The organism is Sphingomonas sp., from assembly GCF_031361285.1.
Lineage (GTDB): Bacteria > Pseudomonadota > Alphaproteobacteria > Sphingomonadales > Sphingomonadaceae > Sphingomicrobium.
Window position 1 is genome coordinate 1 of sequence record NZ_JANMCO010000062.1, and the last position, 46,265, is coordinate 46,265.

Genomic DNA, 46,265 nt, shown 5'->3' on the forward strand with positions numbered 1-46,265 from the left:
CGAAAGCCGGTTCACTCTGCCAGTGTCCGCTTTCCACCCATTGCGGACATTAGACAGGAGGGGAGGCGGCCCGGCCTGGCTCGCCGAAACACCCGGACAAAGTCGGCTTCGCGCCGCTTGAGAAATTCCGCCGAGCCGATCGGGCGACCGATGGTTGCCGCGCGGCGCAGTCGGATTGCCGCGGCCTGATTTTCGCCATCCGGCGCTTTGCGGGCGCGGGCGTTCGATGTTAAGGCTGCGCAACGAAGGCGCGCGACGTGGCGAGTGGGGTAGCAGTCCGGCCGGGCCTTCCTTCGCAGATCAGGGGGATCACCATGACCGCTCGCACCGCATTGTTCGTCATCGCCGCCGCCGCGCTGACCGCCGCGCCTGCTTATGCCAAGCAGGCCAGCCCGAGTTCCGGACGCCAGGACCAGGCCCGCGGCATGCAGGAAATCCCGGTGTGCACGCGGCGGCTGGGGACGATCGCGATCGTCGAGCCCGAAAATCAGTGGTGGCGCGAACTGAACCTTGGCAGCCCCGAAGCGATCCTCAAGATCTTCGTCCAGAAATCGGGCTGTTTCGGGCTCGTCAATCGCGGCCGATCGATGCAGAGCCGGGCAATGGAGCGCGCGCTGGCCGACAATGGCGAGCTGCAAAGCGGCTCCAACGTCGGCAAGGGCCAGGTCAAGACCGCCGATTATTTCCTCGAGCCGGACATCGTCTCGACCAACAAGAATTCGGGCGGCGGCGGGGTCGGCGCCGGGCTTGGCGGCGCGATCGGCGGCTTGTTCGGCGGCGGTGCCGGCAGCGTCATCGGCGGCCTGGCCGGCGGCATCAGCGTCAAGAAAGGCGAGGCCAACGTCACTTTGTCGATCGTCAACGCCCGGACGACCGAGGAAGAAGCCCTGGTCGAAGGCTATTTCAGGAAGCGCGACTTGAGCTGGGCCGGTGGCGGCGGCGCGGGCTGGTGGGGTGGCTTCGGCGCCGCCGGGGCGACCGGATATCAAAACACCGAGATCGGCCAGATCATCGTGCTGGCCTACCTCGACGCCTACATCAAACTGGTTACCCAATTGGGCGGGCTCCCAGCCAATGCGGCAGCGGCGGCGCCCGTCGCGCATTGACGATTTTCCGTCGGCGCGGCGCGCAGCCGCGCCGAACGGGCACAATGGGTTACGATTTCGCCGGGCACTGGTTCTCGGCGTCGGCCAGGGCCTGCAATTGTCCGGCGGGACCGACAGCCCCGGCCTTGGTCAGCGCCGTTGCCGCGTTGGCGAGCTTCGCCGCGTCGAACACATAACCGGAAGCGGCGATCCGGCGGACATCGCGGGCCAGCCGATCAGCGGAGCGCGATGCGGGATTGGCAGGCGCTGCAAACAGGCGCCGAACCTTGGCCAGGGCCGCGGTGATTGCCGGCCGGCTCAACCAGCGGCCGTTCGCCATGACGCCGCGATTGTCGCGGTAAACGAGCGGATCGACGAGCGGATTGCGCGGCAGCAGCACGAGATCGGCGCGCATTCCGGGCTTGATCTGACCGAATTCGCCGGGGTGACGGAAGGCGATTGCGGGCTCGGAGGTCGCGGCGCGCAGGACCTCGGGCGCCGACAGGCCCGCGGTCATCATCAGCCGCAGTTCTTCGGTCAAGGCGAAGCCCGCGACCATGTACGGTCCGCCGTCGGCGTCGGTCCCGGCGAGGAAGCGGGCGCCAACCTGGTGCAGCGCGCGGATGATGGTGATCATCTTGGGCAGTTGCGCCTGGCGCGCGATTAGCACGCGGTTCGGAGCTTCATTGACCATCCCGCGCAGTTCGGCGCGGACCGCCGGCGGGATGTACGCGCCGTCGGGGGAATCCAGCACCGCGAGCGCATCTTTCCCGCGCAAGCTCTCGTGCGTGCTGTAGAGTGTCGGCACCACCCACAGCGCCGGGAAATCGGCCGCGACCTGATAGTCGCGGTCGCCAAGTTCGAGGTTGCGGTCGTTCAGCCAACCCTTGAGATGTTCCATCGTCCGCATGCCGACGTCGGCGGCGTGGCGCACCGGGATGTCATGGGGAACGTGGCCGACCAGCGGCAGGCCAACCGCTTTGGCCTCGGCGGCGATGGCGTCGAACGTGGCCAACGGGACGACGTTGTGCACCTTGATAAATTCAAAGCCGCACGCGGCCTGGCGGCGAACAATGGCGCGGGCATCGTCGATCGATTTCGGCACCACCGCATAGCCGCCCATGTCGAAGCCATTGATAATCTGTCCGGCGACATAAGGGACCGGCGCTAGCATCCGCCGGTTCCGCGCTTGCGCCCGCCAGTGCAGCATCCACGCGAAGCCATCCATCTCGCGCACGCTGGTGACGCCATTGGCAAGGTTGAGCAGCGGCGCCGCCGGCGAATTGGTGTGAAAATGGGAGTCGACCAGGCCCGGAGCAAGATATTGGCCGCGGCCGTCGATTGCGAACGCCTTGGCAGGAGCCGCGACCCGGCGGCCGACCGCGACGATCGATCCGTTGCGCACCAGCACCTGATTTGGCGTCGAGACCCGTCCAGTCACGGGATCAACCACGCGAACGTTGCGAAACAGGATGGTGCGCGACGGCGCTGCCGCTTTCAAACCATCGAGCATGGCGCCGACGCTTGCCGCCTGTCCGAGCTTGGCGATGGCCTCCGGCCCCGCATCGGGGTTTGGCATGTCCTGCGCCGGAGCGGGGGCACCGGCAACCAGCAGCGCAATTACGCAAGCCGGCGTCAGAAAGCGGCTAGCGTGGGTCATTTTGCTCAAGCCAGGCGAGAACGGTTTGCTCGCCGCTTCGCCAATGGTCGCGGACGGCATGCGCCGCGCCGAGGAAATCGCCCGCCGCGATCGCCTCGACGATGATCGCGTGCTGGTCGTGGGATCCCGGGACGTCGGCCATGCCGCGACGGATCGCGCCATCGAGGCGGTGAGCGAGCGCTTCATGGCGGTCGAGCATGTCGAGGAGCCGCTGATTGGGGCAGCGCCGCCGCAGGGCGACGTGGAACGCCCTGTCCGCCGCCGCAGCTCGATCGGGGCGCGCGGTCTGGAGCCTGGCGTTGAGAAGGCGAAGGCCGCTGACGTCGTCGCGCAAGGCCCTGTTCGAGGTCTCGACGGCGAGGGCCTCAAGGCTGCCGAGGATCGGATAAAGATCGCGGACGGCTTGCCGGTCCGCGGGCGCGACGACGAAGCCGCGATGCGGCCGCGAGATCACCAGCCCTTCCTCCTCGAGGCCGAACAGCGCCTCGCGCAGCGGTGTGCGGCTAACCCCGAGATCGCTGGCCAGCGCGACTTCCTCGAGATGCTGTCCGCCTTTGAAATGGCCGGAGACGATGCGGTCCCTGACGATCAGGCGCACCCGGTCGCGGATCCGAAGGTTGAGCACGACAGCTTCCATATTGTATTATGTATACAATCTAAAGGAGCGGTCAAGCCGTCGGCATCGAGGCCGTAATAAGTGAGGAACGGCGGGAGAGACCGGCCGCTTTCCCGACAGTTCGTCGAAAAGTCGGGCGTTTTGACCAGCCGGCGTTGCGTCGCGGGCAGGGTTGGCTAAGTTTCGGCTTCAACGAGATTTCTCTCCCGGAGCTCCACCGCCATGCGCCTTACCCGCCGCCTGACCCTATTGCTTGCCAGCGCTTCCGCGCTGGCCGCTTGCGCCACCGCGCCGCAGCCAGCGGCGATGGCCCCGCCGCCCGCGGTGCCGGTAGCGGTGGTGCCAGCCGCCGACGAGCCGGCGCCGCTGGCGTCGCTGGTGGCGCAGGTCAATATCCCGCACACCGAGTTCCAGCTCGACAACGGTCTCACCGTGCTGGTCCACGAAGAACATAAAGCGCCGGTGGTGGCGATCAGCGTCTGGTATAATGTGGGGTCGAAGGATGAGCCCAAGGGCGAGACCGGCTTCGCGCATTTGTTCGAACATTTGATGTTCTACGGTTCGGACAATGTCCGCGAAGGCATCTTCTCGTTTCTCGAGCAATTGGGGGCGACCGACTGGAACGGGTCGACCTGGTTCGACCGCACCAATTATTACGAGACGGTGCCCAAAAGCGCGCTTGAAAAAGCGCTGTTCATGGAGTCCGACCGGATGGGCTATCTGCTCCCGGCGGTCGACCAGAAGCGCCTCGATTTGCAGCGCGGCGTGGTCCAGAACGAGAAGCGCCAGGGCGACAACCAGCCGGGCGGGCTGGTCGATTATGAAGTGCTTGGGACGCTGTTCCCCGAAGGCCACCCCTATCACCACGACACGATCGGCTCGATGGCCGATCTCGACGCCGCCAGCCTGGCTGACGTCAAGCGGTGGTTCCTCGACAAATATGGCCCCAACAATGCGGTCATCGCGCTGGCCGGCGACATCACCCCCGACGAAGCCCGCGGGCTGATGAACAAATATTTCGGGGCGATCAAACGCGGCCCGGTCAACACCCCGGCGGCGGCCGACGTACCGACGCTGGCTGCGCCAAAATCGATCATCATGAAGGACCGCGTCGCGACGACGCAGATCCAGCGCCACTGGGCGGTGCCCGGCCTGCTGTCCGACCAGCTGGCGCCTTTGGGCATCGGCGCCGCCGTGCTCGGCGGGTTGAGCAGTTCGCGGCTCGACCGGATCCTGGTTCGCGACGAGAAGATTGCCGTGTCGGTCAGCGCCAATGTGCAGCCGTTCCAACGCATGAGCCTGTTCGAGATCGACGCTTCGGTGAAACCGGGCGTTGATCCGGCGCTGGTCGAAAAGCGGCTCGACGAAGTCGTCGCCCAATTCCTCGCCGAAGGACCGACCGAGGATGAAATGCGCCGCGCCGCCACGGTCGCCGTGTCGGGCAGCATCCGGGCGCTCGAAAAAGTCGGCGACGATGGCGGCAAGGCGTCGTCGCTGGCGGAAGGCAAACTCTATGCCGGCGACGCGGATTATTACCGCAAGCAATTGAATGCCTATGCCGCGGCGACGCCGACGCAGGTTCGCGACGCCATGCGGCAGTGGTTGGGGCGGCCAGTGTTCAGCGTCCGGCTCGAGCCCGGCGATCGGCCACCCTATGAGGAAGCCAAGGGACCGCCGCCGGCCAAGGCCAGCGACATCAAGGTGGCGTCGATCAAGCGCCAGATGCCGCCCGCCGCGCCGCCCGAAGCGCTCGATTTTCCAAACGTCGAACGGACGACGCTGGCGAACGGCATCAAGGTCACGTACGCCCAGCGTGCCGCCGCCCCGTTGACCGACATTGTGCTCAGCTTCGATGCCGGCTTTGCCGCCGATCAGCCCGCCGAACGCGGCCTGCAGAACATGACCATGGCGCTGCTCGACGAAGGCACCGAGAAATATTCGGCGCAGCAAATTGCCGAAGCCAAGGAGCGGTTGGGGGCCAGCCTGAATAGCGGCGGATCGTCGGATCGCAGCTTTGTCGTGCTGTCGGCGCTCAGTCCAAACCTGGTGCCCTCGCTCGGGCTAATGACCGAGATTATCGAGCGGCCGGCCTTTGCGCCGAGCGAGATCGAACGGGTCCGCAGCCAGCTGCTGACCGCGATCGCGCAGGCCAAGACGACGCCCGGTTCGATGGCCGCGCGCGCCCTGCCGGCGTTGCTGTACGGGGAGAACCATCCGTATGCGACGACGTCCCAGGGCAATGACGCCGCGGTCAAGGGTTTCAGTCGCGCGCAATTGATCGCGTTCAAGGATCGCTGGCTACGGCCCGACAACGCCGAGATTTTCGTCGTTTCCGACCAGCCGCTGGCGGCGCTCAAGCCGATCCTCGAAACCGCGCTTGGCACCTGGCAAGCACCGGCCGGCGAACGTGGCACCAAGAGCTTCGGGCCATTGCCGGCGCGTCCCCTATCGCCGCGCATCGTCCTCATCGATCGGCCGGGTTCGCCGCAGTCCATGATCTTTGGCGGCGAGCTGACGCCGGTCGACCCGCGGGCCGAAAATACGGCGCTGTTTGCCGGCTCGGACGTGCTTGGCGGCAGCACCGCGTCGCGCATCAATCTTGAGCTGCGGGAGCGCAAGGGATGGTCGTATGGCTCGTTTGGCTTCCCCCAGCTGACGGTGGCCGCGGTGCCATTCCTTGTCCAGGCGCCGGTCCAGGCGGATCGCACCGGAGACTCGATCGCGGCGCTGATGACCGAGATCCGGGCGCTGCTTGGGGCCAAGGGTGTCACCGACGCCGAGCGGGTGCGTGCGGTCGCCAACAGCATCGGCGGCCTGCCAGGGCAGTTTGAAACGGGCAGTGCGGTACTCAGCGCGATGCAGACCAACACACTCTACGGCCGCCCCGACAATTATTACGAATTGCTAGGCGACCGTTATCGTGCCCTCAATAACGCTGCCGTCGACCAGGCGCTGCGCCAGGCGATCGATCCCAACGGTTTCGTCTGGGTGGTGGTTGGCGAAGCTGCCAAGATCCGGCCGCAACTCGAGAAATTGCACATGCCGATCGAGGTGATCCAGCCGCGCTAGGCGTTGCTTCGCAAAATGCGGCACCGGCCCGCACCCCCACCCGGCCACCCACGAGCGTACACTGAATGGGTGGCCGGGTGGGGGCGCGGGCCGGTGCAGTCTCAACTTAGTTTAAGTGGGTGACGTGGCCCATCTTGCGGCCGGGGCGGGCTTCGCCCTTGCCGTAGAGGTGGAGGTGAGTGCCGGACTCGGCGAGCGGCGCCGCCCAGTCGTCGGCTTCGTCGCCGATCAAATTGGTCATCGCCACCTGGCGAGCCGTGCGTTTGGTCGAGCCCAATGGCAGCCCGCACACCGCGCGGATGTGCTGTTCGAACTGCGACGTCTCGGCGCCCTCGATGGTCCAATGGCCGCTGTTGTGGACCCGGGGCGCGATTTCGTTGACCAATGGCCCGTCGGCGCAGGCGAAGAACTCGACGGTCAGGACACCGATATGGCCCAGCGCATCAGCGATGCGGCGAGCGATTGCCTGGGCTTCGCCGACCTGGCGTTCGATCGGATCGCCGGCGGGCAGCTCGGACCGGCGCAGGATGCCGCTTTCATGAGTGTTGCGCGGGCTGTCCCACAGCGCGCATTCGCCGGCTTCGGTGCGGGCCAGTACGACCGAGAATTCGGCGAGAAAATCGATCGCGGCTTCGGCGATGCCGGCGGGCGCGCCAATCGCGTCCCAGGCGTCGCGCGCTTCGGACGGATCGCGAACCCAAGCCTGGCCTTTGCCGTCATAGCCGAACCGCCGGCTTTTGAGCACGAGCGGCAGGCCAAGCGCGGCGATGGCCGCCGCGACATCGTTCGGACCATCAATCGTTCGCCATGGCGCCACTCGCCCGCCGACGCTGGCGACGAATTCCTTTTCGACGCAGCGATCCTGGGCGCTGGCGAGGGAGCGGGCGCCGGGGCGCATCTTGGCGCCCAGTGCGGCCAGCGGCGCCACCGGCAAATTCTCGAACTCGTACGTGACCACATCGACCGCGGCGGCGAACTGACCCAGCGCTTCGGCGTCGTCGAACGCTGCTTGGGTATGGGCGGCGGCGACCGCCGCGGCGCAGGGCGCGTCGTCGGGGGCAAAGATGTGGCAGCGATAGCCAAGCTCAGCCGCGGCCATGGCCAGCATGCGGCCCAATTGGCCGCCGCCGATGATGCCGATGGTGGAGCCCGGCGCAACAATCATAGAGGCGTTTGGGCAACCGACGCGGTCTGGGCATGACGATATGCTTCGAGACGCGCCCCAAGCGCCTTGTCATCGATGGCAAGAATCGCGGCGGCAAGCAGCGCGGCATTGATCGCGCCTGGCTTACCGATCGCCAGCGTCCCGACGGGAATGCCGGCGGGCATCTGAACGATCGACAGCAAGCTATCCAGGCCCTTCAGCGTAGCAGTCTCGATCGGCACACCCAGGACTGGCAAGGAGGTCATCGCGGCGGCCATGCCAGGTAGATGCGCGGCTCCGCCGGCGCCGGCGATGATCAGTTTGAGCCCGCGCCCCTTGGCCGCGGCCGCATAGTCATTGAGGCGCTTGGGCGTCCGGTGGGCCGACACGATCTTCACTTCGTGGGCGACGCCGAGCGTGTCGAGCGTCTCGGCCGCGTGGCGCATCGTCTCCCAGTCGGAGTTGCTGCCCATGATGATCCCGACCGGCGGCTCGCTCATCATTCATCCCATTGTCACGAAAAACACTCCACGGTCGTTTAGGAACATGATCACCGGCGCGCAATCGTGCCACGGCGGCACGGATTTCCGGATCCGGAGATTCACGCTATGGTCCGGACAGGGGAATCGAATTAGTGTCAGTCATGGCTGATCCGCTTGTAGATATTTCCAATCCCGAACAACTGGCCGCAGAGATTGCGCGCCTGCGGGGTGAAATCGCGCGGCTGGAATCAAAGGTCCAGCAGCTCGACCAGCTGGCCCATCTCGACCCGCTGATCGGGCTTCCCAACCGCCGCGGCTTCATGCGCCAGTTGGAAGCGCTGATCGCCCGCGTGCAGCGTTACGGCGATCACGGCGCGATGCTGTTCGTGGATGTCGACGGATTGAAGAGCATCAACGACCAGCACGGGCACCAGGCCGGCGACGAAGCGCTGATCCGGGTATCCGAGATGCTGGTCAGCGGCGTGCGTAGCGGCGATTGCGTCGCGCGTTTGGGTGGCGACGAATTTGGCATCATCCTGGAACATGCCGACGAAGCTATTGCCGCCGAGACGGCGGCCCGGCTGGTCGAGCGGATCGCCGCGTGTGAATTTACCCACGAAGGCGCGCCCCTGCCGTTGAGCGTCGCAATTGGCGTCGGCATCATCGCCGCCGACGATGACGCCGAGACGATCATGGATCGCGCCGACGAGGCGATGTACCGGAAAAAGTCCGCCGCGGCTTAAGCGCGCTCGGCCAAATAATAGCGGTCGCGGACAGTAAGATCGTCGGCGAGTTCATAGACAATCGGTTCGCCGGTTGGGATCTCGAGGCTGACGATATCCGCATCGCCGATGCCGGACAGATGCTTTTCGAGCGCCCGCAGCGAATTGCCGTGAGCAGAGACGATCACGCGTTCGCCGGCCCGCAGCGCCGGGGCGATCGCGGCCTCGTAATAAGGCAGCACCCGGGCAATGGTGTCCTGGAGGCTTTCGGTGCGCGGCACGGCGATGCCGGCATAGCGGCGATCGCCAGCGACGTCGTACGGGCTGTCGGTCGGCAATGGCGCCGGGGGGATGTCGAATGAGCGCCGCCAGATTTGCACCTGCTCGGCCCCGACCTGGTCGATCATCTCGGCCTTGTTGCGGCCGGTGAGGGCGCCATAGTGGCGTTCGTTCAATCGCCAGTCCTTGGCCACTGGGAGCCACAGCCGGTCCATCTCGGCGAGCACCAGGTCGAGCGTCCGGATCGCCCGCGTCAGGACGCTGGTGAAGCAGCGGTCGAAATCGAACCCGCGGTCCTTGAGCAGGGTGCCCGCGGCGCGTGCCTCGGCCATGCCCTGGTCGGTCAAGTCGACGTCCCACCAGCCGGTGAAGCGGTTTTCGAGGTTCCACCGGGATTGGCCGTGCCGCAGGAGAACCAAGGTGGGCATCAGCTGGGCTTAGCGTTCTTCAAGTCGGGCAGGATGCCGTGAAGCGCATCGAGGCACGCCGCGGCGAGATACTTCGACCGCTGCGGCGACCAGCCGTAGACCGGGTCGGGCAGGTTGAAATTGTCCTTGAACGGCATTTCCAGGGTCATCGACACGCAGCCATAGCGCTCGGCCAGCTGGGTCGTCGACATCGACATATTGGCCTCGCCCGGGGCGGCGACCTGATAACCTTTGGTGGTTTGAAAATCGGGCGAAAGTCGCTCGAGCATTTCGCTGAAGATCTTGAACAGGTCCGTCTGGCGCTCGGTGATCGAGGGGATGCCCTCGAAACCGGCGAGGAAGTTGGCCGGAATCGCTTCGTCGCCGTGGATGTCCATGGCAAAGTCGACGCCGCTGTCATCCATCGCATTGCGGACCCACAGCACTTCGGGGCTCTGCTCGGCGCTCGGCGCATGCCATTCGCGGTTGAGGTTGACGCCGGCCGCATTGGTCCGCAGGTGGCCGCGGCGCGACCCGTCGGGGTTCATGTTGGGGACGACGCGAAACGTGCATTCGCGGCGCAGGACGCGCGACACCGGATCGTCGGGATCGCACAATTTCTCGAGCGCGCCTTCCATCCACCATTCGGCCATCGATTCGCCGGGGTGCTGGCGAGCGTAGAGCCAAACCTTCAATTCGCCTTCGCCGATGGTCAGGCAGTCGATGTCCTGGCCGTCGAGCGATTTGCCGAGCGACGTATAGCCAACGCCTTCCTGTCCGGCGATCGCGGTGACCAGATCGTGGTGCCGCTCCATCGAGTAAGGCGCGAAATAGGCGAGCCAGACGCAATCGGTCGGCGGGGTCAGATTAATGGTCAGCACGCCGTCGGCATAAATGGTGTCGGCAACGCGCACCCAATCCTCGCGGTCGACCGACAGACACGCTTTATAATCCGGCCAGCCGTGCGGATAGGCCGAGCCAGTACAATTGACGATGCGCAGCGTCACGTCGCGTCCCGCCGCGCCGGCCAGGCGAAAGTAAAACCATTGGTAGAAGTCGGACTTGTGATCCTTGACGATCTCCAGCTCGACCTGATCGCCATCAATCTTGACGACGCGAATGTTGCCCGCGTCGAACGCGCTCGAAATTGTTAGTGTCATGAAACCTTCTTGGGAAATTGGGGTGGATTGAGCCCGACCTGATAATGCGGCGGGACTCGCGTGGGAAGCCCCGTGGCCGACGCAGCGGGTCGACGCATTGCGGTGGCCGGATTGCCCTCGACCATCCGGATGGCGCCGCCGGGACCAGCGAGGTGTAGAAAGCTCTTCGTCGGCGGTGTTGAAAATTTCTTTACGCAAGCGCCGTATCTTGCTGTCCGTGGGACGCTATCTTCTCATCATCATGGTCTTTATGGGCCTGTTCGGCGCGATGGCCGGACGGTTTCAGCCGACCACCGGTCAGTCCAGCAATGGCGACCATATTGCGCGCCCATCGGCAGGCTCGTCGACCGGTCCGGAGAAACGCGCGAATAATTCTGAAACGCCCGCGATTGACGGCAATGCCGTCGCTCTCGACCGCAGCGCCGACGGCCACTTCTACGCCGATGTCGAGATCAATGGCACCTTGGTGCACATGCTGGTCGACACTGGCGCCAGCAGCGTCGCTTTGTCGCGCGACGATGCCCGCAGCGCCGGCATCGCCACGTCGATCGGCATGAACGATGTCATCGGCGAAGGCGCCGACGGCGCGGTGCATGGCGAGGGCGTGCGGATCGATCGCATGCGCCTTGGTGGCGCGCGCGCTGACGGAGTCGATGCCGTCGTGCTCAATTCTGGCGGCATGTCGCTCCTCGGTCAGGACTTTCTGCAGCGCTTCTCCTCAGTCGAAATCAAGGATGACCGGATGATCCTGCGCTGAATGCGGACGCTCCAACTGTTCCCATCGATCGCCTGGGCCCGACCGTGCGGCCGGGCCCGAGCAATGCCATCACGCCATGGCCGGCGCCGCGGTTTCTTGAGGCTGCTGCGCCGTCGGTTGTTCTTCGCGGATGAACGCGAGGATATCCGGATTGACGATTTCCGGATGAGTTGAGCACAGGCCGTGCGGCAGGTCTTTGTAGGTGATCAGCCGTCCGGTCTTGAGCAGCTTGACCGCCAGCGGCCCGGAGTCCGCATAAGGCACGATCTGGTCGTCCTCGCTGTGGATCACCAGCACCGGCACGTCGATGGCCTGCAAATCTTCGGTGAAGTCGGTCTCGGAGAAAGCCTTGATGCACTCGTAGTGGGCCTGGGCGCTACCCATCATGCCTTGCCGCCACCAATTCTGGATGAGGCCCTGCGACACTTTCGCGCCCGGCCGGTTGAAACCGTAAAACGGCCCAGTCGGCAGATCGAGATAGAATTGCGCACGGTTCGCGGCGAGCGCGGTGCGCAAACCGTCGAACACCTCGATCGGCGCCCCGCCCGGGTTCGAGTCTTTCTTGACCATCACCGGCGGCACGGCATCGACCAGCACCGCTTTGGCGACGCGGCCCTTGGCGTGCTGGGCGACATAGCGCGCGACTTCGCCACCGCCGGTCGAATGACCGATATGGATCGCATTGGTCAGGCCAAGCTCGGTCACCAAGGCATCGACATCGGCCGCATAGGTGTCCATCTCATTGCCGGCGGACGTCTGGGTCGAACGGCCATGGCCGCGGCGGTCGTGGGCGATGACGCGAAAGCCTTCGCCGAGGAAGAACAGCATCTGATTGTCCCAATCATCGGCACTAAGCGGCCAGCCGTGATGAAAGACGATCGGTTGCGCGCTTTTGGGCCCCCAATCCTTGTAGAAGATATGCGTGCCGTCGGGCGTGGTGATGTGGGTCATGGCGATGGGGTTCCTCACCAGGGATGCCGGCCAGCAGGACCGGCGCTGACGTCTCGTGCGGAGCCGATGGCGGGTAAGATTGGCGTCCGTCAAACCATCCCGACTCGGTCGCGGCGACGAGAGCGTCGTAACAAATCCGGCGTGGATTGGACAGCGCAGGAGCATGACCATGGCTGGCCGTGCCGCCTGATTGCTGGCGCCAAACCTCGTCATCCGCTAGCCAGCCCGACGTATGACCAGATTTCCAGTGCTTGTGACCGGCGGGGCCGGCTATATCGGCAGCCACGCCGTGCTGGCGCTGCGCGACGGCGGCTGGCCGGTGGCGGTGATCGACGATTTGTCGAATGGCACGCGCGACGTGGTCCCGGACGACGTTCCCTTTTTCGCGGGATCGATCGCCAATCGGGCGTTGGTCGACCGCATCCTTGCCGAACAGAAAATTGGCGCGATCCTGCACTTCGCGGGGTCGATCGTAGTGCCGGAATCGGTTGTGCAGCCGCTCGATTATTACGCCAACAACACGCTCGCCAGCCACGCCCTGATCTCGGCCGCGGTGGCCGCGCAAGTGCCGCATATCGTCTTTTCGTCGACCGCGGCGGTGTATGGCGAGCCCGATCGCGTGCCGATCGAGGAGGGCGATCCGACCCGGCCGATCAACCCTTATGGCGCGTCGAAGCTGATGACCGAGCGGATGCTGGCCGACACTGCTGCCGCTTTTCCGGTCAACTACGCCGCGCTGCGTTATTTCAATGTCGCCGGGGCCGATCCGGACCTGCGCGCGGGACAGATCGGCAAGGGTTCAACCCATTTGATCAAGGTCGCGGTCGAAGCGGCGGCGGGCAAGCGCGACCATGTCGATATCTTCGGCACCGACTATGCGACGCCCGACGGCACCTGTGTGCGCGATTATGTGCATGTCAGCGACCTTGCGGACGCCCATGTCGCCGCGCTCGAGCGGCTGATAGAGCAACCCGACGACAACCTCGTGCTAAACTGTGGTTACGGCAATGGTTTGTCCGTCCTTGAGGTGCTGGACGCGCTCGACCGGGTCGCCGGCAAGACGGTTCCCCGCGTGATCGGGGCCAGGCGCGCGGGAGATCCGCCGCTGCTGGTCGCGTCGAACCGGGCGCTGATCGACACGCTTGGCTGGAGTCCCCGCTTCGCCGCGATCGACACCATCATCAGCCATGCGCTGGCGTGGGAGCGAGCACTGCAGGCCAGGATCGGTTGATGCCGTCGGTCAATCGTTTTGCCGGAGTTTTGCTCTGTTTCCTACTGGTTGCAGCCACCGCACCGGTCGCGGACCAACTGGCGGCGGACCGCATCCACGGGCATGTGCAGTTTCTTGCCAGCGACGAACTCGAAGGCCGCGACACCGGGTCGCGCGGCCACGCCATTGCCGCCCAATATGTCGCCTCGCAATTTACCGCCCTTGGCCTGAAGGCGGGCGGACCAGGCGGCGGCTGGTTCCTGCCGGTCCCGCTGAGGCGCGCCAGCCACGCCAGGCCGCCACAAATCGCGCTGGTGGTCGGCGGCAAGTCGCGGCTGATCGACAATGTCGATGTCGGACTGCGTCCCAGCCTGACCGAAAAACAGAGGTCGATCGATGCCGGGATGGTGTTCGTCGGCCACGGGATTGTCGCGCCGCGCCTCGGCATCGACGAATATGCCGGGCTCGACGTCAAGGGCAAGATCGTCGTCGTGCTGCGCGGGGCGCCCGCCGGGCTGCCTGCAGAAGTCGCCGCCCACCTCGATCTCACCAAGGACCAGATCGCCGCCGCCAAAGGCGCGATCGGCATTGCCGAGCTGACGTACGGAAACCCGCCCGGCTACAATCCGGCGCCCGGGCTTTCGCGTCCGGTCCTCGATTGGGTGGATGCTTCGGGTGCCGTCGGCAAAGCCGGGTCGATCGGGACCGTGATGGTCTTTTCGCCCAGCCTCAGCCGGCAAGTTTTTCAGGGCGCCGTGCAATCACTCGACCAAGTCGGGTCGTCCGCCGATCGGCCAATCCACGGTTTCGCCTTGCTTGGACGGTTGTCGATTTCGGCGACCAGCAGTTGGCAGGATTTTTCCAGTCCCGAAGTGATTGGGATGTTGCCCGGCGGCGACCCGCGGCTGGCGCAAGAATATGTAGTGTTGATGGCGCATCTCGATCATCTCGGCGTCAAGCCGGTCGCGCAGCCCGGGGAAGATGCGATTTACAATGGCGCGCTCGACAATGCGGCGGGCGTGGCGACGATGATCGAGGCGGCGCGGACGTTCACCGCCGCAGGGAAACCGCCGCGGCGATCGATTCTGTTTATCGCCAACACCGGCGAGGAGCCCGGTATGCTCGGCGCCGATTATTTCGCCTCGCACCCGACCGTGGCGCTCGATCACATTGTCGCCGCGGTCAATCTCGACATGCCGCTGCTGACTTATGATTTCACCGACGTGATCGCCTTCGGCGCCGATCATTCGACTGTCGGCCGGACGGTTGCCGAAGCGGCTGGTGCAATGGGCATCGCCGTGTCGCCGGATCCGATGCCGCAAGAGCGATTGTTCGTTCGGTCGGACCATTACCGGCTGGTTCAGCACGGTATTCCTTCGGTGTTCCTGATGACCGGCTATGCCAATGGCGGCCGCGCCGCGTGGGCTCGCTATTTGACCTTTTTCTACCACCAACCCAGCGACGATTTGGCGCAGCCGATCCGCTGGGCGGCGGGGGCCAGGTTCGCCGAGCTCAATTACCGGATCGCCCGGGCGCTGGCCAACGCTGACCCGCGCCCATCATGGTACCCCGGCGATTATTTCGGCGACCTTTTCGCGCCGGCCGGGCCACGCGCGGAGCGGTAACTGGCAACGGTCCAATGCACTCAGAGCAATGGCCCGACGACGAAGGCGAGGAACAGCACGGACGAGGCGGCCATGACGGCGGTGGCGGCCCAGCCGACGACCATCATGCGCCGGGACACCGTCAGCCGCCCCATTGCGCGCGGATTGCGGACGATGAGCATCATCACCGCCATCAGCGGCGCGGCCAGGATGCCGTTGACCACCGCCGCCCAATAAAGCGCCCGCGCGGGATCAATGCCGACCGTGTTCAATGACGCGCCAGCCAGCGTCGTGACCGCGATCGTCGCATAGAACAGCCGCGCGCTCAGCGGCTTGGCGTCGAGGCTGCCCGACTGCCCGGCCATTTCGGTCACCGCATAGGCGGCCGATCCGGCGAGCACGGGCACAGCGAGCAGGCCGGTACCGATGATGCCGATGGCGAACATGGCAAAGGCGAATTGCCCGGCAATCGGGCGCAGCGCCTCGGCGGCCTGCGACGAGGTCGCGATGTCACGCACGCCGCTGGCATGCAGCGTCGCCGCGGTTGCGAACACGATCGCCAGGCTGACTAGGGTGCTGAACGCCATGCCGATTAGGGTATCAATCCGGATCCGCTTGAGTTCGGGGCCGGCATCGCGCGGGGCGATGCACAGCGGCTTGCTATGGTGCCGGTGCTGCTCTTCGATTTCCTGCGCCGCCTGCCAGAAGAACAGGTATGGGCTGATGGTCGTGCCGAGGATCGCGACCAAGGCGGTGGCGTAGGCCGCATTCCACTGCAATTCGGGCACCACCAGCGAACGCAGCGCGTGCGGCCATGGCACATGCGCGACCATCACCACCCCGACGTAGGTAAACAGCGACAGCGTCGTCCATTTCAACACGGACGCATAGCGCGGGTAGCTCAAACCTACCTCGAGGACGATGCAGATGATGCCGAAAATCAGGGTGTAGAGTCCGGCATTGCCCCCAGCCAACAACGCCAGAGCGGCGCCCATGGCGCTCAGGTCGGCGCCCAAATTGACGACATTGGCGATCAGCAGCAGCGAGACCATCAGCCACAAGACGACCCGCGGATAATGGCGCTTGAGGTTGCGGGCGATGCCAGCGCCGGTAACGCGACCGATCTGGGCGGCGACTTCCTGGATGACGACCATCAGCGGGAAACTGAGGACGAATGTCCACGCCAGGCCATAGCCGAATTCGGCACCGATCTGGCTGTGGGTGCCGATGCCGCTGGGATCGTCGTCGGCGGCGCCGGTGATCAGGCCCGGTCCGAGCAACTTCAGGAGCGAACGCGGTCCCCCCTTGCCGGATTTATCGTTCTTTGCCGTGCTCATGACCGGCTTTTGACGACCGCCCCTTATCTGCGCAACTCCCGCTTGGCAGTTTTTCGTTTGGCCTTTGCCAACACCATGGAAAGCGGCCCGGTTGACGAGTATCGACGCGGTTCGACTTGCGCTTTCAGCATGGGCGATCCTTGACTTCAACCGGGCCCCATCATAGGGGCGGCGTCGGTCTAACGACCTTCCGACCATTTCGACCAAAACGAGGCAGGCGCCCGGCCATGAAGATTCGCAATAGCTTGAAGTCGCTGAAATCGCGCCACCGGGATTGCCGCGTGATCCGCCGCCGTGGCCGGACCTACGTGATCAACAAGACCAACCGCCGCTTCAAAGCGAGGCAGGGCTAAGCGCCTCCCGCGATTGGGCTTTTACAACTCGTCAGCTTCGGTTCACCTCTGCAATGATAGGGGTGGGCAATGAGGAGTCCCGCAATGAATCGCAGTTCGAAGACCGCAATCCTGTTCGGCGCAGTCGCGCTGGTCGCGGCCGTCGGCTTTGCCAGTGTCGCCGCCGCGCAAGACACGCAGGCGAACCAGTCGACCCCCAAGAGCTGGAATTACGAGATCAAGGACGGCAAGCGCGTCCCCAAGGGCGAGCGCGTGACCAACGCCGACGGCAGCTGGCGCGAGGAAACCCGCCAGGGCAAGTGCGTGACGATCAAGGAAAAGTCGTCCGCCGGCGAGTATAAAGAGACCCGCCGCTGCGACTGAGCTAGGTCGCTTTCGGGGCTTGCTTGATGATGCAGGCCGGCATTCCGAATTGCGCGACATCCTTGCAATCGCGCACCTGCACGCTGCCGTCGGGTCCGGCGAAGATTGCCCAATCGCGACCGGGGCCGGCGCCGTTGGTGCAATGCGCGGTCCACATGTCGAGGTTCTTGTAGGCGGTGACAAAGCCCGAGGTTTCGACCCGCTTGCAGGTATAGCCTGAATCGTAAAGCGCCCGCTTCAGCGCGATCGCCCGGTTGAGGTCGTCAAGCTTGTGGAGCTGGTCCTGGACCTGGCTGCGGACGACGATTGGCTGTTTCGGCTGGGTCGGCTGTGACTGGCCGCAGGCGGTGGTCAGCAGCACGGTCGCCGATAGAAATAGCCTGGCGTTCATCAACTCGCTCCTTCGCCGATTCAACGCGGCACGCGCGCGAAAGCTTCGCATCAGCTTTCGTAGCGAATTTCGACCTTCGCAGCAGCATTGATCGCCGTTTCAATCGCTTCATCTATCGAGCCCGCGCGGGCAAGCGCGACACCCATTCGCCGGTTCGTCAAAGTGTTGGGCTTGGCGAACAGCCGGACATCGACGGGCTTGCCCGGGTGGCCGAGCGCCAGCGCCTCGGCTAAACCTTCGAAGCGGAAGCGGTCGCTGTCCTGGCTGGCGAGAATGACCGCCGACGCCGACGGCCCGGCGAACTCAATCGCCGGAATCGGCAGCCCGAGGATCGCCCGGGCATGCAGATCGAACTCGTTCGGCGACTGCGATATCAGCGTCACCATGCCGGTATCGTGCGGCCGTGGGCTGAGCTCCGAGAAAATCGCCTCGTCGCCACGAATGAAGAATTCGACGCCGAAAATGCCGGTCCCGCCGAGCGCCTCGACGACCTTGCGCGCCTGGTTTTGCGCCGATTCAAGCGCCCCCCGGGGAATGCCCGCGGGCTGCCAGCTTTCGCGATAATCGCCCGCCTCCTGCCGATGGCCGACCGGCGCGCAGAACAAAACCCCGGTCTGAGTGGCGACGGTCAGCAGCGTGATCTCGCTGTCGAAGGCGATGAATTCCTCGACGATTACGCGGGGGCGGTCGCCGCGCATCTTGGCCACCGCATAGTCCCAGGCGACGCCGACTTCCTCGACCGTCCGGGCGGTGCTCTGCCCTTTGCCCGAGCTCGACATGACCGGTTTGATGACGCACGGCAGCCCGACGCTTTGCGCCGCGGCCAGCGCTTCTTCACGGCTCTCGGCGAACTTGTAGCGCGAAGTGACGAGGCCCAATTCGCGGGCGGCGAATTCGCGGATGCCATCGCGGTTCATGGTCAGCTGCACCGCCTTGGCCGACGGCGCCACGCGCCAACCCTCGCGTTCCAGCTCGGCCAAAGTGGCGGTATCGATGGCTTCGATCTCGGGGACGATGACGTCGGGCCGATGCTTCTCAACCGCCGCCCGCAACGCAGCCCCGTCGAGCATCGAAAACACTTCGAACGCGTCCGAACATTGCATCGCTGGGGCCTGGGCGTAGCGGTCGCAGGCGATCACCCGGCAGCCAAGGCGCTTGGCGGCAATGGCAAATTCGCGGCCGAGCTCGCCCGACCCGAGCAACATCAGAGTAGCAAGATACATGTTCGCGGCCCGATAGCCGTCAGAACCAGGCTCGGCTAGACCAACCGCAGTTAATGAAAGGCAGATCCATGCGCCCCTTGATCCTGATCGGTACCGCCGGGTTCCTCCTTGGCGCGGCACCGCCCAAGCTGTTGACCCCCAACGACATCGTTACGGCAGCGCCGCCGGCGGCATGGCGGACGATCAACCCCGATGACCTGCTGGTCATTGACCTCAAGGATGGCGGCCGGGTCGTCGTTCAACTCGCGCCGGCGTTCGCGCCGATCCACGTCGCCAACATCCGCGGCCTCGCCCGCGGGCAATATTGGGATGGGGCAGCGGTCTATAGGCTCCAGGACAATTATGTCGCGCAATGGGGCAATAACGACAGCAAGAAGGGCTTCCCGACGGGCGTAGTCGCCAAGCCGCCGACGGAATACAGCCGGCCTGTAAAGGGCCTCGCCGTGCGCCCGCTCGGTTTTGCCGATCCTTACGCGCCCGCTGCCGGTTATGCGTCCGGCTGGCCAATCGCCTACAGTCCCAAGGGAGGCTGGGCCAATCTCGCGCATTGCTATGGCAGCGTCGGCGTTGGCCGCGATTTGTCGCCCGATACTGGCACCGGCGGCGAGCTTTACGCAGTGATTGGCCATGGGCCACGCCAACTCGACCGCAACATCGCCGTCGTCGGCCGCGTGATCGAGGGGATCGACCGCTTGAGTTCGCTGCGTCGCGGCACCGAAGCGTTGGGATTTTACAAGGAGCGCAGCGAGGACATGCCGATCGTCAGCACCCGGTTGGCCAGCCAGATCACCGCCGGCGAGCGGCCGTCATTTCAATATATGGACACGAGCAGCGCCAGCTTTGCGCAATATCTGCGGCTGCGCGCCAATCGCCACGACCAATTCTATATTCGCCCGGCCGGTGGCGTCGACCTGTGCAATGTCCAGGTGCCGGTCAGGCGAACGCCCTAGCGATTGGACTAGGCGGCCCAGGCTTGGGCGTGCTCGCGGTTCTTATGTTGGATGATCACCGGTGAGGTGTCGGAGCGCATGCCAGCTTCGGCCAGCGGCAGGGCCGTCGAGCAGAACGCACATTCGGCCGAAATCCGGCCGATAATCCAATGCGTGCGGCCGCAGCCGGGACAATGATTGACCTGATGGTCACGATAGACCGCATGATAGCCCCGGCCCGTGGGGTCGAATGTCCTGTGCATCTCGCCTGACGATGGATTGGTCATCACGCAAACCTTCCTTCCGCTCATTGAACGAGCGAAAGTGCAGCGGGTTGCATGGGGCTGGCGCTGGTTGCTGGTGGCGAGCGGCGGTCGTGGTCTAGCGGGCGCTGAGGCCTTCAAGCGAGATTGGATCGGCGAATTTGGCGCCGAGTTTGTCGCCGGCGGTCCATTTTACCACCGCATTGGCGCGCTCGCGGCCCGGGAGCATCAGCCACACCCGCGATCCGACCTCGAAGCGGCCGTCGGTTTCCGCCATGAATCCGCTTTCCGAGATGTTGAGGATGCGGGCATCGATGCCGCTCTCGCCAAGTTCCCGGACACGCGCCTCGAGCTCGACCGCGTGGCGCGAAAAACGGCGCCGATTGCTCGGGTCCTCACCGTCGGCGATTCTCGCCTTGATCATCGAAAAATTCATCTCCACGGGCGAGACTATTCCGCCGTATCGTCAAAGCTTATGCCAATGCGCCCGTCGCGCACCCAACGCACCGTCGCGAAAACTTGGCCCCGGTCAGCGAGCTCAAACGAAACTTGCTCGCCGATATGCGGCACCAGCGAAAAGATTACCATAGCGCCGGACGGGGAGGTGTTGACCAGTCGGACCGGGTGTTTGCGGCCGCGAAACTCCATCGTGGCGGCTTGGGCATTGGCTTCGAACCGCTCCTCGGTGCGCTCATCGAACATGCGCTTGACGCTCCGCGGGATTATCCCGCCGTCAAGGCTGAACTTGGATGGCACACGAATTCTCCCTCACGATCGAGCGATGCTAATCGATCGCCCTTAAGGATTGGTTTGCGGCTTCCTTACCATTCTTGGCCGCTGTGTCCTACGCGTCACTGGCCGTGGCGATCCTTCGCGTGTATGGCTTCGGCAAGGCACCAAGGGTATGCCCGGCGAGGCTGTTGTCATTCAAATATAATGGGTTGGCTATGATCAAGCGTGCAAGGTTGATGGGTGGTTTCGCGGCGCTTTTGGCGCTGCCCGGGGCCGGGGCGTGGGCCCAGATCGCTGCCGTTCCGCAGCCTCCCGTCGCGGTCCAGCTGCCGCCGCCGGCGATTGTCCCGCCGGCGCCAATCGTCCTGCCACCGCCGCTATGGGACCCGCGCGACGCACAGGCGTTGCTGTTTTTCATCCAGGGGATCGGCAGTGAGGGGCTCGACCCGGCGGACTATGATCCGGCCGGACTGATCGCCGCGCTTCAGTTGGGCAACCCAACGCTCGTTTCTGGGGCCGCCACCGATCGGTTCAATCACTTGTCGTCGGACCTGGCCTTCGGTCACGTTCGCGGTGACGACCGCCAGGACTGGCACATTCCGGACAAAGACCTCGACCCGGCGCGGCAGGCGCTGTTGCTGCAGGCCGCGCTCACCCAACACCGCGTCCCCGACGCCTTGCGCGGTTTGTTGCCGAGCCACCCGCAATATGCCGCGCTGCGCCACGCGCTGGAAGTCACGCCGGCGACCGAAACGGCGAAGGTCAACCGCATCCGCCTCAACATGGATCGCTGGCGCTGGCTGCCGCGCGACCTTGGTGATCGCTACATCATCGTCAATGTGCCGGCATACACTGCGGCGTTGGTCGAAGATGGTGTGACCACGTCGCGCCACCATGCGGTGGCCGGCAAGATCAGTACGCCGACGCCGCAATTGTCGGCGCTCGCCACCGGGGTGATCCTTAATCCGTGGTGGGAGGTGCCAAAAAGCATCGAAGGGGAAGTGCGGGGCAAGGCCGGCTATGTGCCGTTCAAGGATGCCACGGGCAAGATCCTGCGTTGGCGCCAGCCGCCGGGGCCCAAGAACGCGCTCGGCCAGCTCAAGTTCGTGATGCCTAATTCGAAGGCGATTTACCTTCACGACACCAACGCCCGGAGCAAGTTCAACAGCCAAGTTCGCGCATTTAGTCACGGTTGCATCCGCACCGAGCATATCCTCGCTTTGGCGACCAAATTGCTCAACGAGGGTGTCACGATCGACGGCATTCCGGGCGGTGTCGAATGGACTCCGGACAAGATCCAGGCGGCGCTGACCATCCAGAAGACGGTCCAGGCCAATTTTCCCAAGCCGCTGCCGGTGTACATCGTTTACATGTCTTCGGCGGCGTTGGTCGACGGCACGATCAAGGACTACACCGACGTCTATAAGCGCGACGGCAAGGCGATTGCCGCGCTGCTCGACCAAAAACCGGCGGACGCCAAGCCGCCAGCGGCCAAGGTCGTCGCTACAAAATAAGTTGATGGGGACAGGCCGGTGGGCCTGGCTGGCAGCTTAAGTCGAAAGTTTGTCAGCGTAGATCATGCGGCCGCCGCCGAGGCGGCTCATGACCTGCCACTGGCTGGCGCGCGAGAAAGCGAAACAGCCTTCCGAGCGGCCAAGCTTGCCGTGGAGGTCGATCATGTCGGGCTCGGCATACCAGGCATTATGAATGACGATCGCCCGCGATTCGGCATTGTTGTTCGACCAATCGAGCCCGCTCACTTTCATCGAGAGGCCGTATTTGCCCTGGTAATAATCGCCGGTGGTGTAGGTGCCACTCGACGTCGCGTAGGAGCCGAAATCGTTGGAGAAGCGCTCGAGAAATCCCGAATGGTCGGGGTCCGAGCCGCGGCCGTGCGCGACCAAATGGCTATCGACCTGGCCGCTGGCGAGATCGACGACGTGAAAGCGAGGCTCGCTCGACGGCTTGGAAAAATCGGCAATGCCAATGACATCGCGGGCAGCGACCGGATGCGCCAGCAGCGCCGCCTTGGCGCGCTGAAACAGCATGGGATCAATCCCGGTCGGAGCTTGGAACAGCGGTTGTGGCATGACCGGCACGGGCGGTGTCTGAAAGACGATCGACGGAAGGCCAACCGAACTTGCCGCAGAGGATAGCATCACGCCGCTGACGCCAACGGCGCCAAGACGCAACATTTCTCTGCGATTCAACGACATCCCGACCCTCCGCTCGAAACGACGTTTGTACCAGCGGAATGATTAATCGCCGATAACCGAGTTGTGTTGGTTGCCCTCCCTACCGCACGAGGCCAACGGTTCGTCGCAACTATTCGGAAAATCGCGGCGGTTGGTGGCCTGGACGATCAGCCCAAATGAGATTGGGGCTGACCAAACGACAGCGACAGTGCGCCTTAGCCGTAGCTGCGTCGCGGCGTCGGGATGGGCGATCGGCAGAGTTCGTTCAATTGATCAAACAGGATGAGCTGTTTGCCGTTGCCGTCCTCAATCCCTTCAAGCTGGAATCGCGGCTCATTGTAGAGCTCACGCCCGAAGGCAATGGCGTCCTGAAGCGAAGGGAATTCCAGAAAGTCGTTCTCGCCTTCGCGGGCGCCAGCGAGCAATAACAATACAAGCCGAACTGGCTGCACCGAGAACTCCCCCGACTGCGCCTCGCACCGGCAATTCGGTGGAGGTCCCCGCCATCAATCTGTCATTATTCGGCCCAGCGTGCAAATATTCGCATTGCGTCGAGGACCAGCAGAACAAAGATCGCCGGAAAAACACGACCATAGACCGCCCCGGCTTGAACCGTTTTGCTTACACTGTTATGGCCCCGCGCCGCTGTAGGTCCGCTTGCAGCGAATAATTGGCATTGGAACGCGCTTCGGTAGCCCTCCCGGCTACGCGGTGTTCGTTCAGCCCCCTGACCGGGGGCGAATTCATGGAGTGTGACGGCTTTTTATGCAGATTATCGTTCGCGACAATAACGTCGAGCAAGCGCTGCGCGCGCTCAAGAAGAAGCTGCAGCGCGAAGGCGTCTATCGCGAGATGAAGCTGCGCCGTCATTATGAAAAGCCGTCGGAAAAGCGCGCCCGCGAACGCGCCGCCGCGATCCGCCGCGCCCGCAAGCTTGAGCGCAAGCGGATGGAACGCGAAGGCACCGCCCGCTAGATTTTCACCCTTCGAAGCCGCCTTTTCGGGAGGCCGAATCGCATGCCAGCTACCACCGTTGCCAACTCTCCGAGCCGCCGCACTGGTGTTGGCAAGCTGTGGCTTGGTCTGCTCGCGCTCGTCGCTGCCGGGATCGCCTTGGCCTGGATAGGGGCCGGTTCGTTGCGCGGCGAGACCACGTCAAGCGGTCTCCAGTTCCGCACCGTCCAGGCCGGCGCGGGCCCGCAGATCAAGGCCGTTGACGGCGTGCTCATCGAATATGAGGGGCGTTTGTTGAACGGCACCGTGTTCGATAGCAGCGAGGGCCGCGGACCCACACCGATGATCGCCGGGCAGGTAATCCCCGGCTTTGCCGAAGCGCTGACCAAGATGCAGAAGGGCGGACGTTACCGCATCCATATTCCGGCGAAGCTCGGCTATGGCGCTTCGCCGCCGGCCGGAAGCCCGATCCCCGCCGACTCTGACCTCGAATTCGACGTCCACGTGGTCCAGATCGTACCCAACGCGGCATTGATGCAGAGAGCGCAGCAGGAGGCCGTGGGCGCGCAACCCGAAACCGCCCCACCCCAGCCTTAATCGGCCTCGGCAGGTTCGCCATGCTTGGCTGGTTGGCGGCGGCTCAAGTCGATCAGCACCACTTTCAGCGACGCGAGGATGGGATCGGCGAACAATATGCCGAGAATGCCGAATAGCGCCCCCATCAACAATTGCATGGCGAGCACGATCGCCGGCGCCAGGTCGACCGTCCGCCGGGCAATGTAGGGGACGACCAGATAGCCATCGATGTTCTGGACGAAGAAATAGACGAAGATCGCCCACACGCCTTGCGTCGGCCCGGCGCTGAACCCGACCGCGACCATGAGCAGGCCCGAGGTAATCGCGCCGATGTTGGGAATGAAGGCGAGCAAGCCGGTGACGAGGCCGAGCAAGGCCGCCATCGGCACCCCGCCCAGCATCAGCATGAACCAGGTGAATATGCCTTCGAACAGCATGCCGACGAGGCGGCCGAACAATAATCGGCGGAGCGTGAACCCGACATGTTCGGCGATGCGATAGAAGCCGGTGCGGGCCCGAAGCGGCAACATCCAGGCGATGCCGCGGTCGTAAATCCGGGGCTCGGCGGCCAGGAAGATGCCGATGACGATCATCGCGATGACGCTGGTGACGGCGCCAATCGCACTGCCGACGGCGCTGGTCAGCCGGCCGACCGAGCCGAGCAGCTGCGCCCCGACGGTGCTGGCCTGGCCCTTGGGCAGCAGCCCCAGCGACGAGGCAAATTCGACCACGCGGTGGAACTGGGCGGTGACGACGATGCGCAGCGTTTCTGCCTGGGCGGCGATGGTCGTCCCAGCGAACCAGAACACCCAGCCGATGAAGCCAAAGCCAAGGACGATCGTCAGCAACAATCGCCAGCCCCGCGCAATCGGCAGGGCTCGTCCGAGCAGGCGGGCGCCGCCGTCGAGGAAAACGGCGAAGATGATCCCGCCGAGGATCAGCAGCAGCGGCTGGGCAAGGACGATGACGCCGGCAATGGCCAGTGCCATGCCAAACCAGACGGCCGCTTTCTGCAGCTCGCGGCGGACCAGGGGGTCGCGGAATTCCGCCGGGCCCGGCCGCTCGATGTGCGGCTCGTCGATCGGCGGCTCGGCCATCTAGTGGGCCGATCCCCTCAGCGAGCGCCCAGCGCGGCCACCACGCAGCGCCTCGAACCAGCTGATCGGATTGAAGATCTGGGTAGTGCCATCCAGGGAGAAAGTGATGAACTCGGCCCGGCCGCCGATATTCTCCCACGGCACCGGCCCGCCAAGGCCGTTCTCCGGCGGGCCGAGGCTGAAGCGGCTGTCGGCGCTGCGGTCGCGGTTGTCGCCCATCAGGAACAGATGGTCGGCGGGCACCTTGACCGGCCCATAGTCGTCACCAGCGCTCTGGCCGAGGTCGATGGTGTCATAGCTCGGACCGCCGGGGAGCGTTTCGCGAATGATTGGCAGGCGGCAAAAATCGCCTTGGGTCGTGTGCACCCGGAAGCCGGAAAATTCGATTCCGCACGGCGCGTTGGCGTCGACCGGGACCAGGTCTGGCGGACGGACTTGCGACGGGATGGGTTGGCCGTTGAGGATCAGCCGGCCGTGCCGCACTTCGACGGTATCGCCGGGCAGGCCGATGACCCGCTTGATATAATCGTCGCTTTGGCCCGGCGGCGTGACGATGACGACGTCGCCGCGCTTGGGCATCCTGCCGAGCAGTCGCCCGTCCCAATGCGGAAAGACGTGGAAGCTCGGGCTGACCCACGACCAGCCGAACGGATATTTGCTGACCACCAGCCGGTCGCCCTTCAATAATCCCGGCATCATCGATTCCGACGGAATGTAAAACGGCTTGGCGATGAAGCTGTGGAAGGCGAGCACGGCGAGGATGACCCAAAACAGGCCTTTGGCCTCGCGCCACACCGCCGAGCCTTTCGACTCCTGGGGTTGGGCGGGCGTTGCGAATGGTTCGTCGAGCGCGGCGGCGCCCTCGTCGCTCAATGGCGTTTCGGTGCTCAATCAGGACTCCAACTTGCGTGCGGTCAGGATGACGAAGGCCTGCGCCCAGGGATAATCGTCGGTCATGGTCAAGTGAATGTCGATCGCGTGGCCCGCCGGCGCAAGGGCGTCAAGCCGTGCGAGCGCGCCGCCGGTAAGCGCGAGGGTCGGCGCCCCCGATGGCGCATTGACGACGCCGATGTCCTTCATGTGGACGCCGCGCTTGAAACCGGTGCCGACCGCTTTGGAGAATGCTTCCTTGGCGGCGAAGCGCTTGGCGAGGGTGCCGGCCGTGGTGTGCGGGCGCGACGCTGCTTTGGCGCGCTCGGTGTCGGTGAACACCCGGTTGAGGAAGCGTGTCCCGAAGCGCTCGAGCGATTTCTCAATGCGCGCGATATTGCACAGGTCGGAGCCGATCCCGAGGATCATAAAATCCTCCCCGGGACGGGGAGGTGGCAGCGCGTAGCGCTGACGAAGGGGGGTCTGCGCCTGGCACGAAGCCCCCTCCACCATGCCGCGCATGGTCCCCCTCCCCGTCCCGGGGAGGATCTATCCACGCGCCGCATTCATCAATGCGCGCATGCGCCGGATGCTGGCGTCGAGTCCGGTGAAGATCGCCTCGCCGACCAGGAAATGGCCGATGTTGAGTTCGGCGAGCTGCGGGATGGCGGCAATGGGCGCGACATTGTCGAAGGTCAGGCCGTGGCCGGCGTGCGGCTCGATGCCGTTCTTGACCGCCAGCGCGGCGCAATCGGCGATGCGCTTGAGTTCGCTGGCGCGCTCGTCACCAGCGACATGGGCGTAGCGGCCGGTGTGGAATTCGACCACCGGCGCGCCGAGCCGGATGGCGGCATCGAGCTGGGCGGTGGATGGCTCGATGAACAGGCTGACGCGGATCCCCGCCGCCTTCAGTCGCTCGACGAACGGGCGCAGCGTGTCGATTTGCCCGGCGGCGTCGAGCCCGCCCTCGGTGGTCCGCTCCTCGCGCTTTTCGGGGACGATGCAGGCGGCGTGCGGGCGGTGGGCCAGGGCGATCGCCAGCATTTCTTCGGTCGCCGCCATTTCGAGGTTCAGCGGCAGGTCGATCGCCGCCATTAGTCGGTCGATGTCCTCGTCGGTGATGTGCCGCCGGTCTTCGCGCAAGTGGGCGGTGATGCCGTCAGCGCCGGCCAAAGCGGCGACGATGGCCGCGCGCACCGGGTCCGGATGCGGTCCGCCGCGCGCGTTCCTGATGGTCGCGACATGGTCGATGTTGACGCCCAGGCGGAGCATTAGGCGGCGCGGCTCCCCGGCTTCACGGCGGGGATCGCGGCCAGGTCGGGCGGGAGATCGTTGGCGGCGTAGGTCGGCACGTCGATACGGATCAACGCGGTGAACGGAACCCCGAGATCGGCCTTGCCGCCCGAGCGATCGACCAACGCAGCAGCGCCAACCACCTTGCCGCCAGCCGCTTCGACAGCAGCGATCGCTTCGCGCGACGACAGGCCAGTGGTGACGACATCCTCGACCAATAGCACCCGCTCGCCCGGCTCCAGGCGAAATCCGCGTCGCAAGTCGAACTGGCCGTCGGGCCGCTCGACGAACATCGCCGTCTTGCCCAGCGCGCGGCCCATCTCATGGCCGATGATAACCCCGCCCATGGCGGGAGAGACCACCGCGTCGATCGTGCCGCGGACCTCATCGGGCAGTTTGGCGGCAAGCGCCCGGGCCAGCCGTTCGGCCCGCGCCGGATCCATCAGGACGCGGGCGCACTGGAGGTAACGCGGGCTGCGCAGGCCCGACGAGAGGATGAAATGACCTTCCAGCAGCGCCCCCGCAGCGCGGAACTCATCGAGAATCTCGTCGTCGGTCATGCCGTCCTGCCATTGCGCCTGGGTTCGCGTGAATAGGCCGCTCGCGGGGCCGCTTCAACACTCTGCGCAAATCGCTGGAACTGGCGCTTGAGGGAGCGAAAAGCCGCGCCTATAAGCCGCCCAAATCCGGGGCCCTCGCGGCGAGCGCCCCAATCCCAACCCAATGTCACCGGGGTGCGAATGAAACTGATTGGATGGGCGATTGCCCTGGCTGCGGCCGGGCTCACACCGGCAGCGGCGCAAGTCCCGCCGGCCGCGGCTCCGACGACGGCCGTTGCCACCGCAACGCCGATGGCGCCGGCCGTGGTGGATCATTCCGCGCCTGCCATGCCCGCGGGCATGGTGATGCCGGTCACGCCGCCAGCGCCGGGGATCGGGGTGCCCGACGGCCGCATGGGCATCCAGTTCCAAGTCACCGACCTTGGTCGGGAAGCGCAAGCATTCCATGACGGGCCGTTGCTTTGGCTGTGCGCAGTGATCAGCGCTTTTGTTCTCGGGTTGCTAGCGTTCGTGATGTTCAAGTTTCGCCGTGGCGCCCATCCGACGCCATCGCGCAATTCGCACAACACGCTGCTGGAAATCGTCTGGACGCTGGTCCCGGTGCTAATCCTGGTCGGGATCGCGATCCCGTCGATCCAGCTGCTGCGCCACCAATATTCACCGCCCAAGGCCGATCTGACCGTCAAGGTCATCGGCAACCAATGGTATTGGACCTACCAATATCCCGACAATGGCGACCTTGAGATCGTCTCCAACATGCTCAAGGAAAAGGGCGATGTGAAAGCGGGCGACCGCTTCCGCACCGACGCCGACGGGCCGCCGCTGCTGGCGGTCGATGAGCGCATGGTCATTCCGGCCGGCAAGGTGGTGAAGTTCATCGTCACCTCGAACGACGTCATCCACAGCTTTGGCGTGCCGGCGCTGTGGCAGAAGATGGACGCCAACCCCGGCCAGCTCAACGAAACCTGGGCCAAGGTCGACCGACCGGGCGTCTATTTCGGCCAATGTTCGGAACTGTGCGGCGCCCGCCACGGCTATATGCCGATCGTCATCGAGGCGGTGACGCCGGCGAAATTCGCTGCCTGGATCGCGTCGAAGGGTGGCAAGATGCCGGGAGCAGCAATGCCCAAGCCCGACGCCACTGCGAGCGCTGATCCGGCGGCGATCAAGCAGCCCGTGACCAACCAGGCCGCGACGGCCCAGAATTAAGAGCGGAACGAGTAATATGAGCACCATTCCCGCCAACGCGCTGCCGCTCAAGGCCCACACGGATTCTGGCGCCAGCCATGATGCGCACCACGATGCCGATCACAAGCCGGGCTTTTTCGTCCGCTGGTTCATGTCGACCAACCACAAGGACATCGGCACGCTTTATTTGATCTTCGCGATTGTCGCCGGGATTATCGGCGGCGCCATTTCGGGCATCATGCGGGCCGAGCTTGCCGAGCCCGGCATCCAGATCCTCAACCTCGCCTGGCCGCTGGGGTCGGGCACCGCCAACTTCGATGAGTGGACCCACCATTGGAACGTGCTGATCACCGCCCACGGGCTGATCATGGTGTTCTTCATGGTCATGCCGGCGATGATCGGCGGCTTTGGCAATTGGTTTGTGCCGCTGATGATCGGCGCCCCCGACATGGCGTTCCCGCGGATGAACAATATCAGCTTCTGGCTGCTGATCCCGGCCTTCTCGCTGTTGCTGGGGTCAAGTTTTGTATCCGGCGGCAGCGGACTTGGCGCCGGCACCGGCTGGACCGTCTACGCGCCGCTATCGACGTCGGGGTCCGCTGGGCCCGCGGTCGACATGGCGATCTTCGCGCTCCATCTGGCCGGCGCCAGTTCGATCCTCGGGGCGATCAACTTCATCACGACGATCTTCAACATGCGGGCGCCCGGCATGACCCTGCACAAAATGCCGTTGTTCGTCTGGTCGATCCTGGTCACCGCGTTCCTGCTGCTGCTGGCGCTGCCAGTGCTGGCCGGAGCGATCACCATGCTGCTGACCGACCGCAATTTCGGCACCGCCTTCTTTGATCCGTCGGCCGGCGGCAATGTCGTTCTCTACCAGCATCTGTTCTGGTTCTTCGGCCACCCCGAAGTCTATATCATGATCCTGCCGGGCTTCGGCATGGTCAGCCAGGTGATCGCCACCTTCAGCCGCAAACCGATCTTCGGCTATCTCGGCATGGCCTATGCGATGGTCGCGATCGGCGTCGTCGGCTTTGTCGTCTGGGCGCACCACATGTTCACCACCGGCATGAGCGTCAACGAGAAGATGTATTTCACCGCGGCGACGATGGTCATCGCGGTGCCAACCGGGGTCAAAATCTTCAGCTGGATCGCGACCATGTGGGGCGGCAGCCTGACCTTCGAAACGCCGATGCTGTGGGCGATCGGGTTCATTTTCCTGTTCACCGTCGGCGGCGTCACCGGCGTCGTCCTGGCCAACGGCGGGGTCGATAATTACATGCACGACACCTATTATGTGGTCGCGCATTTCCATTATGTGCTGAGCCTGGGCGCGGTGTTCGCGATCTTCTCCGGCTTCTATTACTGGTTCCCGAAAATGAGCGGGAAAATGTACAACGAGACGCTCGGCAAGTTGCACTTTTTCATCATGTTCATCGGCGTCAATCTGGTCTTCTTCCCGATGCATTTCCTCGGGCTCGACGGTATGCCGCGGCGGATCCCCGATTACACGCCGGCCTTCGCTCATTACAATTGGATCGCGACGGTCGGTTACATGGTGACCATTGCCGGCATGGCGATATTCTTCGTCAATCTGTTCTGGTCGCTGGCGTTCGGCAAGAAGGCGCCAGACAATCCGTGGGGCGAAGGCGCGACGACGCTCGAGTGGACGCTGCCCAGCCCGCCGCCGTTCCACCAATTTTCGACCCTGCCCAGGATCGACTAGGCCGCCGTTTCGGCGGGATAGCCATGGGGCTTCGGGTGGCATGCCTCTTTGCCTGGTTCGGCGCGTGAGATGACTCGATCATGGACTCCTGATATCCGTAAGGGTGAGGGGCAGGTTATGGCGGACGTCTTCGTCTCCTATGCGCGGTCGGATGAGCTGTTTGCGGAACGTGTGGCCGAGGGCCTGCGGGGCGAGGGATATCAGGTCTGGCGCGATGACGAATTGCCCGCGCATCGCGCCTACGCCGACGTAATCCAGGAACGGCTGTCCTCGGCAGGCGCCGTGGTGGTACTGTGGTCAGCCGACGCAGTGACGTCCCAATGGGTGCGTGCGGAAGCAGATGTGGCGCGAGCGGCGGGCACGCTTGTTCAAGTGACCGTCGATGGCTGCATTCCACCGCTTCCGTTTAACCAATACCAGTGCGCGAACCTTCAGGCTTGGGACGGCAACGCGACGGCACCGGGTTGGCGAAAGCTCACCGCAAGCGTCTCCGCGCTTGTCGGTGCGATGGTCCAGAGTGATAAGCAACAGCCCAAAAAATCGAACCGGCAGGTCTCTGTTTGCGTTCTGCCGTTCGCCAACATGAGCGGGGATGCCGAGCAGGAATATTTCAGCGATGGCATCAGCGAAGACATCACGACTGACCTGTCGAAAGTGTCTGCGCTTGGAGTCACGGCTAGGAACACGGCGTTCACCTTCAAAGGGCAAGCAGTCAACATATGTGATGTCGCTCGAAACCTCGGCGTCAGCCACGTGCTCGAAGGCAGCGTCAGGAAAGTCGGGAACCGCGTCCGCATCACGGCACAATTGATTGACGGGGGGACAGGCGACCATGTTTGGGCGGAACGTTACGACCGCGACCTCACGGATATCTTCGTCATCCAGGACGAGATCAGCCGGTCGATCGTCCGGGCGCTCAAGCTCAAACTTCTCCCGGAAGAGAAGAAGGCGATCAAGCAGCGGGGGACGACCAATGTCGAGGCCTACAACCTCTACCTTCTGGCGCGGCAATATTGGATAACGGGCAACCACGGCGACATTCGTCGCGAGCAGCGAGTCATGCGAATCTCCGGCCGAGCGGTCGAACTGGACCCTTATTATGCGCAAGCCTGGGCGCTCCTCGCCATCGCGCAGTCCAACTTGCGCTATAATTTCGGAAGCGAGATCGAGGACGGTGTGGCAGCCGCCCATACGGCGCTGGCGATCGACCCAAGCATAGCTGAGGCACACTGCCCGATGGTGCGCCGACTGGAGGAAAGAGGCCTTTTCGACGAGGCCGGCGTTCAGATGACAACGGCGCTCGGACTCGACCCGGAATCGTGGGAAGTGAACAAGGAAGCGGCTCGGGTCTGCATGCGCGAGCGCCAGTGGGACGCCGCGACGAGGCACCTGGAAAAAGCCGTCTCGATCATCGAAACCGATATCCACGCCTGGGGCATGCTGGTGACCTGTTATCATGCGCTCGGCGATGGCGACGCCGAGCGCAAAGCCGCCGAGATGTCGATCGCGCAGGCGGAACAAATATTGTCGAAAGATCCAAGCAATGGCGCTGCAATGAGCTTCGGGGCAAGAGGATTTGCCGCGCTAGGGAAGGTCGACCATGCCGAGGAATGGATGGCCCGAGCCATGCTTGTCGACTGCGATAATCTGGACATGCGCTATAATTTCGCAGGCATGCTCGCCGCTTATCTGGGAAACCAGGACGGTGCGTTGAGGCTGCTTCGGCGTAATTTCTCGTCCATCAGCAAATATCATTTAAGAATCGCGGAATCTGATCCGGACCTCGATTCGCTCCGGGCCGACCCCCGGTTTTCGACTATGCTCTCGCGCGCAAGGACCCGGCTCGGCATTCCGGACGATGGCGCCTTGGGTCCGCCGGACACGCTGCCCGCTCCTTTCAAATGGTTGATCGGTGGCCAATGAGATATCCGGCTCCCCGCGTCCGGACTGGATGCGCGGGATGGACTTAGGAAATAGGAACGCCCACCGTCGTTTCTGCCCTGCAATCAGGAGATCGAGATATGCCTCAGTTCGTGATCGAGCGTAATATGCCGGGCGTAGGCCAATTGAGTGTCTCCGATCTCAAGGGCGCTTCCCAGACTTCGTGCCAGGTGCTTCGCGATCTTGGGCCGGACATCCAATGGGTCCACAGCTATGTGACCGATAACAAAATCTATTGCATTTATCGCGCGCCCGACGAGGAACTCATAAGGGAGCATGCGGAGCGCGGCGGATTTCCTGCCAACAGCATCTCGCAAGTCCACAGCGTGATCGATCCGACAACGGCTGAATGAATCGCGACTGACCTGCGCTCCGCGCCCGAAGTTCGCTTGATCACTTCGAGGCGGGAGAGGGGTTTTCTGGCCTCGACCGACCCCCTATAGAGCCGGCAATGCCCGCCATCGAAATGATCAACCCAGCCGCGCTGCCGACCGATTGGCGCGACCTCGTCGCGCTGACCAAGCCGAGGGTGATGAGCCTGGTGGTGTTCACTGGTCTGTGCGGCCTGCTGGTTGCGCCGGTGATGCCGCCGCTGGCGCTGGGCTTCACGGCGATCCTGTGCATTGCGCTTGGCGCTGGTGCGGCCGGAGCACTCAACCAATGGTATGAAGTTGATCTCGACGCGCAAATGAAGCGCACCGCTAATCGGCCGCTGCCGGCCGGGCGGATGGACCGCCAGACCGCGCTTCACTTCGGGGTTGGGCTGGCGGTTTTCTCGGTCATCCTGATGTACCTGGCGACCAATCATCTGGCGGCGCTGCTGCTGGCGGCGTCGATCCTGTTTTACGTGCTGGTCTACACCGTGTGGCTCAAGCGGCGGACGGCGCAGAACATCGTCATCGGCGGCGCCGCCGGGGCGTTTCCGCCGCTGATCGGCTGGGTCGCGGCGACCGGCCAGCTGGCGCCGCTGCCGCTGATCCTGTTTGCCATCATCTTTCTGTGGACGCCGCCGCATTTCTGGTCGCTGTCGCTGTTTGTCCGCTCGGACTATGCGGCGGCCAAGGTGCCGATGCTGCCGCTGACCGCGGGCGTCGCCGCAACCCGGCGGCAAATCTTCCTCTACAGCCTGCCGATGGCGGCTGCCGCCATCGCGCCGTGGCCGCTGGGTCTGGCCGGGGTGCTCTATGGCCTCGTCGCCACCGGCTTGAGTGCTGGATTCCTGGTCATGGCCGGGCAGGTGCTCGCCAACCGCGCCACCGAGCCGGCCGGGATGCGGCCCGAGAAGCGCTTGTTCGGTTTTTCGGTGCTGTATCTGTTCGCTTTGTTCGCGGCCCTGGTAGTCGATCGCTGGATTGCCGGGTGAGCGAGCACGAGCAGGAAGTCGTCCGGCGCCAAAGGGAGCGCGCGCGGCTGATGGCGTGGCTGCTCGGCGGCTTTGTCATCCTGCTGTTCCTGATCACCGTCGCCAAAATCGGACTTCAATCATGACCGCTTTGTCCCAGCGCAACACGCGCACGGCGCTGCTGATGGCACTGTTCGCGGCGGCGATGGTCGGGCTCGCCTTCGCGTCGGTGCCACTGTTCCGCTTGTTCTGCCAGGCGACGGGCTTTGCCGGCACCACCCAGCGTGCCGACCGGGCGCCGGGCGCAGTCGCCGGTCAGATTGGCGTGCGGTTCGATGCCAATGTCCATCCCGGGCTGTCGTGGCGGTTCGAGCCGGTGCAGCGGACGGTCCGCATCAAACCCGGCGCCAAGACCCAGATCTTCTATCGCGCCACCAACCTCGTCGCGCGGACGACGACTGGCCAGGCGGTGTTCAACGTCACGCCCGACAAGGCCGGGCAATATTTCAAGAAGATCGCTTGCTTCTGCTTCACCGAGCAGACGCTGAAAGCGGGCCAGACGGCCGACATGCCAGTGGTGTTTTTCGTCGATCCCAAGATCCGCAATGACCCGGACACCAAGGACATCGACGAGATTACCTTGAGTTACACTTTTTACCCGGTGGAAACCTAGGGCTCGGGCGGCTAGAGCCGCTCGCAGGAACAAGAGGAAAGCACGACCCGATGGCGGCGACCCAGAACCACGATTACCACCTCGTCGACCCCGATCCGTGGCCGCTGATCGGCGCCATGGGCGCCTTCGCCTTGTTCGGCGGCGCGGTGATGTGGCTGCACGCCAATCCCTATGGAAAGTTCGTGATGGCAGCGGGCGTCGCGACCGTGATCGGCACCATGATCGCCTGGTGGAACAACACCATCCGCGAAGCTCACACCGGCTATCACACGCCGGTCGTCCAGCTGCACCTTCGCTACGGGATGATCCTGTTCATCGCCTCCGAAATCATGTTCTTCCTCGCCTGGTTCTGGGCGTTTTTCGACAGCTCTTTATTCCCGCAAGCGGCGATCGGCGGACATTGGCCGCCCAAGGGCATCGCAGTGCTCGATCCGTGGGGCTTCCCGCTCCTCAACACGATGATCCTGTTATGCTCGGGCACGACCGTCACCTGGGCCCACCATGCGTTGATCCACGGCGATCGCAAGGGCCTCAAGCTCGGCTTGTTGCTGACCATCCTGCTCGGCCTCTTGTTCACCAGCATCCAGGCCTATGAGTACGCCCACGCGCCGTTCGCCTTCAAAGGCAGCATCTATGGTTCGACCTTTTTCATGGCGACCGGATTTCACGGTTTCCACGTCATTGTCGGCACCATTTTCCTGATCGTCTGCCTGGCGCGCGCCAACCGCGGCGATTTTACGCCCCGGCAGCATTTCGGGTTCGAGGCGGCGGCCTGGTACTGGCACTTCGTCGACGTCGTCTGGCTGTTCCTGTTCGTGTCGATCTATGTGTGGGGCGGCTGGGGCGCGCCGATCCACGGCTGATCGGGTTCCGCCCGTGAGCGAGCCTTCGCCTATGGCGGCCACGCTTGCCGGTTCATGCCCTCGTTGCGGCGGGAAAACCCTGTTCACCGGCTGGATTAACTTCGCCGACAAATGCCGGGGCTGCGGCCTGGATTTCGCCGCGTTCAACGTCGGTGATGGTCCCGCCGCGTTCCTGATCCTGATCGTTGGTGCGATCCTGGTGACTGGCGCGATCACCGTCGAATTGATGTTCACGCCGCCGTTCTGGGTGCATTTGATCTGGATCCCGATCGGGCTTGGCCTCACCGTTTTTGGCCTGCGGGTCGGCAAGGCGATGCTCCTAGCGCAGGAATATACGCACGCCGCTAGGGAAGGGCGGTTGCAGCCATGATCCGCAAATTGCCGCTGATCCCGACCCTGATTGTCGCCGCCGCCGTTGCGGTCATGATCGCTCTGGGCTTTTGGCAAATTCGTCGGGCGCATGAAAAAGAAGCGCTGATCGCCCGCTACCAGGCAGCGCAGTCGATGCCGCCGATCGCCTTCCCGACCAGCCCGCTCGACACCGACGATTTGCCGCTGTTCCGCCACGCCACCGGCCTGTGCCTCAAGGTCGCCAACATGCGCGCCACGGCCGGCAGCAACCTGGCGGGTGAGCCCGGCTTCGCCCAGGTCGCCGACTGCGTCACCGGCGCGGAAGGGCCGGGGATGAGTGTCGAGCTGGGCTGGTCGAAGAACCCCAATGCGGCGGTGCAATGGCGCGGCGGCCTGGTCAGCGGGATCATCGCGCCCGACCGTAAGTCGCGCCTGCGGCTGGTTGCGGCCAGCGCCCCGGCGGGGCTCGAGGCGAGCGCGCCGCCGTCGATCGACCAGATCCCGAACAATCACCGCGCTTATGCAGTGCAATGGTTCCTGTTCGCGCTGATCGCGGCCGTCATTTACTTCCTGGCGGTGCGCAAACGGCTGCAAGAGCCAAAGCCGTGATGCGGCTGACGACCCTGGCCAATGGCTTGCGCGTGGCGAGCCGCGCAATGCCGGGCTACGCCACCGCCGCGGTCGGCCTGTATGTCGAGAGCGGGTCGCGGAGCGAGCCGGCGGCGCTCAACGGCATTGCCCATCTGTTCGAGCATATGGTGTTCAAGGGCGCCGGCGGCCGATCGGCGCGCGCCATCAGCGAAGCGATCGAGGACGTCGGTGGCGAACTCAACGCCTGCACCGAGCGCGAGGGCACCAACTTCACCGCCAGCGTCATGCCCGAGCATGTGCCGCTGGCCGTGGAACTGATCGCCGACCTGGTGCTGCGCGCGCATCTGTCGCCGGACGAGCTGGCGCGCGAGAAGGACGTCGTCCTGCAGGAACTTGGCGAGGCGCGGGACACGCCCAACGACATCATTTTCGACGAGCTGTGGAGCGCCGCCTTCGATGCCCAGCCGATCGGCCGTTCGATTCTCGGCGACGAAGCCAGCATCGAGCGGATCGGAACCGGCGATCTGGAGGCTTGGCGATCCGGCCAGTTTCGCGGCGGCAATGTGATCCTGGTCGGCGCCGGCAAGGTCGAGCATGAAGCTTTGGTCGCGCTTGCGGAAACGCAGTTCGCCGCGGTTGAACCGGGCCAGCCGGCGAAACCCGAACCGGCGCACTTCACCGGCGGATCGCGGATCGGTCGAACGCCCAGCGAGCAAGCGCATCTGACCATCGGGCTGGCGGCGCCGTCCAACCGCGCCCCCGACTATCTCGCCGCGCGCTTGTTCACCGACCTGGTTGGGGGCGGCATGTCGTCGCGGCTGTTCCAGGAATTGCGCGAGGAGCGTGGCCTTGCTTACTCAATCTATTCGGTCCTCCACCCGTTCGCCGACACCGGACTGTTCTACGCCTATGCGGCGACCGCCAAGCGCCAATCGGCCGATGCCGCCCAGCTGATCGAAGACATTATTCGCGCCGCCGCCGCCGATGCCAGCCAGCGCGAGCTCGATCGGGCGCGGATCCAGGCGCGGGCGGCGCTGCTAATGTCGCTCGAAACGCCGTGGGGGCAGGCCGCCTATGTCGCCCGCCAATTGTCGATCCACGGGCGGCTGGTCGAGCCGGCGGAGGTGCTGGAGAAACTGGCCGCGGTGACGCTCGACGACGTGCGCGCCGCCGGCGCGGCGATGGTCGCCGGCCCGCGCGCCCGGGCGACAATCGGAGTGCCGGCGGTCCGCGCCGCGTGACCGCACTCACCACCCTGGTTGCCGAGCCGTGGGCGGATTGGGGCCTGATCGACAGCGGCGGCGGGCTCAAGTTCGAGCGTTACGGCGCGGTGACTGTCGTTCGGCCAGAACCGCAAGCGATGTGGGCGCTGGCACTGGCCGACTGGGACCCCGACGCGACTTTCGTTCCCGGCTCCGACGAGGAGGGCGGGGGACGCTGGGTCGAGCATCGGCCGGTGCCGCGCGATTGGGACCTGGCCCGCGGGGCGGTCAAGTTTTACGCCAGCCTGACGCCGTTCCGCCATCTTGGGTTCTTCCCCGACATGGCGCCGCAATGGGACTGGATGCGCGAGCGCGCGAGCGACGCCGAGGTACTCAACCTGTTCGGCTACACAGGCGTCGGCAGCCTGCTGCTGAGCGACGCCGGGGCCAAAATGGTCCACGTCGATGCATCGAAGAAATCGGTCGAGGGTGCGCGCGCGAACGCTGCTCTGTCGGGAATGGCTGACCGGCCGATCCGCTGGATCGTCGACGACGCCCGCAAGTTTACCGCCCGCGAAGTCCGGCGCGGTCGCCGTTACGACGGCATCTTGCTCGACCCGCCCAAGTTCGGTCGCGGGCCCGAGGGCGAAGTGTGGCGGCTGGAGGAAGACCTCGCGCCCTTGCTTGCCGACTGCCGCCAATTGCTCGACGCCGACAGCCGCTTCCTGGTCCTGACCGTTTATGCCGTACGGATGTCGGCGCTGGCGATCGGCGAGCTGGTGACGCAGCTATTCGGCGATCTCGGCGGCACGGTCGAGGTAGGCGAGATGGCGGTGCGCGAAGAGTCCCGCGGTTTATTGTTGCCGACGGCAATCTTTGCGCGCTGGAGTCGCGACTAGGTTCTTCCCGCCCGGATCGCGGCGCCGGCAACGAACGGCGCTCCGGCGGCAATCAGCAACGACACCGCCGCCTCGAGCAACAGCGCGCCTGACCCGCCATCACCGCTCGCTGCGGCGGCGAAGATCAGCAGCGGCACGGCCAGCGGCAGCAGCAAGATTCCGGCCAAAGCCCCGGCGCGCGGCAGCCCCGCGGTCAGCGCCGCCACCGCCACCGCCAATGCAGCAAGTCCGGGTGTGCCGACGGCCAGCGCGATGAGGGCGCGACCAAGCGATTGAGAATCCAGCCCGAGAATTACCGACCCCGGCACTGCTGCCAGCAGCAGCAAGGGCGCGAAGGTCAGCCAGTGGGCGACGATCTTGGCCAGCGCGACGCTTTCCTCCGCCAAACCATGCAATGCGAGCTGGTCGAGCACGCCGTCGGCGCGATCGGGCTCGATCAATCGCTCGATGGGCAGCAGCGCTGCGGTCAGCGCCGCGATCCACAAGGCGCCGCCGCCAATCCGCCCGAGCAGCCGCGCGTCCGGCCCGACGGCAAACGGTACCAGGGTCGCGACCAGCAGGAAGAAGCCAACCGGCAGCCATGCCGCGCCGCCAATCGCCCGGCGGACGTCGCGGGCGATGAGCGCGGCGATCATTGGCCGAGCTCCAGCTGCGCCCAGGCGCCAGCGAGCGGTGCGTGCGACGCGGCGAGCACCGCTCCACCCGAGGCACGATGGCGCGCGAGCAGACCGTCCAGCCGCTCGACCCCGTCGGCATCGAGACCGTTCAACGGTTCGTCGAGCAGCCACAGCGATGCCCCCGAGGAGGCGACGCGGGCGAGCATCGCGCGCTTCGCCTGCCCGGCCGACAGCAGGCGCACCGGCACGTCCGTCAGACCGGTCAGGCCCATCGCTTCCATCGCCGGATCAACATCGGCAGCCCAGAACCGCAGCGCCCGGCCGAGTGGTAGGTCGCGGTCGAGCGCCAGCGCATCGTCGGCCAGCGCGAGCGCCGCACGATCGATCCGCCCGGCCTCGGCTCGCAGCAGACCCGCGGCGAGCCGGATCAGGCTTGATTTGCCGCTGCCGTTGGGGCCCGTCAGGTGCAGCGCCTCGCCTGGGCTGAGGGTGAGGTCGAGGCCTTCGAACAACAGCCGACCGCCGCGCCACAGCGTCACCTTATTGAACATCAGCAGCGGCTTCATTCCGCCGCCTCTTCGAGCGCGTGCATGTCGTCATCGGAGAAGCCGAAATGATGCCCGACCTCGTGGATGACGATGTGGGCGACCAGCCGATCGAGGCTGTCGCGGCTCGACGACCATTCGGCGAGGATCGGGCGTCGGTACAAAGTGATCCGTTCGGGCAGCGTGCCCGACTGGCCGACGCTGCGCAGGTGGAGCGGGACGCCTTCGTACAGCCCACTCAATTGCATCGGGTGGTCCAGCCCGACATTGCGAAGCGTCTCGGCGTCGGCCAATTCCTCGATCCGCAACACGATATCGTCGAGGCTGTCGGCGAACGGGGCGGGCAGCCGCCCCATCGTCCGGCGCGCGATCGCGTGGATGGCGTCGGCCGACGGCGTTCGCAGCGACAGGCGTTCGGCCAGGTTCATGGTTCAGCGCCCTACGGTCGCGCCGCATCAGCGGCAAGCTTGCCCCCTGCTGCCCCGCCCCGTAGATGACCCGACGTCCAGTGCATGCGGAGCGGTGGCCGAGTGGTCGAAGGCGCTCGCCTGGAAAGTGAGTATACGTCAAAAGCGTATCGTGGGTTCGAATCCCACCCGCTCCGCCAGCAAGTCATTGATATCAGAGAACTTTTCTTCTAAATGATGCTCGCTTTTCGAGCATCATTTCCCCCGTCTCTTTGGTCTGCTTTACCTTAGCTTGAGGCGATCATTTCTCTGTTTCGGACTTTGCCCAGGTTGGCCCTATTTTCTGCCCACATTTCCGAGGGTTAGATTTGGGTCCGTACTGAGAGTTCGAATCCCTCTTGGTCCGCCACCGTTAAGTCATTGACTTAGCATCATTTTCTGGCCCGTCACTGATGCCGCGGAAGTGCCCATTCTCGCGGGCCGTCTGGACGGGGGAGCGCAGAGGTAAGGCAGTTACTTCGCCCGAAAGGCGCTGGATTCTCCCGGGGCGGATCGCGCAGTACCGTTTTTCGCGGCGCGGCGAGGTAGCCTTCAGTCAGCACGCTCCCCGAAAGTGAAAACGGACCATGCGGTCCGTCAGGTGCTGGGAGTTTCGAAATCGTGGCGGCGGCCGCCGTCACGGGGCCGTCGCTATGAAGCTCTTCCCAACAAAAGACTGTGCTTCTGCTGGTCCCAGTCGAGAGAGATTGAGTCCCTTCTGCAAAGGGAGCCACTATCCAGCCAGGCCGGCTGCCTGCCGGTCATGATGGCCTTCACGACATCTGGGGAGAGGAACGCGAGCCTCAGGACGCGCGTCACATAGGACTGAGTGACGTCTTCGCTCGCCGCAAGCCCGGTGACGGTCAGGCCATGTTCCTGCAGAAGACGCTGCCACCAGCTCCTCGCCTTCACGATCAAACGGACGAGCGTGAGGTCGACAGTCGACCGGATAAGCCGGCCGTCGTGCTGGATCATCCGTATCGCCCGTCCCGAGCGGGTCAGCCGAGCCGCGGTTTCGAGAAGGAGAATTTCATCGTCTGATGTGTGGGCCGGGACGCCGAGCAGATCGCATAGCGCTGGCCAGTCCACCTTGATGGTAACTTTGTCGTCTCCAACGATCACCTTTCCGACCATCTGGCGAACGACTGCTCGCTGTCCCTCGACTCTCGACCCATGTATTTCTGCCGCCAATGCCTGGCCCCGTTGGATGGCTCGCTCTGTTACAGCGGCATCGGTGGTGGCGTGATGCTCGAGAACGCTGAGCGGATTGACGAGCATCTCGGTCAGTCGCGCAACGACGATATGTTCCAGCTCGAGGGCCGGAATGCGCATGCCTTCCCCGTTTCCCTGTAGAAGCCCTCTTGTGACATAGTAGCGATAGCGGCGCTTGCCAGCTGCAATCTTCTTGCTGGCATGGGTCGCAATCAGCGGCTCGCCGCGTTCATCGACGATGCGACTTGCCAGCAGGCTCTGCTGTTCCGCGTCGCGTGGAGTCCGGTCACCTTTGACGTGGCGGGAAAGGAGTTCCTGTGCCCGATCGAAGGTCTCGGGATCGATGATCGGCTGGTGCAGGCCCGGCCAGACCTTGTCGCGATGGACGATGTCGCCGACGTAAATGCGGTTCCCAAGCATGTTATACAGCTCCGACCGATTGAAAGCTGCGCCGCCATAGGCCCGGCCGTTGGCTGTGGTTCGGTCGGGTTTGACGATGCCGCTCGACAGCAACTCTCTGTGAAGCAGGCGCATGTTGCCTAGCCGCAGGTAGCGATCGAAGATGTCTCTAACCAGAGCAGCATGCTGTTCGACGATGGCTAGGCTTCTGCCTTCGGGCCGGTATCCGATAGGCGGGTTCCCGCCCATCCACATGCCGCGGGCTTTGGACTGGGCGATCTTATCGCGGATCCGCTCAGCAGTGACCTCGCGTTCGAACTGGGCGAACTACAGCAACATGTTCAAGGTCAATCTGCCCATGCTGGTGGTCGTGTTGAACGACTGCGTAATGGAAACAAAGCTCGTGTCCGCCTTGTCGAACGTCTCGACCAGCTTGGCGAAGTCAAGCAGCGAGCGGGTCAGCCTATCGACCTTGTAGACGACGACGATGTCGATCCGGCCAGCTGCGATATCCTCGAGTAGTCGGTTCAAGCCCGGCCGAGCCAGCGTTCCGCCGGATATGCCACCATCGTCGTATCGCTCCTTGCCGAGGAGCCATCCTTCGCTGGCCTGACTCTTGATGTAGGCGGCGCAGGCCTCGAACTGGGCATCGAGACTGTTGAAGTCTTGCTCGAGGCCTTCCTCGCTCGATTTGCGGGTGTAGATGGCGCAGCGGACCCGCATCATGCTGCCTTCCTTGCGCGGGTGCCAAAGAAGGCTGGACCGGACCAGTGCGTGCCAGTGATCGTACGGGCAATCACGCTGAGGCTGTCCCAGTCCTTGCCCTGCCAGTTGAACTTCTGCTCCTCGGTGACGGTGACGATGTGCAGTTTGCCTTGCCATGATCGCGAGAGCCGGGTTCCGGGCGGCGGGCCATTTGACCCTGCCGCCAGTTCGCACAGCTTTCGGTCGGTTGACTTGGTAATGCCGCCCAGTGACTTCGACTGCAGCGCATGGGCAAGCGCCAACCGAAGGAGTCCGGCGCTGATTTTCGGAGGCGAACTTTTCATACGCCGGGCCCAGGCGACTCGCAGCTCTTCGAGCTTCATCGCCTCGAGCGCGGCAAGCCAAGCGCGCACATCGTCCCGGGTCATTGCGGCGCTACCGCGCGATAGGTCCGCACACCATCGATCTTGTCGCTGCTGATGGCATAGCCCTTTTTCTTGAGGCCGGTCAGCGCAGCCCGCGTGGTGTGCGGAAGCCAGCCGGTCGCAGCGATCACCTGATCGATCGTCGCCCCTTCGTCGCGGACGACCAGCGCCGCCAGTGTCTGTTGCTTGTTGGGTGCTTTTTGCGGCGCCACGGACACAGTGGCTTCTGGCCGCGAAGCAACGACGGGCTTGGTCGTGCCCGCCGCAGCATTGTCGGACTTGTTACCCGAGGGTGCATTTGATCGTTTCTTGGACGTCTTGGTCATGGTGGGTCTCCATCGTGGCGCAGCCTGATGCTGGTCCACCACCCACAGCCCCGCCGGCGCAACCGGTCGGGGCAGCGGCGCTTCAGCGCCGCGACTCGATGCCATGACCAATGCTCTGGTTCGAACCGAAGTCCAGTCGAGTTCGCTGTTGTGCAAAAAATGCTGGGTCTGGACTTCGCCGGTCAGTGAGGACGTCAGTGCGCACATGGAAGACGCCGACGCGCCTGACCCCGATCTGATGGATTTGGTGGTTCTGCTATGCACCCGCATTGGGATGATCATGGAGGACATGAGCCCGCTGGCAATCGATGCGTCGAGCGACGTGCTGAAGGGGCGGGTTTGGACAGCAGTTCCCTACAGTTTTCCTTACAGTCCGAAGAGTCAGTTTGGAGAATAGGCGGCAAGCCTTTCGGCACAGTCCCCCATCTCTTCAAGCCATCTCGCGAGATCCTCAAACCGAATGTGGTGGGACCTCCGCTCATTCTTTAACTGTCTAATCCAAGCGCTGCGTCAAGGTGACGATGCGCGCGCAGCCCACTTGGCTTCTCACCTTCACGAGACCAACGAAACCTTTCTCGGTCTGTCGTGCGGCAGGCCGCAGGGCAGGGGAATTGGCGATGGGCAAGCGGTTCAAATCTTGGATGCGCTTCGCCAGAGCCGGGCAGTCCAAACAGGGCTCCTGACCGAACTCGCCGAGACGGAGTTATTCATCCCCGGAATCGGATCCGATAAGGTATCGGACCTGACGACAAACATTATCCGCGGGCCTCTTCTCGATTACACAAGGCAGGAAGCCGAACTGTGGGGAATGCCCCTTACAGGCAATGTCGCGCTCGCCCCCGTCTGGGATCCTAATCAAGAGGATTGGGTCCAAGCACCGCGAGAAACGATCGTAATTGCGGGAGCCCCCGTAATCCTCGTGCCCAAGTTTTCGGTCCGTAAGGTCCTCTCGCTGAACTCGCAGGAGTTCTACAACGACCACATGATCCCCTACCTGCAGCAGGAATACCTGCATGCAGGCCAGGCACTCGTGCATGTCCTCAAGTCGGGAGGCAGGCGAGTCTACAAGAAGGAGGTCAAGGAGAGGCACCCTCGCTACAAGCCGGACTTGGCGAGGTTCGCCCAGGAACATCCTGATGTCCTGGAGCAATACAAGCGGCTGGCTGGCGCCAAGGGTGTCCTCGATCCGGACGACCTAGAACCGAACTTCGACGAACAGGACTATGCCCGCCAGGTTGCCGATGAGCTCCGCGGCATTGGCGGTGGAAACGCACAAGCGAGCGAATACCACCGCTACTGCATCGGTACTCTGACTTTCCTTTTCTTCCCGGAGCTAATCGCACCCGTCAAAGAACGGGAAATCGACGATGGCCGCAAGCGCATCGACATTAGCTACACAAACGCTGCCCGCGATGGGTTCTTCGACACTGCGCTCCGTTCCGCGCAGACAAGGGCCATCCAAGTCCCGGTCGAATGCAAAAACTATAGTCAGGACATCGCTAACCCGGAGCTGGATCAGCTCACTGGCCGCTTTTCGCATGTTCGTGGATTCCTTGGCCTGCTTTGTTGCCGTTCGTTTTCAGACAAGGAGAGATTCATTGCCCGTTGCAAGGACGCGGCCGTGCATCGCGGGCACTTTGTGATCGCTCTCGATGATGACGATCTGCTGCTGATGCTCGGCAATGTGGAGCGCGGGGACCGATCGGCGAACGATCGATTTCTTCGGCGGCGTTTTGCAGACCTCGGCGATTGAGCCGGACCTGCGCGCGCTGATTGCCCGCGTGCGCGACGCCGTAGTCGCCGGTTCAGTCGAGGTCGATCTCACGGCGGTCGAGACATGGGAGCAGTGGGCGTCGGCCGAGGCGGACCGGCTCGACCCGGTCCGGTCGGGCCAGATTCTGTCGCACCTCAAAGAAACCTAGGTACGGCGGATCACCTTCTTGTTGCTCTTATAGATCGAGCAGGTGCCGCTTTCCTGGACGAAGTCGCTCGTCGTGGCGAGTGCGCCGGTGATCTGCGCCGGGTGCGCGGTGTTGTTGATGAGCCCCACGCCGGCAGCGATACACGAGTTGCAGACGGGCTCCGGTCGATGCTTTGAAATGAAGTCATTGACGCGCTGAGGGACGGACATTGGAGCCTCTATTTTCGTCCGTGACGGTAGCGCATCGCCGGACGCGAAGACAGTCCGGACTCGAACCGGAGTTCACATAACACCGGGTGTCGCGCGTCGCTCGCGACGAATGGCTGCTGTAAACGCCCGTTTGCGACGCATGTTGAAGGAGCCGACTTCTACGCTAAGCCGGCTCCATGAAGCCAAGCTCATGACGACCCTGCACTATTCCGGGCGGCTCTTTCCTGGCGATGTGGTTGCCGGGACAAGGAATCGATGAAAAAGCGGGGCACGGTCGTTGCTTCTGACGTTACCCGCCAGGACATCCGTACCATTACGTATGCGAATAATGCGAATGGCCCGCATAAGGTCGCGACTGCCTTCCGGTGTTTCCCTCCCCAGCCCGGTTTCGCCGGAAGGCT

At 64.2% G+C, this 46,265-nt stretch carries 55 protein-coding genes and 1 tRNA gene; 28 read left to right on the forward strand and 28 right to left on the reverse strand.

The genetic code is table 11. The annotated features are described in order from the left end of the window. Nucleotides 1-314 precede the first annotated feature (314 nt). The gene (locus RMO25_RS06110; protein ID WP_309661713.1) at nucleotides 315-1,106 is read left to right on the forward strand and encodes a penicillin-binding protein activator LpoB; all 792 of its coding nucleotides are present in this window, start codon (nucleotides 315-317) and stop codon (nucleotides 1,104-1,106) included. Nucleotides 1,107-1,155: 49 nt separating this feature from the next. Here RMO25_RS06110 and RMO25_RS06115 read toward each other — a convergent pair whose 3' ends face one another. Both RMO25_RS06115 and RMO25_RS06120 read right to left on the reverse strand, forming a co-directional pair. Continuing rightward, entirely contained in the window at nucleotides 1,156-2,745 is a 1,590-nt protein-coding gene (locus RMO25_RS06115) for an amidohydrolase family protein (RefSeq protein ID WP_309661764.1), read from the reverse strand. Further along, a complete protein-coding gene (locus RMO25_RS06120) occupies nucleotides 2,732-3,382 on the reverse strand; it encodes a GntR family transcriptional regulator (protein ID WP_309661714.1) in 651 nt (216 codons plus the stop codon). The genes RMO25_RS06115 and RMO25_RS06120 overlap by 14 nt, the downstream gene beginning before the upstream one ends. 201 nt (nucleotides 3,383-3,583) lie before the next feature. Between RMO25_RS06120 and RMO25_RS06125 the strand changes: the two genes are divergently transcribed. Continuing rightward, a complete protein-coding gene (locus RMO25_RS06125) occupies nucleotides 3,584-6,430 on the forward strand; it encodes a pitrilysin family protein (RefSeq protein ID WP_309661715.1) in 2,847 nt (948 codons plus the stop codon). Nucleotides 6,431-6,536: 106 nt separating this feature from the next. Here RMO25_RS06125 and RMO25_RS06130 read toward each other — a convergent pair whose 3' ends face one another. Both RMO25_RS06130 and purE read right to left on the reverse strand, forming a co-directional pair. After that, complete coding sequence (locus RMO25_RS06130; protein WP_309661716.1) at nucleotides 6,537-7,595, reverse strand: 5-(carboxyamino)imidazole ribonucleotide synthase; 1,059 nt, start codon at nucleotides 7,593-7,595, stop codon at nucleotides 6,537-6,539. After that, nucleotides 7,592-8,077: a 5-(carboxyamino)imidazole ribonucleotide mutase gene (purE, locus tag RMO25_RS06135; RefSeq protein WP_405051850.1), complete on the reverse strand. Its 486-nt coding sequence runs from the start codon at nucleotides 8,075-8,077 to the stop codon at nucleotides 7,592-7,594. Before purE ends, RMO25_RS06130 begins: the two co-directional genes overlap by 4 nt. A gap of 140 nt (nucleotides 8,078-8,217) precedes the next feature. Here purE and RMO25_RS06140 point away from each other — a divergent pair, with 140 nt between their 5' ends. Beyond that, nucleotides 8,218-8,799 (forward strand): GGDEF domain-containing protein, encoded by a 582-nt coding sequence (locus tag RMO25_RS06140; protein ID WP_309661717.1) that lies wholly within the window; start codon nucleotides 8,218-8,220, stop codon nucleotides 8,797-8,799. On the opposite strand, the gene gpmA is transcribed toward RMO25_RS06140, so the two are convergent. Both gpmA and RMO25_RS06150 read right to left on the reverse strand, forming a co-directional pair. Next, nucleotides 8,796-9,485 carry a 2,3-diphosphoglycerate-dependent phosphoglycerate mutase gene (gene gpmA / locus RMO25_RS06145; protein ID WP_309661718.1) on the reverse strand — a complete coding sequence of 230 codons (690 nt, stop codon included), beginning with the start codon at nucleotides 9,483-9,485 and terminating at the stop codon, nucleotides 8,796-8,798. The genes RMO25_RS06140 and gpmA overlap by 4 nt on opposite strands. Continuing rightward, nucleotides 9,485-10,624: a M14-type cytosolic carboxypeptidase gene (locus tag RMO25_RS06150; RefSeq protein WP_309661719.1), complete on the reverse strand. Its 1,140-nt coding sequence runs from the start codon at nucleotides 10,622-10,624 to the stop codon at nucleotides 9,485-9,487. The genes gpmA and RMO25_RS06150 overlap by 1 nt, the downstream gene beginning before the upstream one ends. A 217-nt stretch (nucleotides 10,625-10,841) precedes the next feature. On the opposite strand from RMO25_RS06150, the gene RMO25_RS06155 reads away from it, so the two are divergent. Next, the gene (locus RMO25_RS06155) at nucleotides 10,842-11,381 is read left to right on the forward strand and encodes a TIGR02281 family clan AA aspartic protease (protein WP_309661720.1); all 540 of its coding nucleotides are present in this window, start codon (nucleotides 10,842-10,844) and stop codon (nucleotides 11,379-11,381) included. A 69-nt stretch (nucleotides 11,382-11,450) separates the two neighbouring features. On the opposite strand, the gene RMO25_RS06160 is transcribed toward RMO25_RS06155, so the two are convergent. Continuing rightward, nucleotides 11,451-12,332, reverse strand: a complete 882-nt coding sequence (locus RMO25_RS06160; protein ID WP_309661721.1) for an alpha/beta hydrolase — start codon at nucleotides 12,330-12,332, stop codon at nucleotides 11,451-11,453. A gap of 232 nt (nucleotides 12,333-12,564) precedes the next feature. Here RMO25_RS06160 and galE point away from each other — a divergent pair, with 232 nt between their 5' ends. Then, nucleotides 12,565-13,563: a UDP-glucose 4-epimerase GalE gene (gene galE, locus RMO25_RS06165; protein ID WP_309661722.1), complete on the forward strand. Its 999-nt coding sequence runs from the start codon at nucleotides 12,565-12,567 to the stop codon at nucleotides 13,561-13,563. Then, the gene (locus tag RMO25_RS06170) at nucleotides 13,530-15,167 is read left to right on the forward strand and encodes a M20/M25/M40 family metallo-hydrolase (RefSeq protein ID WP_309661723.1); all 1,638 of its coding nucleotides are present in this window, start codon (nucleotides 13,530-13,532) and stop codon (nucleotides 15,165-15,167) included. Before galE ends, RMO25_RS06170 begins: the two co-directional genes overlap by 34 nt. Before the next feature lie 20 nt (nucleotides 15,168-15,187). On the opposite strand, the gene RMO25_RS06175 is transcribed toward RMO25_RS06170, so the two are convergent. Then, the gene (locus RMO25_RS06175) at nucleotides 15,188-16,483 is read right to left on the reverse strand and encodes a divalent metal cation transporter (protein ID WP_309661724.1); all 1,296 of its coding nucleotides are present in this window, start codon (nucleotides 16,481-16,483) and stop codon (nucleotides 15,188-15,190) included. A gap of 227 nt (nucleotides 16,484-16,710) precedes the next feature. On the opposite strand from RMO25_RS06175, the gene ykgO reads away from it, so the two are divergent. Together ykgO and RMO25_RS06185 are read left to right on the forward strand one after the other, a co-directional pair. Beyond that, on the forward strand, nucleotides 16,711-16,836 hold the full coding sequence (gene ykgO / locus RMO25_RS06180; protein WP_006833921.1) for a type B 50S ribosomal protein L36: 126 nt from the start codon (nucleotides 16,711-16,713) through the stop codon (nucleotides 16,834-16,836). An 84-nt stretch (nucleotides 16,837-16,920) separates the two neighbouring features. After that, a complete protein-coding gene (locus tag RMO25_RS06185) occupies nucleotides 16,921-17,199 on the forward strand; it encodes a hypothetical protein (RefSeq protein WP_309661725.1) in 279 nt (92 codons plus the stop codon). A gap of 1 nt (nucleotide 17,200) precedes the next feature. Here RMO25_RS06185 and RMO25_RS06190 read toward each other — a convergent pair whose 3' ends face one another. Beyond that, nucleotides 17,201-17,590 (reverse strand): hypothetical protein, encoded by a 390-nt coding sequence (locus RMO25_RS06190; RefSeq protein WP_309661726.1) that lies wholly within the window; start codon nucleotides 17,588-17,590, stop codon nucleotides 17,201-17,203. Nucleotides 17,591-17,640: 50 nt separating this feature from the next. Continuing rightward, entirely contained in the window at nucleotides 17,641-18,813 is a 1,173-nt protein-coding gene (gene purT, locus RMO25_RS06195) for a formate-dependent phosphoribosylglycinamide formyltransferase (protein ID WP_309661727.1), read from the reverse strand. Nucleotides 18,814-18,881: 68 nt separating this feature from the next. Here purT and RMO25_RS06200 point away from each other — a divergent pair, with 68 nt between their 5' ends. Beyond that, a complete protein-coding gene (locus tag RMO25_RS06200) occupies nucleotides 18,882-19,763 on the forward strand; it encodes a peptidylprolyl isomerase (RefSeq protein WP_309661728.1) in 882 nt (293 codons plus the stop codon). Nucleotides 19,764-19,771: 8 nt separating this feature from the next. Here RMO25_RS06200 and RMO25_RS06205 read toward each other — a convergent pair whose 3' ends face one another. From RMO25_RS06205 to RMO25_RS06215, 3 genes are all read right to left on the reverse strand, one after another. Then, entirely contained in the window at nucleotides 19,772-20,029 is a 258-nt protein-coding gene (locus RMO25_RS06205; protein WP_309661729.1) for a hypothetical protein, read from the reverse strand. 94 nt (nucleotides 20,030-20,123) lie between these two features. Further along, the gene (locus RMO25_RS06210; protein ID WP_309661730.1) at nucleotides 20,124-20,441 is read right to left on the reverse strand and encodes a PilZ domain-containing protein; all 318 of its coding nucleotides are present in this window, start codon (nucleotides 20,439-20,441) and stop codon (nucleotides 20,124-20,126) included. 14 nt (nucleotides 20,442-20,455) lie between these two features. After that, nucleotides 20,456-20,707: a PilZ domain-containing protein gene (locus RMO25_RS06215; protein ID WP_309661731.1), complete on the reverse strand. Its 252-nt coding sequence runs from the start codon at nucleotides 20,705-20,707 to the stop codon at nucleotides 20,456-20,458. Nucleotides 20,708-20,952: 245 nt separating this feature from the next. Between RMO25_RS06215 and RMO25_RS06220 the strand changes: the two genes are divergently transcribed. After that, nucleotides 20,953-22,251, forward strand: coding sequence for a L,D-transpeptidase family protein (locus tag RMO25_RS06220; protein WP_309661732.1), 1,299 nt, complete (start codon nucleotides 20,953-20,955; stop codon nucleotides 22,249-22,251). 36 nt (nucleotides 22,252-22,287) lie between these two features. Here the strand turns inward: RMO25_RS06220 and RMO25_RS06225 are convergent, their stop codons facing one another. Both RMO25_RS06225 and RMO25_RS06230 read right to left on the reverse strand, forming a co-directional pair. Continuing rightward, a complete protein-coding gene (locus RMO25_RS06225; protein ID WP_309661733.1) occupies nucleotides 22,288-22,953 on the reverse strand; it encodes a murein L,D-transpeptidase catalytic domain family protein in 666 nt (221 codons plus the stop codon). Between the two features lie 194 nt (nucleotides 22,954-23,147). Next, nucleotides 23,148-23,384: a hypothetical protein gene (locus RMO25_RS06230; protein ID WP_309661734.1), complete on the reverse strand. Its 237-nt coding sequence runs from the start codon at nucleotides 23,382-23,384 to the stop codon at nucleotides 23,148-23,150. Between the two features lie 313 nt (nucleotides 23,385-23,697). On the opposite strand from RMO25_RS06230, the gene rpsU reads away from it, so the two are divergent. Both rpsU and RMO25_RS06240 read left to right on the forward strand, forming a co-directional pair. After that, nucleotides 23,698-23,907, forward strand: coding sequence for a 30S ribosomal protein S21 (gene rpsU, locus RMO25_RS06235; protein ID WP_309661735.1), 210 nt, complete (start codon nucleotides 23,698-23,700; stop codon nucleotides 23,905-23,907). Between the two features lie 42 nt (nucleotides 23,908-23,949). Beyond that, nucleotides 23,950-24,483 carry an FKBP-type peptidyl-prolyl cis-trans isomerase gene (locus RMO25_RS06240; protein WP_309661736.1) on the forward strand — a complete coding sequence of 178 codons (534 nt, stop codon included), beginning with the start codon at nucleotides 23,950-23,952 and terminating at the stop codon, nucleotides 24,481-24,483. Here the strand turns inward: RMO25_RS06240 and RMO25_RS06245 are convergent. The 5 genes from RMO25_RS06245 to pyrE form a co-directional block, all read right to left on the reverse strand. Then, nucleotides 24,480-25,559, reverse strand: a complete 1,080-nt coding sequence (locus RMO25_RS06245) for an AI-2E family transporter (protein WP_309661737.1) — start codon at nucleotides 25,557-25,559, stop codon at nucleotides 24,480-24,482. The two genes, RMO25_RS06240 and RMO25_RS06245, sit on opposite strands and share 4 nt — an antisense overlap. Beyond that, nucleotides 25,560-26,450, reverse strand: a complete 891-nt coding sequence (gene lepB / locus RMO25_RS06250; protein ID WP_405051851.1) for a signal peptidase I — start codon at nucleotides 26,448-26,450, stop codon at nucleotides 25,560-25,562. After that, nucleotides 26,451-26,858: a holo-ACP synthase gene (gene acpS, locus RMO25_RS06255; protein WP_309661738.1), complete on the reverse strand. Its 408-nt coding sequence runs from the start codon at nucleotides 26,856-26,858 to the stop codon at nucleotides 26,451-26,453. It lies immediately after the preceding gene. A 120-nt stretch (nucleotides 26,859-26,978) separates the two neighbouring features. Further along, complete coding sequence (locus tag RMO25_RS06260; RefSeq protein WP_309661739.1) at nucleotides 26,979-27,701, reverse strand: pyridoxine 5'-phosphate synthase; 723 nt, start codon at nucleotides 27,699-27,701, stop codon at nucleotides 26,979-26,981. After that, nucleotides 27,701-28,282, reverse strand: a complete 582-nt coding sequence (gene pyrE, locus RMO25_RS06265; protein WP_309661740.1) for an orotate phosphoribosyltransferase — start codon at nucleotides 28,280-28,282, stop codon at nucleotides 27,701-27,703. The genes RMO25_RS06260 and pyrE overlap by 1 nt, the downstream gene beginning before the upstream one ends. A gap of 180 nt (nucleotides 28,283-28,462) precedes the next feature. Between pyrE and coxB the strand changes: the two genes are divergently transcribed. From coxB to RMO25_RS06325, 12 genes are all read left to right on the forward strand, one after another. Then, nucleotides 28,463-29,491 (forward strand): cytochrome c oxidase subunit II, encoded by a 1,029-nt coding sequence (coxB, locus tag RMO25_RS06270; RefSeq protein ID WP_309661741.1) that lies wholly within the window; start codon nucleotides 28,463-28,465, stop codon nucleotides 29,489-29,491. A gap of 16 nt (nucleotides 29,492-29,507) precedes the next feature. Then, nucleotides 29,508-31,196, forward strand: coding sequence for a cytochrome c oxidase subunit I (ctaD, locus tag RMO25_RS06275; RefSeq protein WP_309661742.1), 1,689 nt, complete (start codon nucleotides 29,508-29,510; stop codon nucleotides 31,194-31,196). 117 nt (nucleotides 31,197-31,313) lie between these two features. Next, nucleotides 31,314-33,119, forward strand: coding sequence for a TIR domain-containing protein (locus tag RMO25_RS06280; RefSeq protein WP_309661743.1), 1,806 nt, complete (start codon nucleotides 31,314-31,316; stop codon nucleotides 33,117-33,119). 98 nt (nucleotides 33,120-33,217) lie between these two features. Next, nucleotides 33,218-33,490, forward strand: coding sequence for a DUF4242 domain-containing protein (locus RMO25_RS06285; protein WP_309661744.1), 273 nt, complete (start codon nucleotides 33,218-33,220; stop codon nucleotides 33,488-33,490). 98 nt (nucleotides 33,491-33,588) lie between these two features. Further along, nucleotides 33,589-34,500 (forward strand): heme o synthase, encoded by a 912-nt coding sequence (locus RMO25_RS06290; protein WP_309661745.1) that lies wholly within the window; start codon nucleotides 33,589-33,591, stop codon nucleotides 34,498-34,500. Beyond that, nucleotides 34,497-34,625: a hypothetical protein gene (locus tag RMO25_RS06295; RefSeq protein WP_309661746.1), complete on the forward strand. Its 129-nt coding sequence runs from the start codon at nucleotides 34,497-34,499 to the stop codon at nucleotides 34,623-34,625. Before RMO25_RS06290 ends, RMO25_RS06295 begins: the two co-directional genes overlap by 4 nt. After that, entirely contained in the window at nucleotides 34,622-35,152 is a 531-nt protein-coding gene (locus RMO25_RS06300; protein WP_309661747.1) for a cytochrome c oxidase assembly protein, read from the forward strand. Before RMO25_RS06295 ends, RMO25_RS06300 begins: the two co-directional genes overlap by 4 nt. A gap of 50 nt (nucleotides 35,153-35,202) precedes the next feature. Then, the gene (locus RMO25_RS06305; RefSeq protein WP_309661748.1) at nucleotides 35,203-36,015 is read left to right on the forward strand and encodes a cytochrome c oxidase subunit 3; all 813 of its coding nucleotides are present in this window, start codon (nucleotides 35,203-35,205) and stop codon (nucleotides 36,013-36,015) included. 31 nt (nucleotides 36,016-36,046) lie between these two features. Beyond that, nucleotides 36,047-36,385, forward strand: coding sequence for a DUF983 domain-containing protein (locus tag RMO25_RS06310; RefSeq protein WP_309661749.1), 339 nt, complete (start codon nucleotides 36,047-36,049; stop codon nucleotides 36,383-36,385). After that, entirely contained in the window at nucleotides 36,382-36,975 is a 594-nt protein-coding gene (locus RMO25_RS06315; RefSeq protein WP_309661750.1) for an SURF1 family protein, read from the forward strand. The genes RMO25_RS06310 and RMO25_RS06315 overlap by 4 nt, the downstream gene beginning before the upstream one ends. After that, nucleotides 36,975-38,198: a pitrilysin family protein gene (locus RMO25_RS06320; RefSeq protein ID WP_309661751.1), complete on the forward strand. Its 1,224-nt coding sequence runs from the start codon at nucleotides 36,975-36,977 to the stop codon at nucleotides 38,196-38,198. Before RMO25_RS06315 ends, RMO25_RS06320 begins: the two co-directional genes overlap by 1 nt. Then, complete coding sequence (locus RMO25_RS06325; protein ID WP_309661752.1) at nucleotides 38,195-39,058, forward strand: class I SAM-dependent methyltransferase; 864 nt, start codon at nucleotides 38,195-38,197, stop codon at nucleotides 39,056-39,058. The genes RMO25_RS06320 and RMO25_RS06325 overlap by 4 nt, the downstream gene beginning before the upstream one ends. Here RMO25_RS06325 and RMO25_RS06330 read toward each other — a convergent pair. The 3 genes from RMO25_RS06330 to RMO25_RS06340 are packed head-to-tail and all read right to left on the reverse strand — an operon-like array spanning nucleotide 39,055 to nucleotide 40,648. Then, nucleotides 39,055-39,693 (reverse strand): heme exporter protein CcmB, encoded by a 639-nt coding sequence (locus tag RMO25_RS06330; protein WP_309661753.1) that lies wholly within the window; start codon nucleotides 39,691-39,693, stop codon nucleotides 39,055-39,057. The genes RMO25_RS06325 and RMO25_RS06330 overlap by 4 nt on opposite strands. Next, the gene (ccmA, locus tag RMO25_RS06335) at nucleotides 39,690-40,241 is read right to left on the reverse strand and encodes a heme ABC exporter ATP-binding protein CcmA (protein WP_309661754.1); all 552 of its coding nucleotides are present in this window, start codon (nucleotides 40,239-40,241) and stop codon (nucleotides 39,690-39,692) included. The genes RMO25_RS06330 and ccmA overlap by 4 nt, the downstream gene beginning before the upstream one ends. After that, a complete protein-coding gene (locus RMO25_RS06340; RefSeq protein ID WP_309661755.1) occupies nucleotides 40,238-40,648 on the reverse strand; it encodes a metallopeptidase family protein in 411 nt (136 codons plus the stop codon). The genes ccmA and RMO25_RS06340 overlap by 4 nt, the downstream gene beginning before the upstream one ends. A gap of 88 nt (nucleotides 40,649-40,736) precedes the next feature. Between RMO25_RS06340 and RMO25_RS06345 the strand changes: the two genes are divergently transcribed. Next, nucleotides 40,737-40,827: transfer RNA gene (locus RMO25_RS06345), tRNA-Ser, on the forward strand. 490 nt (nucleotides 40,828-41,317) lie between these two features. Here RMO25_RS06345 and RMO25_RS06350 read toward each other — a convergent pair. From RMO25_RS06350 to RMO25_RS06365, 4 genes are all read right to left on the reverse strand, one after another. Then, complete coding sequence (locus RMO25_RS06350; RefSeq protein ID WP_309661756.1) at nucleotides 41,318-42,532, reverse strand: recombinase family protein; 1,215 nt, start codon at nucleotides 42,530-42,532, stop codon at nucleotides 41,318-41,320. Between the two features lie 72 nt (nucleotides 42,533-42,604). Further along, nucleotides 42,605-43,003, reverse strand: a complete 399-nt coding sequence (locus RMO25_RS06355) for a recombinase family protein (RefSeq protein ID WP_309661757.1) — start codon at nucleotides 43,001-43,003, stop codon at nucleotides 42,605-42,607. Beyond that, nucleotides 43,000-43,410: a DUF2924 domain-containing protein gene (locus RMO25_RS06360; protein ID WP_309661758.1), complete on the reverse strand. Its 411-nt coding sequence runs from the start codon at nucleotides 43,408-43,410 to the stop codon at nucleotides 43,000-43,002. The genes RMO25_RS06355 and RMO25_RS06360 overlap by 4 nt, the downstream gene beginning before the upstream one ends. Beyond that, nucleotides 43,407-43,733: a DUF3489 domain-containing protein gene (locus tag RMO25_RS06365; RefSeq protein WP_309661759.1), complete on the reverse strand. Its 327-nt coding sequence runs from the start codon at nucleotides 43,731-43,733 to the stop codon at nucleotides 43,407-43,409. The genes RMO25_RS06360 and RMO25_RS06365 overlap by 4 nt, the downstream gene beginning before the upstream one ends. Before the next feature lie 103 nt (nucleotides 43,734-43,836). Between RMO25_RS06365 and RMO25_RS06370 the strand changes: the two genes are divergently transcribed. From RMO25_RS06370 to RMO25_RS06380, 3 genes are all read left to right on the forward strand, one after another. Then, nucleotides 43,837-44,130 carry a hypothetical protein gene (locus RMO25_RS06370; RefSeq protein WP_309661760.1) on the forward strand — a complete coding sequence of 98 codons (294 nt, stop codon included), beginning with the start codon at nucleotides 43,837-43,839 and terminating at the stop codon, nucleotides 44,128-44,130. Between the two features lie 379 nt (nucleotides 44,131-44,509). Next, a complete protein-coding gene (locus tag RMO25_RS13845) occupies nucleotides 44,510-44,629 on the forward strand; it encodes a hypothetical protein (protein ID WP_405051852.1) in 120 nt (39 codons plus the stop codon). 885 nt (nucleotides 44,630-45,514) lie between these two features. Beyond that, the gene (locus tag RMO25_RS06380; RefSeq protein ID WP_309661762.1) at nucleotides 45,515-45,655 is read left to right on the forward strand and encodes a hypothetical protein; all 141 of its coding nucleotides are present in this window, start codon (nucleotides 45,515-45,517) and stop codon (nucleotides 45,653-45,655) included. Here the strand turns inward: RMO25_RS06380 and RMO25_RS06385 are convergent. Further along, nucleotides 45,652-45,783: a hypothetical protein gene (locus RMO25_RS06385; RefSeq protein ID WP_309661763.1), complete on the reverse strand. Its 132-nt coding sequence runs from the start codon at nucleotides 45,781-45,783 to the stop codon at nucleotides 45,652-45,654. The genes RMO25_RS06380 and RMO25_RS06385 overlap by 4 nt on opposite strands. Between the last annotated feature and the right edge of the window lie 482 nt (nucleotides 45,784-46,265).

Bases quoted from the DNA above. Each gene is read 5' to 3' on its own strand.
- purE (WP_405051850.1), bottom strand. From the start codon at position 8,077: ATGATGAGCGAGCCGCCGGTCGGGATCATCATGGGCAGCAACTCCGAC.
- ccmA (WP_309661754.1), bottom strand. From the start codon at position 40,241: ATGAAGCCGCTGCTGATGTTCAATAAGGTGACGCTGTGGCGCGGCGGT.
- RMO25_RS06220 (WP_309661732.1), top strand. From the start codon at position 20,953: ATGATCAAGCGTGCAAGGTTGATGGGTGGTTTCGCGGCGCTTTTGGCG.
- RMO25_RS06285 (WP_309661744.1), top strand. From the start codon at position 33,218: ATGCCTCAGTTCGTGATCGAGCGTAATATGCCGGGCGTAGGCCAATTG.
- RMO25_RS06310 (WP_309661749.1), top strand. From the start codon at position 36,047: ATGGCGGCCACGCTTGCCGGTTCATGCCCTCGTTGCGGCGGGAAAACC.
- acpS (WP_309661738.1), bottom strand. From the start codon at position 26,858: ATGATCCTCGGGATCGGCTCCGACCTGTGCAATATCGCGCGCATTGAG.
- RMO25_RS06110 (WP_309661713.1), top strand. From the start codon at position 315: ATGACCGCTCGCACCGCATTGTTCGTCATCGCCGCCGCCGCGCTGACC.
- RMO25_RS06190 (WP_309661726.1), bottom strand. From the start codon at position 17,590: ATGAACGCCAGGCTATTTCTATCGGCGACCGTGCTGCTGACCACCGCC.
- RMO25_RS06280 (WP_309661743.1), top strand. From the start codon at position 31,314: ATGGCGGACGTCTTCGTCTCCTATGCGCGGTCGGATGAGCTGTTTGCG.
- RMO25_RS06160 (WP_309661721.1), bottom strand. From the start codon at position 12,332: ATGACCCACATCACCACGCCCGACGGCACGCATATCTTCTACAAGGAT.
- RMO25_RS06115 (WP_309661764.1), bottom strand. From the start codon at position 2,745: ATGACCCACGCTAGCCGCTTTCTGACGCCGGCTTGCGTAATTGCGCTG.
- RMO25_RS06305 (WP_309661748.1), top strand. From the start codon at position 35,203: ATGGCGGCGACCCAGAACCACGATTACCACCTCGTCGACCCCGATCCG.
- RMO25_RS06175 (WP_309661724.1), bottom strand. From the start codon at position 16,483: ATGAGCACGGCAAAGAACGATAAATCCGGCAAGGGGGGACCGCGTTCG.
- RMO25_RS06315 (WP_309661750.1), top strand. From the start codon at position 36,382: ATGATCCGCAAATTGCCGCTGATCCCGACCCTGATTGTCGCCGCCGCC.
- RMO25_RS06240 (WP_309661736.1), top strand. From the start codon at position 23,950: ATGCCAGCTACCACCGTTGCCAACTCTCCGAGCCGCCGCACTGGTGTT.
- galE (WP_309661722.1), top strand. From the start codon at position 12,565: ATGACCAGATTTCCAGTGCTTGTGACCGGCGGGGCCGGCTATATCGGC.
- pyrE (WP_309661740.1), bottom strand. From the start codon at position 28,282: ATGACCGACGACGAGATTCTCGATGAGTTCCGCGCTGCGGGGGCGCTG.
- RMO25_RS06330 (WP_309661753.1), bottom strand. From the start codon at position 39,693: ATGATCGCCGCGCTCATCGCCCGCGACGTCCGCCGGGCGATTGGCGGC.
- ctaD (WP_309661742.1), top strand. From the start codon at position 29,508: ATGAGCACCATTCCCGCCAACGCGCTGCCGCTCAAGGCCCACACGGAT.
- RMO25_RS06225 (WP_309661733.1), bottom strand. From the start codon at position 22,953: ATGTCGTTGAATCGCAGAGAAATGTTGCGTCTTGGCGCCGTTGGCGTC.
- RMO25_RS06245 (WP_309661737.1), bottom strand. From the start codon at position 25,559: ATGGCCGAGCCGCCGATCGACGAGCCGCACATCGAGCGGCCGGGCCCG.
- gpmA (WP_309661718.1), bottom strand. From the start codon at position 9,485: ATGCCCACCTTGGTTCTCCTGCGGCACGGCCAATCCCGGTGGAACCTC.
- RMO25_RS06210 (WP_309661730.1), bottom strand. From the start codon at position 20,441: ATGAATTTTTCGATGATCAAGGCGAGAATCGCCGACGGTGAGGACCCG.
- RMO25_RS06120 (WP_309661714.1), bottom strand. From the start codon at position 3,382: ATGGAAGCTGTCGTGCTCAACCTTCGGATCCGCGACCGGGTGCGCCTG.
- coxB (WP_309661741.1), top strand. From the start codon at position 28,463: ATGAAACTGATTGGATGGGCGATTGCCCTGGCTGCGGCCGGGCTCACA.
- RMO25_RS06200 (WP_309661728.1), top strand. From the start codon at position 18,882: ATGCGCCCCTTGATCCTGATCGGTACCGCCGGGTTCCTCCTTGGCGCG.
- RMO25_RS06130 (WP_309661716.1), bottom strand. From the start codon at position 7,595: ATGATTGTTGCGCCGGGCTCCACCATCGGCATCATCGGCGGCGGCCAA.
- RMO25_RS06185 (WP_309661725.1), top strand. From the start codon at position 16,921: ATGAATCGCAGTTCGAAGACCGCAATCCTGTTCGGCGCAGTCGCGCTG.
- ykgO (WP_006833921.1), top strand. From the start codon at position 16,711: ATGAAGATTCGCAATAGCTTGAAGTCGCTGAAATCGCGCCACCGGGAT.
- RMO25_RS06150 (WP_309661719.1), bottom strand. From the start codon at position 10,624: ATGACACTAACAATTTCGAGCGCGTTCGACGCGGGCAACATTCGCGTC.
- RMO25_RS06140 (WP_309661717.1), top strand. From the start codon at position 8,218: ATGGCTGATCCGCTTGTAGATATTTCCAATCCCGAACAACTGGCCGCA.
- RMO25_RS06365 (WP_309661759.1), bottom strand. From the start codon at position 43,733: ATGACCAAGACGTCCAAGAAACGATCAAATGCACCCTCGGGTAACAAG.
- RMO25_RS06320 (WP_309661751.1), top strand. From the start codon at position 36,975: ATGCGGCTGACGACCCTGGCCAATGGCTTGCGCGTGGCGAGCCGCGCA.
- purT (WP_309661727.1), bottom strand. From the start codon at position 18,813: ATGTATCTTGCTACTCTGATGTTGCTCGGGTCGGGCGAGCTCGGCCGC.
- RMO25_RS06340 (WP_309661755.1), bottom strand. From the start codon at position 40,648: ATGAACCTGGCCGAACGCCTGTCGCTGCGAACGCCGTCGGCCGACGCC.
- RMO25_RS06125 (WP_309661715.1), top strand. From the start codon at position 3,584: ATGCGCCTTACCCGCCGCCTGACCCTATTGCTTGCCAGCGCTTCCGCG.
- RMO25_RS06360 (WP_309661758.1), bottom strand. From the start codon at position 43,410: ATGACCCGGGACGATGTGCGCGCTTGGCTTGCCGCGCTCGAGGCGATG.
- RMO25_RS06300 (WP_309661747.1), top strand. From the start codon at position 34,622: ATGACCGCTTTGTCCCAGCGCAACACGCGCACGGCGCTGCTGATGGCA.
- RMO25_RS06260 (WP_309661739.1), bottom strand. From the start codon at position 27,701: ATGCTCCGCCTGGGCGTCAACATCGACCATGTCGCGACCATCAGGAAC.
- rpsU (WP_309661735.1), top strand. From the start codon at position 23,698: ATGCAGATTATCGTTCGCGACAATAACGTCGAGCAAGCGCTGCGCGCG.
- RMO25_RS06350 (WP_309661756.1), bottom strand. From the start codon at position 42,532: ATGTGGATGGGCGGGAACCCGCCTATCGGATACCGGCCCGAAGGCAGA.
- RMO25_RS06215 (WP_309661731.1), bottom strand. From the start codon at position 20,707: ATGTTCGATGAGCGCACCGAGGAGCGGTTCGAAGCCAATGCCCAAGCC.
- RMO25_RS06370 (WP_309661760.1), top strand. From the start codon at position 43,837: ATGACCAATGCTCTGGTTCGAACCGAAGTCCAGTCGAGTTCGCTGTTG.
- RMO25_RS06355 (WP_309661757.1), bottom strand. From the start codon at position 43,003: ATGATGCGGGTCCGCTGCGCCATCTACACCCGCAAATCGAGCGAGGAA.
- RMO25_RS06205 (WP_309661729.1), bottom strand. From the start codon at position 20,029: ATGACCAATCCATCGTCAGGCGAGATGCACAGGACATTCGACCCCACG.
- RMO25_RS06290 (WP_309661745.1), top strand. From the start codon at position 33,589: ATGCCCGCCATCGAAATGATCAACCCAGCCGCGCTGCCGACCGATTGG.